General features: G+C 61.6%; 53 protein-coding genes (1 of these 53 only partly in view). 32 read left to right on the top strand and 21 right to left on the bottom strand.

Going from position 1 to position 56,524, the window contains the following annotated elements:
- The 4 genes from HX821_RS03730 to HX821_RS03715 all read left to right on the top strand — a co-directional run.
- Positions 1-805, top strand: partial view of an FAD-binding oxidoreductase gene (locus tag HX821_RS03730; RefSeq protein ID WP_003213844.1) — the 3' portion only. The gene continues 590 nt to the left of window position 1, outside the view; only the last 805 of its 1,395 coding nucleotides appear in the window; its start codon lies off the left edge, out of view; its stop codon occupies positions 803-805.
- 22 nt (positions 806-827) lie between these two features.
- A complete protein-coding gene (locus HX821_RS03725; RefSeq protein WP_003213842.1) occupies positions 828-1,493 on the top strand; it encodes a fumarylacetoacetate hydrolase family protein in 666 nt (221 codons plus the stop codon).
- A gap of 246 nt (positions 1,494-1,739) precedes the next feature.
- On the top strand, positions 1,740-2,669 hold the full coding sequence (locus HX821_RS03720; RefSeq protein ID WP_177035313.1) for an SdiA-regulated domain-containing protein: 930 nt from the start codon (positions 1,740-1,742) through the stop codon (positions 2,667-2,669).
- Positions 2,670-2,786: 117 nt separating this feature from the next.
- Positions 2,787-3,701, top strand: a complete 915-nt coding sequence (locus tag HX821_RS03715) for an SdiA-regulated domain-containing protein (protein WP_177035312.1) — start codon at positions 2,787-2,789, stop codon at positions 3,699-3,701.
- 118 nt (positions 3,702-3,819) lie between these two features.
- Here the strand turns inward: HX821_RS03715 and rpiA are convergent, their stop codons facing one another.
- A complete protein-coding gene (rpiA, locus tag HX821_RS03710; RefSeq protein WP_008438935.1) occupies positions 3,820-4,491 on the bottom strand; it encodes a ribose-5-phosphate isomerase RpiA in 672 nt (223 codons plus the stop codon).
- Positions 4,492-4,627: 136 nt separating this feature from the next.
- Here rpiA and ilvA point away from each other — a divergent pair, with 136 nt between their 5' ends.
- Both ilvA and HX821_RS03700 read left to right on the top strand, forming a co-directional pair.
- Positions 4,628-6,142 carry a threonine ammonia-lyase, biosynthetic gene (gene ilvA, locus HX821_RS03705; RefSeq protein ID WP_003213834.1) on the top strand — a complete coding sequence of 505 codons (1,515 nt, stop codon included), beginning with the start codon at positions 4,628-4,630 and terminating at the stop codon, positions 6,140-6,142.
- A 40-nt stretch (positions 6,143-6,182) separates the two neighbouring features.
- On the top strand, positions 6,183-6,596 hold the full coding sequence (locus HX821_RS03700; RefSeq protein ID WP_102370118.1) for a DUF2269 family protein: 414 nt from the start codon (positions 6,183-6,185) through the stop codon (positions 6,594-6,596).
- 112 nt (positions 6,597-6,708) lie between these two features.
- Here the strand turns inward: HX821_RS03700 and HX821_RS03695 are convergent, their stop codons facing one another.
- Positions 6,709-7,365, bottom strand: coding sequence for an HAD family phosphatase (locus tag HX821_RS03695; protein ID WP_177035311.1), 657 nt, complete (start codon positions 7,363-7,365; stop codon positions 6,709-6,711).
- Positions 7,366-7,508: 143 nt separating this feature from the next.
- Here HX821_RS03695 and HX821_RS03690 point away from each other — a divergent pair, with 143 nt between their 5' ends.
- Together HX821_RS03690 and ptsP are read left to right on the top strand one after the other, a co-directional pair.
- Complete coding sequence (locus HX821_RS03690) at positions 7,509-7,988, top strand: RNA pyrophosphohydrolase (protein WP_003176750.1); 480 nt, start codon at positions 7,509-7,511, stop codon at positions 7,986-7,988.
- A 22-nt stretch (positions 7,989-8,010) separates the two neighbouring features.
- The gene (gene ptsP / locus HX821_RS03685; RefSeq protein ID WP_003213828.1) at positions 8,011-10,290 is read left to right on the top strand and encodes a phosphoenolpyruvate--protein phosphotransferase; all 2,280 of its coding nucleotides are present in this window, start codon (positions 8,011-8,013) and stop codon (positions 10,288-10,290) included.
- Between the two features lie 137 nt (positions 10,291-10,427).
- Here ptsP and HX821_RS03680 read toward each other — a convergent pair whose 3' ends face one another.
- Complete coding sequence (locus tag HX821_RS03680; protein ID WP_177035310.1) at positions 10,428-11,174, bottom strand: NRDE family protein; 747 nt, start codon at positions 11,172-11,174, stop codon at positions 10,428-10,430.
- 89 nt (positions 11,175-11,263) lie between these two features.
- Between HX821_RS03680 and HX821_RS03675 the strand changes: the two genes are divergently transcribed.
- The 3 genes from HX821_RS03675 (at position 11,264) to HX821_RS03665 (ending at position 13,810) form a co-directional block, all read left to right on the top strand.
- On the top strand, positions 11,264-12,046 hold the full coding sequence (locus HX821_RS03675) for a sulfite exporter TauE/SafE family protein (RefSeq protein ID WP_003213825.1): 783 nt from the start codon (positions 11,264-11,266) through the stop codon (positions 12,044-12,046).
- Positions 12,047-12,112: 66 nt separating this feature from the next.
- The gene (gene lgt, locus HX821_RS03670; RefSeq protein ID WP_177035309.1) at positions 12,113-12,925 is read left to right on the top strand and encodes a prolipoprotein diacylglyceryl transferase; all 813 of its coding nucleotides are present in this window, start codon (positions 12,113-12,115) and stop codon (positions 12,923-12,925) included.
- A 51-nt stretch (positions 12,926-12,976) separates the two neighbouring features.
- Positions 12,977-13,810, top strand: coding sequence for a thymidylate synthase (locus HX821_RS03665; RefSeq protein ID WP_008438950.1), 834 nt, complete (start codon positions 12,977-12,979; stop codon positions 13,808-13,810).
- Positions 13,811-13,934: 124 nt separating this feature from the next.
- Here HX821_RS03665 and cadR read toward each other — a convergent pair whose 3' ends face one another.
- Positions 13,935-14,384 (bottom strand): Cd(II)/Pb(II)-responsive transcriptional regulator, encoded by a 450-nt coding sequence (gene cadR, locus HX821_RS03660; RefSeq protein ID WP_017476559.1) that lies wholly within the window; start codon positions 14,382-14,384, stop codon positions 13,935-13,937.
- A gap of 85 nt (positions 14,385-14,469) precedes the next feature.
- Between cadR and HX821_RS03655 the strand changes: the two genes are divergently transcribed.
- The 7 genes from HX821_RS03655 to HX821_RS03625 all read left to right on the top strand — a co-directional run bounded on the left by HX821_RS03655 (position 14,470) and on the right by HX821_RS03625 (position 23,480).
- Positions 14,470-16,740 carry a heavy metal translocating P-type ATPase gene (locus HX821_RS03655; protein WP_177035308.1) on the top strand — a complete coding sequence of 757 codons (2,271 nt, stop codon included), beginning with the start codon at positions 14,470-14,472 and terminating at the stop codon, positions 16,738-16,740.
- Positions 16,741-16,756: 16 nt separating this feature from the next.
- Positions 16,757-17,620 carry a LysR family transcriptional regulator gene (locus tag HX821_RS03650; protein ID WP_008438952.1) on the top strand — a complete coding sequence of 288 codons (864 nt, stop codon included), beginning with the start codon at positions 16,757-16,759 and terminating at the stop codon, positions 17,618-17,620.
- Between the two features lie 225 nt (positions 17,621-17,845).
- Positions 17,846-18,910, top strand: coding sequence for a putative 2-aminoethylphosphonate ABC transporter ATP-binding protein (locus HX821_RS03645; RefSeq protein ID WP_023659299.1), 1,065 nt, complete (start codon positions 17,846-17,848; stop codon positions 18,908-18,910).
- A 1-nt stretch (position 18,911) separates the two neighbouring features.
- Positions 18,912-20,636: a putative 2-aminoethylphosphonate ABC transporter permease subunit gene (locus HX821_RS03640; protein ID WP_177035307.1), complete on the top strand. Its 1,725-nt coding sequence runs from the start codon at positions 18,912-18,914 to the stop codon at positions 20,634-20,636.
- Positions 20,637-20,659: 23 nt separating this feature from the next.
- The gene (locus tag HX821_RS03635; RefSeq protein ID WP_003213811.1) at positions 20,660-21,676 is read left to right on the top strand and encodes a putative 2-aminoethylphosphonate ABC transporter substrate-binding protein; all 1,017 of its coding nucleotides are present in this window, start codon (positions 20,660-20,662) and stop codon (positions 21,674-21,676) included.
- Between the two features lie 125 nt (positions 21,677-21,801).
- The gene (locus HX821_RS03630) at positions 21,802-22,926 is read left to right on the top strand and encodes a TIGR03364 family FAD-dependent oxidoreductase (RefSeq protein ID WP_177035306.1); all 1,125 of its coding nucleotides are present in this window, start codon (positions 21,802-21,804) and stop codon (positions 22,924-22,926) included.
- Positions 22,926-23,480: a phosphonate degradation HD-domain oxygenase gene (locus HX821_RS03625; RefSeq protein ID WP_102604113.1), complete on the top strand. Its 555-nt coding sequence runs from the start codon at positions 22,926-22,928 to the stop codon at positions 23,478-23,480. Before HX821_RS03630 ends, HX821_RS03625 begins: the two co-directional genes overlap by 1 nt.
- On the opposite strand, the gene HX821_RS03620 is transcribed toward HX821_RS03625, so the two are convergent.
- A complete protein-coding gene (locus HX821_RS03620) occupies positions 23,477-24,850 on the bottom strand; it encodes a DUF3482 domain-containing protein (protein ID WP_177035305.1) in 1,374 nt (457 codons plus the stop codon). The genes HX821_RS03625 and HX821_RS03620 overlap by 4 nt on opposite strands.
- A complete protein-coding gene (locus HX821_RS03615) occupies positions 24,843-26,222 on the bottom strand; it encodes a DUF2868 domain-containing protein (protein ID WP_134327480.1) in 1,380 nt (459 codons plus the stop codon). Before HX821_RS03615 ends, HX821_RS03620 begins: the two co-directional genes overlap by 8 nt.
- A gap of 90 nt (positions 26,223-26,312) precedes the next feature.
- On the opposite strand from HX821_RS03615, the gene HX821_RS03610 reads away from it, so the two are divergent.
- The gene (locus HX821_RS03610; RefSeq protein ID WP_008438965.1) at positions 26,313-26,825 is read left to right on the top strand and encodes a dihydrofolate reductase; all 513 of its coding nucleotides are present in this window, start codon (positions 26,313-26,315) and stop codon (positions 26,823-26,825) included.
- Between the two features lie 94 nt (positions 26,826-26,919).
- On the opposite strand, the gene HX821_RS03605 is transcribed toward HX821_RS03610, so the two are convergent.
- Positions 26,920-28,311 (bottom strand): L-cystine transporter, encoded by a 1,392-nt coding sequence (locus HX821_RS03605; RefSeq protein WP_003213804.1) that lies wholly within the window; start codon positions 28,309-28,311, stop codon positions 26,920-26,922.
- A gap of 241 nt (positions 28,312-28,552) precedes the next feature.
- Between HX821_RS03605 and HX821_RS03600 the strand changes: the two genes are divergently transcribed.
- Entirely contained in the window at positions 28,553-29,611 is a 1,059-nt protein-coding gene (locus tag HX821_RS03600) for a haloacid dehalogenase-like hydrolase (protein ID WP_256344258.1), read from the top strand.
- A gap of 193 nt (positions 29,612-29,804) precedes the next feature.
- Here HX821_RS03600 and ilvD read toward each other — a convergent pair whose 3' ends face one another.
- The 4 genes from ilvD to HX821_RS03580 form a co-directional block, all read right to left on the bottom strand.
- On the bottom strand, positions 29,805-31,646 hold the full coding sequence (ilvD, locus tag HX821_RS03595) for a dihydroxy-acid dehydratase (RefSeq protein ID WP_003213802.1): 1,842 nt from the start codon (positions 31,644-31,646) through the stop codon (positions 29,805-29,807).
- 261 nt (positions 31,647-31,907) lie between these two features.
- Complete coding sequence (locus HX821_RS03590) at positions 31,908-33,107, bottom strand: MFS transporter (protein WP_177022339.1); 1,200 nt, start codon at positions 33,105-33,107, stop codon at positions 31,908-31,910.
- A gap of 122 nt (positions 33,108-33,229) precedes the next feature.
- Entirely contained in the window at positions 33,230-34,312 is a 1,083-nt protein-coding gene (locus HX821_RS03585) for a SagB/ThcOx family dehydrogenase (RefSeq protein WP_177035304.1), read from the bottom strand.
- A gap of 387 nt (positions 34,313-34,699) precedes the next feature.
- Positions 34,700-35,896, bottom strand: a complete 1,197-nt coding sequence (locus HX821_RS03580; RefSeq protein ID WP_177035303.1) for a class I SAM-dependent rRNA methyltransferase — start codon at positions 35,894-35,896, stop codon at positions 34,700-34,702.
- 313 nt (positions 35,897-36,209) lie between these two features.
- Here HX821_RS03580 and HX821_RS03575 point away from each other — a divergent pair, with 313 nt between their 5' ends.
- Positions 36,210-37,022: an HDOD domain-containing protein gene (locus HX821_RS03575; RefSeq protein ID WP_173882995.1), complete on the top strand. Its 813-nt coding sequence runs from the start codon at positions 36,210-36,212 to the stop codon at positions 37,020-37,022.
- A gap of 21 nt (positions 37,023-37,043) precedes the next feature.
- Positions 37,044-37,856: a bifunctional DNA-formamidopyrimidine glycosylase/DNA-(apurinic or apyrimidinic site) lyase gene (gene mutM / locus HX821_RS03570; RefSeq protein WP_008438968.1), complete on the top strand. Its 813-nt coding sequence runs from the start codon at positions 37,044-37,046 to the stop codon at positions 37,854-37,856.
- Between the two features lie 133 nt (positions 37,857-37,989).
- Here mutM and HX821_RS03565 read toward each other — a convergent pair whose 3' ends face one another.
- The 5 genes from HX821_RS03565 to HX821_RS03545 all read right to left on the bottom strand — a co-directional run bounded on the left by HX821_RS03565 (position 37,990) and on the right by HX821_RS03545 (position 42,649).
- Positions 37,990-38,241, bottom strand: a complete 252-nt coding sequence (locus tag HX821_RS03565) for a YfhL family 4Fe-4S dicluster ferredoxin (protein ID WP_003213796.1) — start codon at positions 38,239-38,241, stop codon at positions 37,990-37,992.
- Positions 38,242-38,424: 183 nt separating this feature from the next.
- Entirely contained in the window at positions 38,425-38,904 is a 480-nt protein-coding gene (gene coaD, locus HX821_RS03560) for a pantetheine-phosphate adenylyltransferase (RefSeq protein ID WP_003176711.1), read from the bottom strand.
- A 114-nt stretch (positions 38,905-39,018) separates the two neighbouring features.
- Positions 39,019-40,614, bottom strand: coding sequence for a GMC family oxidoreductase (locus tag HX821_RS03555; protein ID WP_177035302.1), 1,596 nt, complete (start codon positions 40,612-40,614; stop codon positions 39,019-39,021).
- 33 nt (positions 40,615-40,647) lie between these two features.
- Positions 40,648-41,193: a hypothetical protein gene (locus tag HX821_RS03550; RefSeq protein WP_003213794.1), complete on the bottom strand. Its 546-nt coding sequence runs from the start codon at positions 41,191-41,193 to the stop codon at positions 40,648-40,650.
- Between the two features lie 28 nt (positions 41,194-41,221).
- A complete protein-coding gene (locus tag HX821_RS03545) occupies positions 41,222-42,649 on the bottom strand; it encodes a coniferyl aldehyde dehydrogenase (RefSeq protein ID WP_177035301.1) in 1,428 nt (475 codons plus the stop codon).
- Between the two features lie 146 nt (positions 42,650-42,795).
- Between HX821_RS03545 and HX821_RS03540 the strand changes: the two genes are divergently transcribed.
- Both HX821_RS03540 and HX821_RS03535 read left to right on the top strand, forming a co-directional pair.
- Entirely contained in the window at positions 42,796-43,467 is a 672-nt protein-coding gene (locus tag HX821_RS03540) for a TetR/AcrR family transcriptional regulator (protein ID WP_003213791.1), read from the top strand.
- A gap of 39 nt (positions 43,468-43,506) precedes the next feature.
- Entirely contained in the window at positions 43,507-44,361 is an 855-nt protein-coding gene (locus HX821_RS03535; protein WP_087693253.1) for a sulfurtransferase, read from the top strand.
- Positions 44,362-44,408: 47 nt separating this feature from the next.
- Here HX821_RS03535 and HX821_RS03530 read toward each other — a convergent pair whose 3' ends face one another.
- The 4 genes from HX821_RS03530 to HX821_RS03515 all read right to left on the bottom strand — a co-directional run bounded on the left by HX821_RS03530 (position 44,409) and on the right by HX821_RS03515 (position 48,978).
- Complete coding sequence (locus HX821_RS03530; RefSeq protein ID WP_177035300.1) at positions 44,409-45,404, bottom strand: hydrolase; 996 nt, start codon at positions 45,402-45,404, stop codon at positions 44,409-44,411.
- A gap of 130 nt (positions 45,405-45,534) precedes the next feature.
- The gene (gene rsmD / locus HX821_RS03525) at positions 45,535-46,140 is read right to left on the bottom strand and encodes a 16S rRNA (guanine(966)-N(2))-methyltransferase RsmD (RefSeq protein ID WP_003213788.1); all 606 of its coding nucleotides are present in this window, start codon (positions 46,138-46,140) and stop codon (positions 45,535-45,537) included.
- Positions 46,140-47,630, bottom strand: coding sequence for a pitrilysin family protein (locus HX821_RS03520; RefSeq protein ID WP_003213787.1), 1,491 nt, complete (start codon positions 47,628-47,630; stop codon positions 46,140-46,142). Before HX821_RS03520 ends, rsmD begins: the two co-directional genes overlap by 1 nt.
- On the bottom strand, positions 47,623-48,978 hold the full coding sequence (locus tag HX821_RS03515) for a pitrilysin family protein (RefSeq protein WP_003213786.1): 1,356 nt from the start codon (positions 48,976-48,978) through the stop codon (positions 47,623-47,625). Before HX821_RS03515 ends, HX821_RS03520 begins: the two co-directional genes overlap by 8 nt.
- Before the next feature lie 232 nt (positions 48,979-49,210).
- Here HX821_RS03515 and ftsY point away from each other — a divergent pair, with 232 nt between their 5' ends.
- From ftsY to rpoH, 4 genes are all read left to right on the top strand, one after another.
- Complete coding sequence (gene ftsY / locus HX821_RS03510) at positions 49,211-50,632, top strand: signal recognition particle-docking protein FtsY (protein ID WP_177035299.1); 1,422 nt, start codon at positions 49,211-49,213, stop codon at positions 50,630-50,632.
- Complete coding sequence (gene ftsE, locus HX821_RS03505; RefSeq protein ID WP_003213784.1) at positions 50,629-51,300, top strand: cell division ATP-binding protein FtsE; 672 nt, start codon at positions 50,629-50,631, stop codon at positions 51,298-51,300. Before ftsY ends, ftsE begins: the two co-directional genes overlap by 4 nt.
- On the top strand, positions 51,297-52,319 hold the full coding sequence (gene ftsX, locus HX821_RS03500; protein ID WP_003213783.1) for a permease-like cell division protein FtsX: 1,023 nt from the start codon (positions 51,297-51,299) through the stop codon (positions 52,317-52,319). The genes ftsE and ftsX overlap by 4 nt, the downstream gene beginning before the upstream one ends.
- Positions 52,320-52,448: 129 nt before the next feature.
- Positions 52,449-53,303 carry an RNA polymerase sigma factor RpoH gene (gene rpoH / locus HX821_RS03495; protein ID WP_003176698.1) on the top strand — a complete coding sequence of 285 codons (855 nt, stop codon included), beginning with the start codon at positions 52,449-52,451 and terminating at the stop codon, positions 53,301-53,303.
- A gap of 135 nt (positions 53,304-53,438) precedes the next feature.
- On the opposite strand, the gene mtgA is transcribed toward rpoH, so the two are convergent.
- On the bottom strand, positions 53,439-54,161 hold the full coding sequence (gene mtgA, locus HX821_RS03490; protein ID WP_102370102.1) for a monofunctional biosynthetic peptidoglycan transglycosylase: 723 nt from the start codon (positions 54,159-54,161) through the stop codon (positions 53,439-53,441).
- 74 nt (positions 54,162-54,235) lie between these two features.
- Here mtgA and HX821_RS03485 point away from each other — a divergent pair, with 74 nt between their 5' ends.
- The 4 genes from HX821_RS03485 to trmB all read left to right on the top strand — a co-directional run bounded on the left by HX821_RS03485 (position 54,236) and on the right by trmB (position 56,480).
- Entirely contained in the window at positions 54,236-54,613 is a 378-nt protein-coding gene (locus tag HX821_RS03485; protein WP_003213781.1) for a DUF423 domain-containing protein, read from the top strand.
- Positions 54,614-54,684: 71 nt separating this feature from the next.
- Entirely contained in the window at positions 54,685-54,885 is a 201-nt protein-coding gene (thiS, locus tag HX821_RS03480) for a sulfur carrier protein ThiS (protein WP_008434168.1), read from the top strand.
- A gap of 65 nt (positions 54,886-54,950) precedes the next feature.
- Positions 54,951-55,745 (top strand): thiazole synthase, encoded by a 795-nt coding sequence (locus tag HX821_RS03475; RefSeq protein WP_093204048.1) that lies wholly within the window; start codon positions 54,951-54,953, stop codon positions 55,743-55,745.
- 9 nt (positions 55,746-55,754) lie between these two features.
- Complete coding sequence (trmB, locus tag HX821_RS03470; protein ID WP_003213778.1) at positions 55,755-56,480, top strand: tRNA (guanosine(46)-N7)-methyltransferase TrmB; 726 nt, start codon at positions 55,755-55,757, stop codon at positions 56,478-56,480.
- Positions 56,481-56,524: the final 44 nt, after the last annotated feature.

Here is a 56,524-nt window from a genome sequence, read left to right as displayed (position 1 = left end):
CGGCGCTGAAGGCACCCTGGGCTTTGTGGTCGAAGCGACCATGCGCCTGGACCGTGCGCCGAAAAACCTTACCGCGATGGTGCTCGGCACCACCGACTTCGACTCGATCATGCCGGTGCTGCACGCCTTCCAGAGCAAGCTGGACCTGACCGCCTTCGAATTCTTTTCCGACAAGGCCCTGGCCAAAGTCCTCGGTCGCGGCGACGTGCCGGCGCCGTTCGAATCCGACTGCCCGTTCTACGCGCTGCTGGAATTTGAAGCGACCACCGAAGAAGTGGCCAACGATGCCCTGGCCACGTTCGAACACTGCGTCGAGCAGGGCTGGGTGCTGGACGGCGTGATGAGCCAGAGCGAAACCCAACTGCACAACCTGTGGAAGCTGCGCGAGTACATCTCCGAGACCATCTCCCACTGGACGCCGTACAAGAACGACATTTCGGTGACTGTGTCGAAAGTGCCAGCCTTCCTGAAGGAAATCGACGCGATCGTCGGCGAACACTACCCGGACTTCGAAATCGTCTGGTTCGGCCACATCGGCGACGGCAACCTGCACCTGAATATCCTCAAGCCGGAAAACCTGAGCAAGGACGAGTTCTTCGCCAAGTGCGCCACCGTCAACAAGTGGGTGTTCGAGACCGTGCAGAAGTACAACGGCTCGATCTCCGCCGAACACGGCGTGGGCATGACCAAGCGCGATTACCTGACCTACAGCCGCTCGCCGGTTGAAATTGAATACATGAAGGCAGTGAAAGCGGTGTTCGACCCTAACGGGATCATGAACCCAGGCAAGATTTTCGCTGTTTAACAGTCCCTGAAGGAGTCGGTCCATGAGCTACCAGCACAAGTATGTCGACGGCACCAATATTCACTTTCCCCTGGGGAAGGTGGTGTGCATCGGGCGTAACTACGCCGAACACGCCAAGGAACTGGATAACCCGGTACCGACCGAGCCGCTGCTGTTTATCAAGCCCGGCAGTTGCGTAGTGGCACTGGAAGGCGGTTTTGCCATCCCTACCGAGCGCGGTTCGGTGCATTACGAAGCGGAAATCGCGGTGTTGATCGGCAAGCCGTTGTCGGCCAAACCGAGCCGCGAGGAAGTACTGGACGCCATCTCCGGCTTCGCCCCGGCCCTGGACCTGACCCTGCGGGACAAACAGGCCGAGCTGAAAGCCAAGGGCCTGCCGTGGGAAATCGCCAAGTCGTTTGACGGTGCGGCGGTGATTGCCCCGTTCGTGGTCGGCAGCACTTTCCCGGATGTGACGGATATCGGCATTCGCCTGACCATCAACGGCGAAGTGCGCCAGGACGGCAACAGCGCGATCATGCTCAACCCGATCATCCCGATGATCCAGTACATGGCCGGCTGCTTCTCGTTGCAGGCCGGGGATGTGATCCTCACCGGTACGCCGGCAGGCGTGGGCCCGCTGAATGTGGGTGACGAGCTGGTGCTGGAATTGCCGGGTGTGAGCCGCTTCGAAAGCAGCGTTCGCTGAATACCTGGCGAAACGCGGTCAAAAATGTGGGAGCGGGCTTGCTCGCGAAAGCGGTGTATCAGTGACAGATTCAGTGACTGATACTCCGCATTCGCGAGCAAGCCCGCTCCCACATTTGATCTGTGTACTGCCACCCAATCGGGTTTTTGCATTTTTTTCACACCTCATCCGGATAATCCTCAGCCTCCTGCGCGCGGACCTTTTGATCCTGTGCTATCCCCTAAAGCTGACTTTCTGGAAAGCGTAATGGCCGTGCCTCTCCCATCCGTAAAACCCACGTTGCGTTCACGCCTTGCCATGCGCTGGTATTCCTGGCTGTTCCTCGCCGGCGCGATCATTTACGGCGTGGCCTGGGCGATGCACTGGGACGACCGCGGCGTGTTGTGGCTGGCGGAGGGCTTCGAAACCCCGGCCGAGCGCCTGGAAAGCGTCTGGCTCCCGGACTACCACGCGGTGATCGACGCCAAGCTGCTGCCCGGCATGGAGAAGGACGAAGCCTCGGACCTCGTCTATAACCCGCTGACCAAGACCCTGTTCTCGGTGATGGGCAAGAACCCGTTCCTGGTTGAACTGACCCTGCAAGGCGACGTGCTGCGCAAGATGCCGCTCAACGGCTGGAACAACCCGGAAGGCGTGACCATGATGGAAAACGGCCTGATGGCCGTGGTCGATGAGCGCCAGCACAGCCTGACCATCGTCAAGGTCGACCCGCAGACCCAGCAGTTGAACAAAGCCGACTTCCCGTCCTATGACCTGGGCCCGTCCAAGGACCAGAACAAAGCCTTTGAGGCGGTGACCTGGGACAAGCGCAACCAACAGCTGATCCTCGGCGAAGAACGCCCACCGGCCCTGTTCACCTGGAAAAGCGACGGCAGCCAGACCCTCTCCGGCGCCAAGCAAAAGCTCGCCAGCACTGAACTGGACATGCGTAACCTGTCGGCGCTGACCGTCGACCCACGTACCGGCCACCTGCTGGCGCTGTCGGCGGACTCCCATCTGTTGCTGGAACTGGACGAGAAGGGCGAGCAGGTCAGCTTCATGACCTTGCTGGGTGGCTTCAATGGCTTGAAAAAGACCATCCCGCGTGCCGAAGGCGTGACGATGGATGAGAACGGCACGCTGTACATGGTCAGCGAGCCGAATCTGTTCTATCGCTTCGAGAAGCAGGCGCAGTAGTTCGATTACGTCAGATTTCTCTCTATCTGCGGCATCCGCCAGACACCCGGGGCGTTTAAGTTTAAATTCAGGCGACCGTGATATTCATTCGCCAGTTTTTACTCTGAGCCCCGCCCGATGCGTCGACTTGCCCGCCCCAAACCTGCTTTTTTTATCCTGATCCTGATCGCCCTGGTGGCGTGCGGTGTGGTTGCCCAGCAATTGCGCCTGTTTGAGCGTGCCTGGTTCAACTGGCAATCCTGGCGCAATCCCGCCGGGGAGCACTCCATTGGCCTTGGGGATTACCGGGTGGCCCTGGAGGCGCAGGTGATCGACGGCCTCAACGATGATGTCTCGGCACTGACCTTTGATCCGGTGCGCAACAGCCTGTTTACCGTGACCAACAAGAACGCTGAGCTGGTCGAACTGTCCCTGGACGGCAAAATCCTGCGGCGCATTGCGCTGGTGGGGTTTGGCGATGCCGAGGCCGTGGAGTACATCAGCGACAACACCTACGTGATCAGCGACGAACGCCAGCAGCGGCTGATCAAGGTCCATGTGGATGACGACACCCAATTCCTCGATGCCGCCGACGCCGAGCAAATGACCCTCGGCGTGCACCTGGGCGGCAACAAGGGCTTCGAAGGCCTGGCCTATGACTCGGTGGGCAAGCGCCTGTTTGTGGCCAAGGAACGCGACCCGATGCTGATCTACGAGGTCCACGGCTTTCCGCATTTCAAACCGGAAAAAACCTACTCGGTGCACGTGATCAACAACCCCAAGCGCGATGCCGGGTTGTTTGTGCGCGACCTGTCGAGCCTGCAATACGACGAGCGTAGCGGTCATCTGCTGGCGCTGTCGGATGAGTCATTTTTGGTGCTGGAACTGGATGTCGACGGTCGCCCCCTGAGCAGCCTGTCGCTGCTCAAGGGGCGCCATGGCCTGAAGCAGCGCGTGCCTCAGGCCGAGGGGATCGCCATGGACAACGACGGCACGTTGTACATGGTCAGTGAGCCCAATCTTTTCTATGTATTCAAAAAAACCAAGTCTTGAGTCATGTGCAGAACAAATGTGGGAGCGGGCTTGCTCGCGAATGCGGTGTATCAGGCGCCATATTCAGTGACTGACACTGCGCATTCGCGAGCAAGCCCGCTCCCACACGGGTTTTGCATTACGCCTTAAGCGTTTTTACGCCTTCCGGGGTGCCCAGCAGCAGTACGTCAGCCGGACGGGCCGCAAACAAACCGTTGGTGACGACGCCGACGATCGCGTTGATCTGGCGCTCCAGTTCCACCGGGTTGGTGATCTGCATGTTGAACACGTCGATGATGATGTTGCCGTTGTCGGTCAGCACGCCTTCGCGGTACACCGGGTCGCCGCCCAGTTTCACCAGTTCGCGGGCCACGTGGCTGCGGGCCATCGGGATCACTTCCACCGGCAGCGGGAACGCGCCGAGTACCGGCACCAGTTTGCTGGCGTCGGCGATGCAGATGAAGGTCTTGGCCACGGCCGCGACGATCTTCTCGCGGGTCAGGGCTGCGCCGCCGCCCTTGATCAGGTTCAGGTGTGCGTCGCTTTCATCGGCGCCGTCGACGTAGAACTCCAGGTCGCTGACGGTGTTCAGCTCGTACACCGGAATACCGTGGCCCTTGAGCCGCGCAGCGGTGGCTTCGGAGCTGGCAACCGCGCCGTCGAACGCGCCCTTGTGCAGGGCCAGCGCATCGATAAAGCAATTGGCGGTGGAACCGGTGCCGACACCGACGATGCTTTTATCGTCGAGTTTAGGAAGGATTAAATCGACGGCGGCCTGGGCCACTGCCTGTTTGAGTTGATCCTGGGTCATGCGGGCTCCGGAACGGGCGGGGAGTAAAGAGGGGCGCGAGTATAACCCAACAAAACCTCGGTTTTCGTGTGGTCGCCCGGCCAAACGCTGGGTTAGACTCCTTGGCCCTGCCCAACCCGCCCAGTGATGCTTTCCGATGCTTGAACAGTACGTCAAAAAGATCCTCACCTCGCGCGTTTACGACGTTGCCGTAGAAACCCCGCTGCAGACCGCCCGCCAGCTCTCCGAGCGGCTGGGCAACAAGGTCTGGCTCAAGCGCGAAGACTTGCAGCCGGTGTTCTCGTTCAAGATTCGCGGTGCCTATAACAAGCTGACCCAACTGAGCGCCGAAGAACGTGCGCGCGGCGTAGTCACCGCTTCGGCGGGCAACCATGCCCAGGGCCTTGCCCTGGCGGCCAAGGTGCTGGGGGTCAAGGCCACCATCGTGATGCCCAAGACCACCCCCGAGATCAAGGTCGAAGGCGTGCGTTCCCGTGGCGGCAAAGTGGTGCTGCACGGGGATTCTTTCCCGGAAGCCCTGGCGTATTCGCTGAAGCTGGTCGACGAAAAAGGCTACGTCTACATTCACCCCTACGATGATCCGCACACCATTGCCGGGCAGGGCACCGTGGCGATGGAGATCCTGCGCCAGCACCCGGGGCCGTTGGACGCGATTTTCGTCCCGGTGGGCGGCGGCGGCCTGATTGCCGGTATCGCGGCCTACGTGAAATACCTGCGGCCCGAAATCAAGATCATCGGCGTCGAGCCGGACGACTCCAACTGCCTGCAAGCCGCCATGGCGGCGGGCGAGCGCGTGGTATTGCCGACCGTGGGCATCTTCGCCGACGGCGTGGCGGTGGCGCAGATCGGCCAGCACACCTTCGACATCTGCAAGGATTACGTGGATGAAGTGATTACCGTCAGCACCGATGAAATCTGCGCGGCGATCAAGGACATCTACGACGACACCCGCTCCATCACAGAACCTGCTGGCGCCCTGGGCGTGGCGGGCATCAAGAAGTACGTCGAGACCCGTGGCATCACCGGGCAAACCCTGGTGGCCATCGATTCCGGGGCCAACGTCAACTTCGACCGCCTGCGCCACGTGGCCGAGCGCGCCGAGCTGGGGGAAGGCCGCGAAGCCATCATCGCCGTGACCATCCCCGAGAAACCGGGCAGCTTCAAGGCCTTTTGCGAAGCCGTGGGCAAGCGCCAGATTACCGAATTCAACTACCGCTACCACTCAGGCCGCGAGGCGCACATCTTTGTCGGCGTGCAGACCCACCCGGAAAACGACCCGCGCAGCGCGCTGATCGCCAGCCTCACCAGCCAGGGTTTCCCGGTGCTGGACCTGACGGAAAACGAACTGGCCAAGCTGCACATCCGCCATATGGTCGGCGGCCATGCGGCGCACGTCAGCGACGAGGTGGTGTTCCGCTTCGAATTCCCGGAACGTCCGGGGGCACTGTTCAACTTCCTTAACAAATTGGGCGGGCGCTGGAACATCTCGATGTTCCACTATCGCAACCACGGCGCCGCCGATGGGCGCGTGGTGGCGGGCCTGCAAGTACCGGCGGACGAGCGTCACCTGGTGCCGGCGGCGCTGGAGGCCATTGGCTACCCGTACTGGGATGAAAGTGATAACCCGGCCTACCAGCTGTTCCTCGGTTGAGCGACTACGCTGACTGGGCGGCCTTCAAGGAATCGAGAACATGGAAACGCTGACCACCCTCAAAGTTATCCACATCGCGGCCACGGTGTTGCTGCTGCTCAGCGGCCTCGCCCTGGCAGTGCTGGCCTGGCGCAAACGCAGCGCGGGGCCGGCCTATACCGTGCAGCGGCCGTGGGTGTTTGTGTGGTTGTTGATGGGTATTTGCGTGGTGAGCATGCCGTTCACCGGCTGGTGGCTGGCGCACCTGATCGGCTGGCCGCTGGGGCAAACCTGGATCCTGGGTTCCAGCGTGATCTACACCGTGGCGGCGCTGAGCTGGTTCTGGCTGGTGGTGCGGCTTAATCGACTGCGGCTGGGCGGGGCGGGGAGTTTGAACTTCACCGTGGCGCTGGCGGTGGTGAGCCTGGTGGGGTTTGTGGCGATTGCCGGGTTGATGGGTGCCAAGCCGGTTTAAGGCTTGAGACCGAGTTGCCTCCATTCGCGAGCAAGCCCGCTCCCACATTTGACTGCATTCCAAAGGTGGAACTCGAGCAAATGTGGGAGCGGGCTTGCTCGCGAAAGCTTTATCAGCCGCGCAGGCTAATCACCGGCCAACCACGCTTCTCAGCCTCAGCCCGCAGATTCGGATCCGGATCCACTGCCACTGCATGCGTCACCTGCTCCAGCAGCGGCAGGTCATTCATCGAATCGCTATAGAAGTAACTGTCGTCCAGGCTAAACCCGGTCTCTTCCAGCCAGCGATTCAAGCGCGTCACCTTGCCCTCGCGAAAGCACGGGATATCCGTACTGCGCCCGGTGTAGCGGCCATCCTGCATCTCGCATTCCGTCGCAATCAGGGTTTCAACCCCCAGTCGCTCGGCAATCGGCGCGGTCACAAAACGGTTGGTCGCGGTGATGATCACCAGCTTGTCGCCCGCCGCCCGGTGCTTGGCCAGCAACTCAACTGCCTTGGGCAGCATGATCGGCTCGATGCAGTCGCGCATGTAGTCGCGGTGCCATTCATCCAGCTGGGCCATCTCAGTGCGGCCGAGGATTTCCAGGCAGAAGTTCAGGTACTCGGCGTTATCCAGCTTGCCGGCCAGGTAGTCCTGGTAGAACTCGTCGTTGCGGGCCTTGTAGGCCACCGCGTCGAGAATCCCGCGTTCACAGAGGTAATCGCCCCAGGCGTGATCGCTGTCACCCCCCAAAAGCGTGTTGTCCAAGTCGAATAAAGCCAGGCGCATTGCAGTTACTCGCTGAAAAGTCTGTAAAAAGGCGTCCAGAATACGGTCTTTTCACAAGAGTGCACATAAGGTAAGCAGCCTCGTTGCCGCTGTATCAATCTTTGTGGAACAATGCGGTGACATGCGTTTGCGAGGTTGTTGCCGTGATCGACCCCGATGGTTTCCGTCCTAATGTCGGGATTATTCTTACGAATGATGCCGGACAGGTGCTATGGGCTCGCCGTATCAACCAAGATGCCTGGCAGTTTCCTCAAGGCGGAATCAACCCCGACGAAACCCCTGAAGACGCCTTGTACCGTGAGTTGAACGAAGAAGTAGGCCTTGAACGTGAAGATGTGCAAATTCTGGCCTGCACCCGAGGCTGGTTGCGCTATCGTTTGCCGCAACGTCTGGTGCGTACCCACAGCCAACCGCTGTGCATCGGCCAGAAACAGAAATGGTTTCTCCTGCGCCTGATCTCCAACGAGCAGCGGGTGCGGATGGATTTGACCGGTAAACCGGAGTTCGATGGCTGGCGCTGGGTCAGTTATTGGTATCCGTTGGGCCAGGTGGTGACATTCAAGCGCGAGGTTTATCGTCGCGCTCTTAAAGAGCTTGCCCCGCGCCTTTTAGCGCGCGACTGACGACGGAGTTCGACCCCGAGCCATGCTCAATACGCTGCGCAAGATCGTCCAGGAAGTTAACTCCGCCAAGGATCTCAAGGCGGCGTTGGGGATTATTGTGTTGCGCGTCAAGGAAGCCATGGGCAGCCAGGTCTGCTCGGTTTACCTGCTGGACCCCGAGACCAACCGTTTTGTCCTGATGGCCACCGAGGGCTTGAACAAGCGCTCCATCGGCAAGGTCAGCATGGCGCCCAATGAGGGTCTGGTGGGCCTGGTGGGGACGCGTGAAGAACCCCTGAACCTCGAAAACGCGGCCGATCACCCGCGTTATCGCTACTTTGCCGAAACCGGTGAAGAGCGCTACGCCTCGTTCCTCGGTGCACCGATCATTCACCACCGCCGCGTTGTCGGCGTGTTGGTCATCCAGCAGAAAGAACGCCGCCAGTTCGACGAAGGTGAAGAAGCCTTCCTCGTGACCATGAGCGCGCAGCTCGCCGGGGTTATCGCCCACGCCGAGGCCACCGGTTCGATTCGCGGCCTGGGACGCCAGGGCAAGGGCATCCAGGAAGCCAAGTTCGTCGGCGTGCCGGGTTCGCCGGGTGCTGCTGTCGGTACCGCCGTGGTCATGCTGCCGCCCGCCGACCTGGACGTGGTGCCGGACAAGACCGTCACCGACATCGACGCTGAAATCATCCTGTTCAAGACCGCCCTCGAAGGCGTGCGCAATGACATGCGCACCCTCTCGACCAAGCTGGCCACCCAGCTGCGGCCTGAAGAGCGGGCGTTGTTCGACGTGTACCTGATGATGCTCGACGACGCGTCCCTGGGCAGCGAAGTCAAGGACGTGATCAAGACCGGCCAGTGGGCCCAGGGCGCGCTGCGCCAGGTGGTCACCGATCACGTCAACCGTTTTGAATTGATGGACGACGCCTACCTGCGCGAGCGCGCCTCGGACGTGAAGGACCTCGGTCGCCGTCTGCTGGCCTACCTGCAGGAAGAGCGCTCGACCACGTTGGTATACCCCGACAACACCATCCTGATCAGTGAAGAACTGACCGCCACCATGCTCGGCGAAGTGCCGGAAGGCAAACTGGTGGGCCTGGTCTCGGTACTGGGTTCGGGCAACTCCCACGTCGCGATCCTGGCTCGGGCCATGGGCATTCCGACGGTGATGGGTCTGGTGGACCTGCCGTATTCCAAGGTCGACGGCATCGAAATGATCGTCGACGGCTACCACGGCGAGGTCTACACCAACCCCAGCGAAGTGCTGCGCAAGCAATACGCCGAAGTGGTGGAAGAAGAACGCCAGCTGTCCCAGGGCCTCGACGCCCTGCGGGAACTGCCGTGCGTGACCCTCGACGGCCACCGCGTACCGCTGCTGGTCAACACCGGCCTGCTGGCGGACGTGGCACGTGCACAACAGCGCGGCGCCGAAGGGGTGGGCCTGTACCGCACCGAAGTGCCGTTCATGATCAACCAGCGTTTTCCGAGTGAGAAGGAGCAGCTGGCGATTTATCGCGAGCAACTGTCCGCCTTCCATCCGTTACCGGTGACCATGCGCAGCCTGGACATTGGCGGCGACAAGTCACTGTCGTATTTCCCCATCAAGGAAGACAACCCCTTCCTTGGCTGGCGCGGTATTCGCGTTACCCTCGACCATCCTGAAATCTTCCTCGTCCAGACCCGCGCGATGCTCAAGGCCAGCGAAGGCCTGAACAACCTGCGCATCCTGCTCCCGATGATCTCCGGCACCCACGAGCTGGAAGAAGCCCTGCACCTGATCCACCGGGCCTGGGGCGAAGTGCGCGACGAAGGCGCCGACGTGCCGATGCCGCCGATTGGCGTGATGATCGAGATTCCGGCGGCGGTGTACCAGGCCAAGGAGCTGGCGCGGCAGGTGGATTTCCTGTCGGTGGGCTCCAACGACCTGACCCAGTACCTGCTGGCCGTGGACCGCAACAACCCGCGGGTGGCCGACCTCTACGACTACCTGCACCCGGCGGTGCTGCAAGCCTTGCAGAACGTGGTGCGCGATGCCCATGCCGAAGGCAAGCAGGTGAGTATCTGCGGCGAGATGGCCGGTGACCCGGCGGCGGCTGTGCTGTTGATGGCGATGGGCTTTGACAGCCTGTCGATGAACGCCACCAACTTGCCGAAGGTGAAATGGATGCTGCGCCAGATCAACCTGAGCCGGGCCAAGGAGCTGCTGGCGGAGTTGATGACTATCGACAACCCGCAAGTTATCCACAGCTCGCTGCAATTGGCGCTGAAGAACCTTGGGTTGGCGCGGATGATCAACCCGGCGTCTGCAAAGAGCCTCTAACCGGATTTCAGAGCCTGTCCCCAATCGAAATGTGGGAGCGGGCTTGCTCGCGAAAGCGGTGCATCAGTCAGCTTATGTATTGGCTGACACGCCGCCTTCGCGAGCAAGCCCGCTCCCACATTTGGTTTGCGTGAGGTTCAGATTTTGAGTTCAACTTCACCCAACTGTCCGCCATAGGGCCCAAAACTGCGCTCCACGATATGCCGCGTCCCGTCGGCATTCACAATCAACGCCGTACTCGCCCGCGTCCCGTAACTGGGACTGGCAATAAACACACTCGACAGCAAACTCTCCGTCGCCAAGCCCACGCCGGTGTCCGGCAAGTCAGCAAACGGCGCGGTCTGCGGGTCGCTCAAAATCCCCAGCAAAGCTTCGGGCTGTGGATCCGCCAACAATTGCGCCAACGCCGCCTTGGCCTTCAACAACTTCGGCCACGGCGTATCCAGCCCTGCATTGGATAACCCATAAACCCCCGCCAACAATGGTGTCGGCGCAGATTCCTTGGCGTTGTAATGCCAAAGCTCGTCCCGCGTCCCGACCAGCAGGTTAAACCCGGCATATTCAATCGATCTGCCATTAACGTCGGCCAAATAGTCGTCAATCGACAGCGAACCGCTGAGAAAGCGCGCCACCAACTCACCCCGCGACTTGCGCGCCGGCGGCTGGTGCGGGTCACGGATATTGGTCAGCGCCGCAAAGCGCCCGTCTGCGCCAACTCCCAGCCAGGTCCCGCCCGCTTCCTGGTCCCTGCCCGCGTAAACATGGGGCGCATCCAGCCACTGGGCCAACGGCAAACTGGGCCGGGCATAAAATTCATCACGGTTGGCCGCGACGATCAGCGGCTGGGCGTGGCCCGGCCGCCAGGCGAAAACAATCAGGCACATAAGGCGATCCCTTTGTGTTTTGCCCACTCTACCCATAGAACCCTGTGCTTTGCATCCGTTAACATGCCGGTCTGTTTTCGGGGGCTCCCATGGAATTTCTGCTGTATTTGCTGCTGGGATCCTGCGCGGGCATGCTCGCCGGGCTGTTCGGCGTGGGCGGCGGCATCATTATTGTGCCGGTGCTGGTGTTCAGCTTCACCTTGCAGGGCTTCGATCCCGCGGTGCTGACCCACCTCGCTGTCGGCACGTCCCTGGCGTCTATTATCTTCACGTCGGTGAATGCGGTGCGTGAGCATCATCGGCGCGGCGCCGTGCGCTGGCCGATCTTCGTATGGATGGCCGTGGGTATCCTGCTGGGCGCGGGCGTTGGCGCGCTGACCGCCGAGGCGATCTCCGGGCCGCATCTACAGAAGATCATCGGTGTGTTCGCCCTGGTGATCGCCGTGCAAATGACTCTGGAGCTCAAGCCCAAGGCCAGCCGCCAGGTGCCGGGCAAGCTTGGCCTGACCCTGGCGGGTGGCGTGATCGGCTGGTCGTCGGCAATTTTCGGCACCGGCGGCGGTTCGTTGACCGTGCCGTTCCTGACCTGGCGCAGCGTGCCGATGCAGCAGGCAGTGGCCACTTCGTCGGCCTGCGGCTTGCCGATCGCCCTGGCCAGTGCGTTAAGTTTCATGATTCTGGGCTGGCATGATCCGCTGCTGCCCGATCATAGTCTCGGCTTTGTGTACTTGCCGGCGCTGCTGGGCATCGCCCTGACCAGCATGGTGGCGGCCCGTTTTGGCGCGCGCCTGGCGCACCGGCTGTCGCCGCGCTTGCTCAAGCGGCTGTTTGCCGGGCTGCTGTTTTGCGTAGGGCTGAATTTTTTGCTGTAACGCAGGCTTAATCGCGCACCGGCATGGTCCGATGCGCCATGACTATTGATTTAACGAGGAGTCGCAATGCTGCCTTACCCGCAGATCAACCCGGTGGCCGTGGCCATCGGTCCGCTGCAAATCCACTGGTACGGGTTGATGTACCTGATCGGCATCGGCGGTGCCTGGCTGCTGGCTTCCCGGCGCCTGAACCGTTTCGACCCGACCTGGACCAAGGAGAAGCTCTCCGACATGGTGTTCTGGATGTCGATGGGGGTCATCGTCGGCGGACGCCTGGGTTATGTGCTGTTCTACGACCTGCCAGCCTACATCGCCAACCCGACGCTGATCTTCGAGGTGTGGAAGGGCGGCATGGCGTTCCACGGCGGGTTTGTGGGGGTGATGATCGCCGCCTGGTGGTTTGGCCGGCGTAACGGCAAGTCGTTCTTCCAGTTGATGGACTTCGTCGCACCGTTCGTGCCGATTGGCCTGGGTGCCGGGCGCATCGGTAACTTCATCAACGCCGAACTGTGGGGCAAGCCGACTGACGTGCCGTGGGCCATGGTGTTCCCGCCGTTCAGCGACCCGGCGCAATTGCCGCGCCACCCCTCGCAGCTGTACCAGTTCGCCCTGGAAGGCGTGGCGCTGTTCCTGATCCTCTACATCTTCTCGCGCAAGCCACGCCCAACCATGGCCGTTTCGGGGATGTTCGCGTTGTTCTACGGGATCTTCCGCTTTATCGTCGAGTTCGTACGGGTGCCGGATGCGCAACTGGGCTACCTGGCGTGGGGCTGGGTGACCATGGGTCAGATTCTCAGCCTGCCGATGATCATCGCCGGCCTGGGCCTGCTGTGGTGGGCTTACAATCGCCCGCAAGGCATCAAGAACACCGTGCTTTAAATTCGAACGCCGGGGCCCGAGGGTCCCGGCTTCAACGATACAGGTATACACATGAAGCAATATCTCGAACTACTGAACGATGTCGTGACCAATGGCCTGACCAAGGGCGACCGCACCGGCACCGGCACCAAGGCCGTGTTTGCCCGTCAGTTTCGGCATAGCTTGGCCGACGGCTTCCCGCTGCTGACCACCAAGAAGCTTCACTTCAAAAGCATCGCCAACGAATTGATCTGGATGTTGAGTGGCAACACCAACATCAAGTGGCTGAACGAGAATGGCGTAAAGATCTGGGACGAATGGGCCACCGAAGACGGTGACCTGGGCCCGGTGTACGGCGAGCAGTGGACCGCCTGGCCCACCAAGGACGGCGGCAAGATCAACCAGATCGACTACATGGTCGAGACGCTGAAGACCAACCCCAACAGCCGCCGCATCCTGTTTCACGGCTGGAACGTCGAGTACCTGCCGGACGAGACCAAAAGCCCGCAGCAGAACGCCCGGGACGGCAAGCAAGCGCTGCCACCTTGCCACCTGCTGTACCAGGCGTTTGTGCATGACGGTCATCTGTCGATGCAGTTGTACATCCGCAGCTCAGATGTATTCCTCGGCCTGCCGTACAACACCGCGGCCCTGGCGCTACTGACCCATATGCTGGCCCAGCAGTGCGACCTGATCCCTCACGAGATCATCGTCACCACGGGCGACACCCATGCCTACAGCAACCATATGGAACAGATCCAGACCCAGCTGGCGCGCACGCCGAAGAAGCTGCCGGAACTGGTGATCAAGCGCAAACCCGCGTCGATCTACGATTACAAATTCGAAGATTTTGAAATCGTGGGCTATGACGCTGATCCGAGCATCAAGGCCGATGTAGCGATCTAAAAGCGATCTCGGTCCAAATGTGGGAGCGGGCTTGCTCGCGAATACGGTGTATCAGAAACACATTCAGTGGCTGACACTCCGCTTTCGCGAGCAAGCCCGCTCCCACATTTTTTTGTGTACACATTCAATGCCCGTGGCTTCTGCCCACATGTGAGGGCTCAGCCTCGCTGGCCGCGACACTCCCGCTGACTTCCAGCCGCTGCAAAATCCCGCACTGATCCAGATCCGGCCCGCCGCCACAGCGCTGGCGCAGGTCGAGCAACTGTTCCTGCAACGCCAGCAGCCCGTCGATCCGCGCCTTGACGTGGTGGATGTGCTCGTCAATCAATGCATTCACGCTTTCGCACTGGTCCTGAGGACTGTCACGCAGGCCCAGCAGGCTGCGAATTTCCTCAAGGGTCATGTCCAGGCTGCGGCAGTTGCGGATAAACACCAGCCGTTCGGTGTGCGCCTGGGTGTACAGCCGGTAATTACCGTCACTGCGCGCAGGCGGCGGCAGCAGGCCTTCTTTCTCGTAATAACGGATGGTTTCCACCTGGCAATCCGTCAATTTTGCCAATTCGCCGATCTTCATCGCAGCAATCTCCAAAAGGATGCTTGACCCTATAGTGGCTACAGGGTCTTTACTTGGCAACAGGCACCTTTACGGACGCGACAGAATGAGCGATTCCATCCACACCCCGCACAAGCACGACCATGATCACGACCACGCGCACGATCACGGCCCCAAGCTGAAACCTGTGCAGAAGCACGACCATGGCAGCCATGGCGATTCCTGCTGTTCCAGCAAGGCCGCGCCGGCGCTGGTGAAGCTGACCGAAGCCCCGACAGCGGGCTCGCGGCTGAGCACCTTCCGCATCGAAGCCATGGACTGCCCCACCGAGCAGACGCTGATCCAGAACAAACTGGGCAAGCTTGCGGGTGTGCAGCAGCTGGAATTCAACCTGATCAACCGCATTCTCGGCGTCACTCACGACCTGCCGACGACCGCGCCGATCATCGACGCCATCAAGTCCCTGGGCATGCAGGCGGACCCCATCGAAGAAGGCGTCGCCCCGGCTGAGCCGCCGGCGAAGAAGCACTGGTGGCCGCTGGCTGTGTCCGGCGTGGGCGCGCTGGGTGCTGAAGTGCTGCACTTCACCAACGCAGCCCCGACGTGGGTGATTGCCCTGGTCGCGCTGATCTCGATCTTCAGCGGCGGCCTCACCACCTACAAAAAGGGCTGGATCGCCCTGAAAAACCTCAACCTGAACATCAACGCCCTGATGAGCATCGCCGTCACCGGCGCGATCCTGATCGGCCAGTGGCCGGAAGCGGCGATGGTGATGTTCCTGTTTACCGTCGCCGAGTTGATCGAGGCCAAGTCCCTGGACCGCGCACGTAACGCCATCAGCGGCTTGATGCAGATGACGCCGGAACAGGCCACGGTCCGTCAGGCAGATGGCAGTTGGGTTGAACAGGAGGTTAAAGTCATTGAACTGGGCGCTATCGTGCGGGTTCGTCCCGGTGAGCGCATTGGCCTGGACGGTGAAGTCACCTCCGGCCAGTCCACCATCGACCAGGCGCCGATTACCGGTGAAAGCCTGCCGATCGAAAAGACCGTGGGCGACAAAGTCTTCGCCGGCACCATCAACCAGGCCGGCTCCCTGGAATACAAAGTCACTGCAGCCGCCAACAACTCCACCCTGGCGCGGATTATCCACGCCGTGGAACAGGCCCAGGGCGCCCGTGCGCCAACCCAGCGTTTTGTCGACACCTTCGCCAAGGTCTACACCCCGGCGGTGTTCATCTTTGCCCTGGGTGTGGCGTTGATTCCGCCGCTGTTCATGGGCGGCGTATGGTTTGAATGGGTCTACCGCGCGCTGGTGCTGCTGGTGGTCGCGTGCCCATGTGCACTGGTGATTTCCACCCCGGTGACCATCGTCAGCGGCCTGGCCGCCGCGGCGCGCAAAGGCATCCTGATCAAGGGCGGTGTGTACCTGGAGGGTGGCTACAAACTCGACTACCTGGCCCTCGACAAGACCGGCACCATTACCCACGGCAAACCGGTGCAAACCGATTACCTGGCGCTGTTCCCGAACATGGAAGACAGCGCGCCGGCCCTGGCCGCCAGTCTGGCCGGGCGTTCGGATCACCCGGTGTCCCTGGCCATCGCCAACGCGGCTGTGGATAAGAATCTCGCCGTTCACACGGTGGATAACTTCGAGGCCCTGACCGGTCGCGGTGTGAAGGGTGAAATCAATGGCGAGGTCTACTACCTGGGCAACCACCGTCTGGTGGAAGAGCTGAACCTGTGCTCGCCGGCCCTGGAGAAGAAGCTCTTCGCCCTGGAAAAACAAGGCAAGTCCGTGGTCCTGTTGCTGGACAAGTCCGGCCCGCTGGCGCTGTTCGCCGTGGCCGACACCGTGAAGGACACCAGCCGCGAAGCCATCCAGCAGTTGCATGAGCTGGGCGTCAAGACCCTGATGCTGACCGGCGACAACACCCACACGGCCAAGGCGATCGCCGATCAGGTGGGCATCGACCAGGCCCAGGGCGACTTGTTGCCCACCGACAAACTGCAAGCCATCGAAGCGCTCTACGCCAAGGGCCACCGGGTCGGCATGGTCGGCGACGGCATCAACGACGCCCCGGCGCTGGCCCGTTCCGAGATCGGGTTTGCCATGGCTGCTGCGGGTACCGACACCGCCATCGAGACCGCCGACGTGGCCCTGATGGACGACGACCTGCGCAAGATTCCGGCATTCATTCGGCTGTCGCGGCAAACGTCGAGTATCCTCAAGCAGAACATCGCCCTGGCCCTGGTGATCAAGGCGATCTTCCTCGCGGTGACCTTCCTTGGGATGGCCACCATGTGGATGGCGGTGTTCGCCGACATGGGCGTGAGCCTGCTGGTGGTATTCAATGGTCTGCGCCTGCTGCGCAAATAGTCGATGAGAGGGTGGTGTGCTGAGTGCCGAGCTGAAGGCGTTTTACATGGTCGCCCGCCTGGGCAGCATTACCCAGGCGGCGAAAAAGCTCGGGCTGAGCCAGCCCACCGTGACCACCCAGATTCGTCACCTGGAAAGCCAGTACTCGGTGGAGCTGTTCTACCGAGGCGGGCGCCGCCTGACCGTCAGTGATGAAGGTGCGCGGCTGTTGCCGATGGTCAAGGCGCTGTTGCAGCAGGAAGCGGATATCGAGTTTTTCCTGCGCAACAGTGGCCAGGTACAAGGGGCCTTGAGGATTGCCGCGACGGCACCTTATTACATCCTCGACCTGGTCAAAACCTTCCGCGAGCGGCTGCCACAGGTCGAGGTTTCGGTGGAGATCGGCAACTCCCAGCAGGTGCTGGAAGCGCTGGATGACTACCGTGTCGACGTCGCTGCCTCATCTCAACTGCTTGAAGACCCGCGCCTGATCCGGCGGGTACTGGGCATGGACCCGCTGGTGCTGGCGGTGCATCGCAATCATCCGCTGGCGGTACTTGAACATGTACCGCTGACCGCGCTGGCCGGGCATACCTTGCTGATGCGCGAGCCGGGGTCGACCACCCGTCGATTGACCGAAGAGATGTTGCAGGGCGCCGGCGTGAGTTACGGGCCGTTGCTGGAGATCGGCAGCCGGGAATCGATCCGTGAGGCAGTGCTGCGCAATATCGGCATCAGCATCATTGCCCGCCAGGAAGTGCCCCACGACCCGCAATTGCGCGTGCTGACCATCGAAAATGCGCCGCAGATTCCCGAGTATTTGTACTGCCTCAAAGAGCGAAAGGGCGCCCGGTTGCCGGCGGCGTTCCTGGGGTTGGCGCAGGAAATGTCGCCGCTCTGATCGTTCCCACGCTCTGCGTGGGAATGCTGGCCTGGACGCTCCGCGTCCGCTCTTAAGGTCGTGACGCGGAGCGTCACAGGATGTATTCCCACGCAGAGCGTAGGAACAATCTGTTGGCACAACCCAAATCCACCAATACCACTATCGCCACGTTTTGCCTTTCTGCCACAAGAGGGACGCATTGCCTGCCTAGGATGACCTTCATCAGTTTGATGAGGTGCCTCCATGAACACAGCCATGACTAATCCCGGCGCGCCAATGAAGGTGCGCGGTGTACAGAAACGCTTCGGCGCCTTCACCGCGCTGGATAACGTGTCCCTGGACGTCGCCGCTGGCGAACTGGTGTGCCTGCTGGGCCCGTCGGGCTGCGGCAAGACCACCTTGCTACGCTGCATCGCCGGCCTGGAGCGCCAGGACAGCGGCGAGTTGTACCTCGGCGACCGCGATGTTTCCCTACTGGCACCCCAGGCTCGGGACTACGGCATTCTGTTCCAGTCCTACGCGCTGTTTCCCAATCTCACCGTCGAAGCGAACATCGGCTACGGCCTCACCGGCAGTGGCCGTGATGAAGTGCGCAAGCGTGTCGGGCAGATGCTCGAACTGGTGGGTTTGGTGGGCAGCGAAAAGAAATACCCCGGCCAACTTTCCGGCGGGCAACAACAGCGTGTGGCACTGGCTCGCGCCCTGGCGCCGGCGCCGTCCTTGCTGCTGCTGGACGAACCCATGTCGGCCCTCGACGCCCGGGTGCGCGAGCATCTGTGCACCGAGCTGCGCCAATTGCAGCGCCGCTTGGGCATCACCACCCTGATGGTCACCCACAACCAGGACGAGGCCATGCTGATGGCCGACCGCATTGCCGTGATGAACAACGGCAAGGTCGAGCAGTACGCCACGCCCCAGGAAATCTACGACCGCCCGGCCACACCGTTCGTGGCCGAGTTTGTCGGCCAGGGCAACTGGCTGCCGTTCAGTCGCAACAGCGCCAGCCACGCTCAGGTTGGCGGCATGAATATGCGCCTGGCGGACAACGCAGGCGTCGCGAAATCGGGCCGTCTGTTCTGCCGCCCGGAAGCCATCAGCGTCAACCCGCCAGTGCATGAAGAAAACCTGTTCCCGGCCAAGGTCCGCGAGATCACTTTCCTCGGCAACCGCTGCCGCATGAGCTTCGAGCTGGACCAACTGCCCGGCCATCCGCTGCTGGCCGAATTGGCCCCGGAAGCCATGCCGCGCCTTGGCGCCCAGGACATCTGGGTCGCGCTGCCCCCGCGCAGCCTGCAGGTGTTTGCCTGAGATGGCCCGCGATATGACTCTGCCGATACCCGATAACGTGGCTCGTCAGGTTTCCCGTGCCGAACTCGGCGACCGTATTTTTGTAGTCGGCGGCAAGCTGCTCTGGCTGTGCCTGCTGGGCGTCGCGGTGCTGATGCCGCTGCTGGCGATCTTCTGGCGCGGCTTCAGCAGTGAAGCCGGGCAGGGCGGTGGCCTGGTGGCGGCGCGGGAGTTGGTCACCAGCGATAACTTCCACTGGTTGCTGGGTAACAGCCTGAAGGTTTCCGGCAGCGTGGCGGTCATCGTCGTACCGCTGGCTTACCTGTTTGCCTACGCGCTGCAACGCACGCTGATTCCCGGCAAGGCGATCTGGCGCGGCATGTCGTTGCTGCCGTTGATGGCGCCGTCGATGTTGCCCGGGATTGCGCTGGTCTACCTGTTCGGCAACCAGGGCATGTTGCGCGGGCTGCTGTCGGACAACATCTATGGCTTCTGGGGCATCGTCCTCGGCGAAGTGATCTACACCTTTCCCCATGCCTTGATGATCCTGTTGTCGGCGCTTTCCCTGGCGGATGCACGTTTGTTCGATGCCGCATCGAGCATGGGCGCGAGTCCCGCCCGGGCGTTTCGCAGCATCACCTGGCCAGCGACGCGCCAGGCCGTGTTTGCCGCGTTTTGCCTGGTGTTCACCCTGACCATCACTGACTTTGGCGTGCCCGTGGTAGTCGGTGGCGACTATCAAGTACTGGCGCTGGAAGCCTACAAAGCTGTGGTCGGCCAGCAGCAATTCGGCCGCGGTGCCTTGATCGGCATGGTCCTGCTGCTGCCGGCGCTGTTCAGCTTCGGTGTCGACGCCTGGTTGCGCCGCCGCCATGGCGACTCCATGAGCGGCCGCGCCCAGGTGTTCCAGCCGGCGCCGTCGAAACTGCGGGATGGCTGCTACCTGGCCATCGTCCTGCTGATCTGCGCGATCCTGCTGCTGGTGTTCGGCATGGCGGTCTACTCATCCCTGGTGAAATTCTGGCCCTACAACCTGTCGCTGTCCCTGGCCCACTACCAGTTCGAAGACACGGCCGGCGGCGGCTGGCTGGCCTACCGCAACAGCATCACCATGGCCCTGTGCACCGCGTTGATCGGCAGCGTGCTGATCTTCACCGGCGCCTACCTGATGGAAAAGACCAGGGGCCAGAAGGGCCTGAACCTGGCGCTGCGCATGCTCAGCTTCGTGCCGATGGCGGTGCCGGGGTTGGTGCTCGGCCTGGGCTACGTGTTCTTTTTCAACCTCAACGGCAACCCGCTGCATGTGCTCTACGGCACCATGACGTTGCTGGTGGTGTGCACCATTGCTCACTATTTGACCACCGCCCAAATGACCGCCACCACGGCCCTGCGCCAACTGGACGCGGAATTCGAAGCCGCCGCGCTGTCGCTGAAGGCGCCGCTGTACCGCCATTACCTGCGGGTCACCGTGCCGATCTGCCTGCCGGCGCTGCTGGACATCGTGCGCTACCTGTTCGTCTCGGCGATGACCACCGTTTCCGCCGCGATCTTCCTCTACAGCCCCGACACCATCCTCGCCGCCGTCGCCGTGCTGAACATGGACGACGCCGGCAACGTCGGCGGTGCGGCGGCCATGTCGACCCTGGTCCTGTTCACCTCGGCGGGCGTGTCCTTGCTGCTGGCGTGGGCCTCACGCGGCTTGTTGCGCCGCTCCCAGGCCTGGCGCCAAACCGCGCCCGGTCAATAATTCACCCATAAAGGAACTGCACCATGTTCAAGCCCCTGGCGTTAGCCGCTGCTGTGCTCACTGCGTTCAGCCTGAATGCCTTTGCCGCCAAGACCGAGTTGACCGTGTACACGGCCCTCGAAGCCGAGCAATTGAAGACCTACAAACAGGCCTTTGAAAAGGTTAACCCGGACATCGAGATCAAATGGGTGCGCGATTCCACCGGCATCATCACCGCCAAGCTGCTTGCCGAAAAAGCCCGCCCGCAGGCTGATGTGGTCTGGGGCCTGGCCGCTTCCAGCCTGGCGATTCTCGATCAGCAGGGCATGCTGCAAAACTACGCACCGGCAGATTTGAGCAAGATCGGTGCGAACTACCGCGACGCCGCCAACCCGCCGGCCTGGGTCGGCATGGACGTGTGGGCTGCGACCATCTGCTTCAACACCGTCGAAGCCGAAAAGCAGGGCCTGAGCAAGCCGGTGAGCTGGCAGGACCTGACCAAGCCTGAATACAAGGGCAAGATCGTGATGCCCAACCCGGCCTCGTCCGGCACGGGCTTCCTGGATGTGAGTGCCTGGTTGCAGACCTTCGGCGAGAAGCAGGGCTGGCAGTACATGGATGACCTGCACCAGAACATCGGCCAGTACGTTCACTCCGGTTCCAAACCCTGCAAGCTGGCGGCCTCGGGTGAATTCCCGATCGGCATTTCCTTCGAATACCCGGCCGTTCAGCTGAAGCGCCAGGGCGCACCGCTGGACATCATCCTGCCGAAAGAAGGCCTGGGCTGGGATATCGAAGCCACTGCCGTGATCAAGGGCACTGCCCACGCAGACGCGGCACAGAAACTCGCCGACTTCTCCGCCAGCCCCGCGGCGATGGAGCTGTACAAGGAAAACTTCGCGGTACTGGCCCAGCCGGGCATCGCCAAGCCGCAGACCGAATTGCCGGCAGACTACGAGCAGCGGTTGATCAAGAATGACTTTGCCTGGGCGTCGAAAAACCGCGACAGCATCCTGACCGAATGGCGCAAGCGCTATGACGGCAAGTCGGAAAAACAATAACCACCGATCGTTCCCACGCTCTGCGTGGGAACGCTGCTCTGGACGCTCTGCGTCCGCTTTTGTAGTCGTGACGCGGAGCGTCACAGGATGCATTCCCACGCGGAGCGTGGGAACGAGAGGTCTTCATGACACAACTGCTGATCATCGGCGCCGGCATCCTCGGCCTGTCCCATGCCTTTGCCGCTGCCAAACGCGGCCTCAAGGTCAAGGTCTTCGAGCGTAGCGCCACACCGCTGGGTGCTTCCGTGCGCAACTTCGGCCAGGCACTGGTCACCGGCCAGCCGCCCGGGCCGATGCTCGACCTGGCGCGGGAAAGCCGCGAAATCTGGGGCCAGTGGGCGCAACTCGCCGGCATCCAGCTCAAGCGCAACGGCTCTTATTTGTTCGCCCGCACCGAAGCCGAAGAACACTTGCTTGAAGCCTTCTGCGCCGGTCGCGCGCAAGAACACGGTTATCGCGTCAAGTTGCTGCAAGGCGCCGCCCTGCACGAGCTGTACGGTGGCCGGTTCGCCCATCACCGCGCTGCGCTTCACGGCCTGGATGATCAACAACTGTATTCGCGCGAGGCTATCCCGGCGCTGATCAACTACCTCAGCCGCGAACTGAGCGTGGAGTTTCATTTCTCTACCCTGGTCCGCGACATCGAGCCCGGCCAGGTACACACCACGACCGGTTCCTTTCACGGCGAGCAGATCATTGTCTGCTCCGGTCACGACTACCAGACGCTGCTGGCCGAGCAGATTGCCGAGCTCAACCCGCAAATCTGCCGCCTGCAAATGCTGCGCGCCCGGCCAGTGGTGGAGTTGAACCTGCAACACGCGCTGCTGACCGGCCTCAGCTGCGTGCACTACGGCGCCTTCGCCGACTTGCCGGAAGCCGCGCCGGTACAGGCCGAAATTCTGCGGGATGTACCGCACCTGCATGAAAACGGTATTCACCTGCTGATCAGCCCGACACCCTATGGTGAACTGATCATCGGGGATTCCCACCATTACGGCAGCGATCCTTCACCGTTCAACGCCGAACAGGTGGACAACTGGATGATCGAACTGGCCGAACATACCCTGGGCTGCAAGATCCAGGTCGTGGAGCGCTGGCAGGGCGTCTATGGTTCCCGTGGGCCGGGGCCGTTCTCGTTCACGCGGGCGGCGCCGGGGGTGAGCGCGGCGTTGATGCACACCGGCGTGGGCATGAGCGTCGGGCCGGCGATGGCCGAGCGCAATATCACTGAGCTGTGGGGGAGTGCGTGATGAAAGCAGAGCAGGCAATCGCCGAGGTCTTCGGCCTGTACGAACAACACGGCACCGCCGATTACATTGGCGAGCCGGTCTCGCAGATCGAACACATGTCCCAGGCCGCGCAGTTGGCCATGGCTGAAGGCTTCGATGATGAAGTGGTGCTGGCGGCGTTCTTCCACGATATCGGGCATATCTGCGGCCAAGGTGGCGAGAACATGGGCGGTTATGGCGTGGTCAGCCATGAACGGCTGGGCGCCGATTATCTGCGCCGGGCGGGCTTCAGCGAGCGGCTGGCTAAACTGGTGGAATACCACGTGCAGGCCAAGCGTTACCTGACCTTCAGCCAGCCGGACTACTATGCGCGGTTGAGCGAGGCCAGCCGCCGCACCCTGGGTTACCAGGGCGGCGTGATGACCGCCGAGGAAGCCCGGGCGTTCGAGCAGGACCCGTTGTGCGCCGTCAGCCTGCGCATGCGTCACTGGGATGAACAAGCCAAGGAAATGCATGTGCCGGTGCTGGACCTTGAAGTGTTGAAATCCAAGGCCCGGCAGTTGTTGGCGGCTTAGGTCTCGTCCAGGCGCTGGGCCAGGGCTTCGACCTGTTCCTGGCGTTCGGCCTGGCTCAATTTGGGGTGCGGGTTGAGGGACGACCATTGCGGATGAGCCCGGGCCTTGTTCAGGGCTTCGGGCAATTTGCCTTCGCGCCAGGTCTTGTCCTGTGGCGTGTCGACCTTGATGCTGTGGATCGCCGCATGCCCCCGCAGGTTCAGGGCCTTGAGCAGTTGCCGCTGGCGCAGGGCCAACAGGCGCAGCACGCTGTCGTCGACGGTCAGCTCGCGCTGGCCCTTGATCTTGCCCAGCAGGCGGCTGCCATAACTGCGGGCAGTTTGCAGCGCGCCTCCCGCGATGGCTCCGGCGAGGGCGGCGGCGCCGAGGGTCAGGCCGCCTACGAGTAGATCCACACCTGCACCGGCCGCCGCGCCGGCTGCGATACCGCCACCGACCCGCACGCCCAGTTGCTTGAGGGTCTCGGGGTTGAACAGGTCATCGCCCCAGCGCCCGTCCAGCAGCGGTAAATCGCTGGCGGCGGCGTCCTGCGGGCGGAAGCCGAACAACTTGAGCAAGGCCTCCACGCAACGCTGTTCGCGCTGGCGCACGGCTTTGCGCAGTTCGCTGATGGCTTGCTGTTCTACCTCGGCTTCGCTGACCACGCTGCGGCGGCAGGCGGCGCAGTCGACCAGCAGTTCGGCAATCAACCGCGCTGCACTTTGCTGGCGAGCCTGGCGCTGGGCTTCCTGATCAAGGATCAGCCGTTCCAGTTGCCCACGGGAGTTTTCCAGCAGCAGGGCGAGGCTTTCATAGAGGCGGCGCTCGCCGTCTTCCGGCGGCGCCACGCTGTCAAAACGCACCAGCGCATGCAGGCCGAGGCGGGCGAGGGCTTCGCGCCAGTCCGGCTCGCGGTGGTCGGCGCTGCTGACAAAATTGAGCACCGGCAGCAACGGCTTGCCACAGCTGGCCAGCACTTGCAGCTCATCGCGGTACTTGGCCAGCACCGGCTCCCGGGCGTCTATCACATACAGCCCGGCGTCGGAGGTGAGCAGTTGGCGCAGCACCTTGGCTTCCTGTTCGAAGCGTTGCCGGGCCTCGCTGCCTTCCAGAAAACGCGCCAGCCGTGCCGGGCCGTCGAGGCGTTCGCCGGGGCGGTCCAGGCGTTCGAGGTAATCGAGCAGGGCGATGGCATCTTCCAGGCCCGGCGTGTCGTACAGTTCCAGCAAGGCCTCGCCGTCCACCGACAAGCGCGCACCTTCGACATGCCGGGTGGTGCTGGGACGATGGGAGACTTCACCAAAGCCGACGTCTCGCGTGAGCGTGCGCAGCAACGAGGTCTTGCCGACGTTGGTGTGGCCGACCACCGCAAGTTTCAGGGGCTTAGTCATGACCGGTCTCCAGCCAAGTGAGCGGCGCGCAATCGGCGAACGGGATCTCCAACTGTTGCAATGCTGTATGCCAATCACCCAGGCGCTCAGCATCCAGGGCTTGGCCGGCGGGCGCTTGCAGCAGCCAGACCCGAGTGGCGGTGGCGCTGCGGGCCAGTTCGGCAATCAGCGCAAGGCTGCCGCGATCCGGCGAGCGGCGTGGGTCGCAGGCGATGGCCAGGCGCGCGGGCGGGAAGCGGGTGAGTTGCTCCAGCAGCTTGTTGCGGGATTCACGGCTGTCGAGGATGCCGGCGTCCTTGACACTGGCCGGGAGCTTCGGCGGCCATGGGCGCTGGTCGTCCAGCTCGATGGCCACCAGCAGGGCGCCGTTGCTTTCCAGTTCACTGACGCCGCCGGTCACGTGGTGCAATTGTTCGGGCGCCGCATCATTGACCCCAAGCCGTTCGCTGCTGGGCATCAACCGTTCACGCAGTTGGCTGTAGCCGGGCAGGTTAAGGTCGAGGCTCAGGGCGGCGCGCCCGCGTTTCCAGCGCCAGAGGCACAGCAGCGCGAGGATCAGCCGCGGCAGGATGCCGTATACCAGCAGCACGCCCACCAGCCAGGCGGCCCAGGCCTGGCGGGCGCTTTCGATATTCAGGGCGGCATCGCCACTGGCGCGGATCATCTCGACAGTGGGCACGTTGAAGCCGAGCAAGGCGGGCAGGGCGCCAAGGGTTTGGGTCACGGCGACAAAGGTGTCGGCCCGCAGGATGGTGGTTTCCCACACAAAGCCGTAGCGCCGGGTGGCCAACAGCGTCAGCAGGATCACCAGGGCGCTGAGCAGGGCCAGCAGCCACAGGCTGTTGACCAGCACACCGACGGCCCAGCGATTGAGTTTGCGCCGTTGCAGCAACAGCAGCAGGGCGGGCGCCAGTTGCGCGGCCTTGGCGTCGCGGGCGAGTTTTTCGCTGAGCCATAACCACAGGCGGCCAAGACTGGCGCCGTGTTCGCCGGCAAACAGCAGGCCCAGGGCCCAGCTCAACAACAGGATCAGGTTCAAACCCAGCAGGCTGCCCAGGGCCCAGAACACATTGACCGGCGCCAACCCGTTGCCCAGCGCGGCAAACGCCAGGCCGGCGCCGCTGATAATGGCGACTGCCGCTAGCAGGATCAGCGCCAGGCGCGCACCTTGCAGCCAGCGGGTCAGGGCGGCGGTCAGGCCATCGCGTTCGGCCAGCCACAGCGCGCGGTTTTGAATGCGCGTGGGCAAATCGCCGCCGGCGCTGCGGGCCAGGCGATTGGCTTCCTGGTCTTCCAGGGCGCCCGCGTGTTCCTCGCGCAGGCGCACGGTCTCGGTCAGCCAGAGTGTTTGCAGGGGGGTCAGAGCTGTCACGCGCCGTCCTGTTGAGCCAGTGAGTCTGGAGCATAACCGCTGGAACGCCGGTTGGGGTATGCCGCGCGCGGCTCTGGTATTCTCGTCGCCATGAAAAAAACTCTCCCTTTAAGCCTGATCGCAGCCCTCGGTGAAAACCGTGTGATCGGCGTCGACAACAGCATGCCCTGGCATTTGCCGGGGGATTTCAAATATTTCAAGGCCACCACCCTGGGCAAGCCGATCATCATGGGGCGCAAGACCTGGGATTCCCTGGGGCGACCGTTGCCGGGCCGGTTGAACATTGTGGTCAGCCGTCAGACCGACTTGGCGCTGGAAGGTGCGGAAGTTTTTCCGTCACTGGACGCGGCCGTGGAGCGGGCTGAGGAATGGGCCAAGGCGCAGGGCGTGGATGAGCTGATGCTGATCGGCGGCGCGCAGTTGTATGCCCAGGGGCTGGAGCAGGCGGATCGCCTGTATTTGACGCGGGTGGCGTTGAGCCCGGACGGGGATGCGTGGTTTCCCGAGTTTGATTTGAACCAGTGGAAGCTGGTGTCGAATGTCGAGAATGCGGCTGAGGGTGACAAGCCGGCGTACAACTTCGAAGTTTGGGAAAAAGCCTAAGAGCATCGCAGGCAAGCCAGCTCCCACAGTTGACCGAGTATTACTGAAAAAACCGGTTCAATGTGGGAGCTGGCTTGCCTGCGATAGCGGTCTGTCAGGCCTGCGCCAATTCCGCATGCTCATCGGCATTGAGCAGTTCTTTATCCGTCTGCTGCATGATCTGGCTGGTAATCGCCCCGGCCGTCATCGAACCGTTCACGTTCAATGCCGTACGGCCCATGTCGATCAGCGGCTCAACCGAAATCAGCAGCGCCACCAATGACACCGGCAAGCCCATCGCCGGCAGCACGATCAGCGCGGCAAACGTCGCACCGCCGCCCACGCCCGCCACACCGGCCGAACTCAAGGTCACAATCGCCACCAGTGTTGCGATCCACAGCGGGTCCAGCGGGTTGATACCCACGGTCGGCGCAACCATCACCGCCAGCATCGCTGGGTAAAGACCCGCGCAACCGTTCTGGCCAATCGTTGCGCCAAACGAGGCGGCAAAGCCGGCGATGGACTGCGGAATCCCCAAGCGACGGGTCTGCGCTTCAATGCTCAGCGGGATGCTCGCGGCGCTGGAGCGGCTGGTGAAGGCAAACGTCAGTACCGGCCAGACCTTGCGGAAGAACCGCAGCGGGTTGATCCCGGCCAGCGACAGCAGCAGGCCATGCACCACAAACATCAGGCCCAGGGCCAGGTACGACACCACCACAAAACTGCCGAGCTTGATGATGTCTTGCAGGTTGGAGCTGGCGACCACTTTGGTCATCAGCGCCAATACGCCGTAGGGGGTCAGTTTCATCACCAGGCGCACCAGGCGCATCACCCAGGCTTGCAGGGTGTCGATGGCGTTGAGGACTTTCTGGCCTTTTTCCACGTCATCCTTGAGCAGTTGCAGCGCGGCAACCCCGAGGAATGCAGCGAAGATCACCACACTGATGATCGACGTCGGCTTGGCCCGGGCCAGGTCGGCGAACGGGTTCTGCGGGATGAACGACAGCAGCAGTTGCGGGATATTCAGGTCGGCGACCTTGCCCGCGTAATCACTCTGGATCACTTGCAGGCGCGCCATTTCCTGGGTGCCGGCCACCAGGCCTTCGGCGGTGAGGCCGAACAGGTTGGTCAGGCCGATACCGATCAGCGCCGCGATTGCCGTGGTGAACAGCAGCGTGCCGATGGTCAGGAAGCTGATCTTGCCCAGGGACGAGGCGTTATGCAGACGGGCCACGGCGCTGAGGATCGAGGCGAACACCAGTGGGATCACGATCATTTGCAGCAACTGCACGTAACCGTTGCCGACCAGGTCGAACCAGCCGATCGAGGCCTTGAGCACCGGGTTGCCGGCACCGTAGATCGCGTGCAGCACCACACCGAAGATCACGCCGAGTACCAACGCAAACAACACCTTCTTGGCGAGGCTCCAGTTGGTTCGGCGGGTTTGTGCCAGGCCCAGCAGCAAGGCCACGAACACCAGTAAGTTGAGAATCAGGGGCAGATTCATTGAAGCTCCGTTGAGAAGGCAGCCAATCGCAGGAGCCTGCGATTGCGAACCGGCAAGCCTAACAGCTTGAAATATATTGATTTAATAACGTTATCGCATGGTGACTGTCGTTTTTGGAATAAGCGGATGACGCGCAGGCGTATGGCATTGGCGCGATCACGACGAAAGCGGTCGCGCTCGGGCGATAACTGTCATACAGATTTGTTAGCGTCGATGTCTTTCACTCAGGGAGAAAACGCACATGAAGCTAGCGCCGAAACTGTTTGCCGCCGCGCTGTGCCTGGGCCTCGCGAGCCAGGCCTTTGCCGCCACCGAGTTGAAACACTGGCCGGCGGCTGCCGCCAAGCAACTGGACACGATGATTGCTGCCAATGCCAACAAGGGCAACTTCGCGGTGTTCGACATGGACAACACCAGTTACCGCTACGACCTTGAAGAGTCGTTGCTGCCGTACCTGGAAAACAAGGGCCTGATTACCCGCGACACCATGGACCCTTCCCTGAAGCTGATCCCGTTCAAAGACACCGCCGACCACAAGGAAAGCCTCTTCAGCTACTACTACCGCCTCTGCGAAGTCGACGACATGGTCTGCTACCCGTGGGTCGCGCAGATTTTCTCCGGCTTCACCCTCAAGGAACTCAAGGGCTACGTCGACGAGATGATGGCGTCGGGCAAGCCGGTGCCGGTCACCTATTACGACGGTGACGTGGTCAAGAACATGGAAGTGCAGCCGCCGAAGGTCTTCACCGGCCAGGCTGAGCTGTTCAACAAGCTGATGGAAAACGGCATCGAGGTCTACGTGATGACCGCCGCGTCCGAGGAACTGGTGCGCATGGTCGCGGCCGATCCGAAGTACGGCTACAACGTCAAACCCGAGAACGTCATCGGCGTGACCACCTTGCTCAAGGACCGCAAGACCGGCGAGCTGACCACCGCCCGCAAACAGATTGCTGCCGGCAAGTATGACGAGAAGGCCAACCTCGGCCTGGAACTGACCCCGTACCTGTGGACCCCGGCCACCTGGATGGCCGGCAAGCACGCAGCGATCCTGACCTATATCGACGAGTGGAAAAAACCGGTGATCGTCGGTGGCGACACGCCAACCAGTGACGGCTACATGCTGTTCCATGATGTGGACGTGGCCAAGGGCGGCATCCACCTGTGGATCAACCGTAAAGACAAATACATGACCCAGCTCAACGGCATGATGGCCAAGCACGCTGCGGCCCAGGCCAAGGAAGGGTTGCCGGTGACGGCGGATAAAAACTGGGTGATCGTCAAGCCGGACGAGATTCAGTAAGTACGGCTGGACTCGGTCAAAAATGTGGGAGCGGGCTTGCTCGCGAAGGCGGTGGATCAGCCAGCTTATTCAGTAACTGGCACACCGCAATTCGCGAGCAAGCCCGCTCCCACAGTTGATCTTCTTTGTTTGGGGAATTATCTCCAGACAAAAAAATGCCCCGCACATGGCGGGGCATTTTTATGGGCGAGGTTTACAGACCGTCAAGCATCGCCTTGTTACGCACAGCACCCTTGTCGGCACTGGTGGCCAGCAGGGCGTAAGCCTTCAAGGCGGTGGTGACTTTGCGCGGACGCTTCTCCACCGGCTTCCAGCCTTTCTTGTCCTGCTCGACCCGGCGTGCCGCCAGTTCTTCATCGCTGATCAACAGGTTGATCGAGCGGTTCGGAATGTCGATCAGCACCTTGTCGCCATCCTGCACCAGGCCGATGGCGCCGCCCGCAGCAGCTTCCGGCGAAGCGTGGCCGATGGACAGGCCCGAGGTCCCGCCGGAAAAACGGCCGTCGGTCAGCAAGGCGCAGGCTTTGCCCAGGCCCTTGGATTTCAGGTACGACGTCGGGTACAGCATCTCTTGCATGCCCGGGCCGCCTTTCGGGCCTTCGTAACGGATGATGACGATGTCGCCTTCCTTCACTTCGTCAGCGAGGATGCCGCGTACCGAGCTGTCCTGGCTTTCGTAGATCTTGGCGCGGCCTTCGAACACGTGGATCGACTCGTCGACACCGGCGGTTTTCACCACGCAGCCATCGAGGGCGATGTTGCCGTACAGCACGGCCAGGCCGCCCTCTTTCGAATAGGCATGCTCGACACTGCGGATGCAGCCGTTTTCACGGTCGTCGTCGAGGGTTTCCCAACGGGTCGACTGGCTGAACGCGGTCTGCGTCGGGATGCCGGCCGGGCCGGCCTTGAAGAAGTGATGCACGGCTTCGTCAGTGGTTTGGGTGATGTCCCACTTGGCGATGCCTTCGGCGATGGATTTGCTGTGCACGGTCGGCAGGTCGGTGTGCAACAGGCCGCCACGGGCCAGGGAGCCGAGGATCGAGAAGATCCCGCCGGCGCGGTGCACGTCTTCCATGTGGTACTTCTGGATGTTCGGCGCGACTTTGCACAGTTGCGGCACGTGGCGCGACAGGCGGTCGATGTCCCGCAGGTCGAAGTCGATCTCGGCTTCTTGCGCGGCGGCCAGCAAGTGCAGGATGGTGTTGGTGGAACCGCCCATGGCGATGTCCAGGGTCATGGCGTTTTCGAACGCCTTGAAGTTGGCGATGTTGCGCGGCAACACCGACTCATCGTTCTCGGTGTAGTAGCGCTTGCACAGCTCGACGATGGTGCGGCCGGCCTGCAGGAACAGTTGCTCGCGGTCGCTGTGGGTGGCCAGTGTCGAGCCGTTGCCCGGCAAGGCCAGGCCCAGGGCTTCCACCAGGCAGTTCATCGAGTTGGCGGTGAACATGCCGGAGCACGAACCGCAGGTAGGGCAGGCGCTGCGCTCGTATTCCGCGACCTTCTCGTCAGAAGCGCTGGAATCGGCGGCGATGACCATGGCGTCCACCAGGTCGAGGCCGTGGGAGGCGAGCTTGGTCTTGCCGGCTTCCATCGGGCCGCCGGAGACGAAGATCACCGGGATGTTCAGGCGCAGGGCGGCCATCAGCATGCCGGGGGTGATCTTGTCGCAGTTGGAGATGCACACGATGGCGTCGGCGCAGTGGGCGTTGACCATGTATTCCACGGAGTCGGCGATGATCTCGCGGCTCGGCAGGGAATACAGCATGCCGTCATGGCCCATGGCGATGCCGTCATCCACGGCGATGGTGTTGAATTCTTTCGCTACACCGCCGGCGCGTTCGATCTCGCGGGCGACCAGTTGGCCCAGGTCCTTGAGGTGGACGTGGCCGGGTACGAACTGGGTGAACGAGTTGGCAATCGCGATGATCGGCTTCTTGAAGTCGTCATCTTTCATCCCCGTGGCGCGCCACAGTGCGCGGGCGCCGGCCATGTTGCGGCCGTGGGTGGATGTTTTCGAGCGGTAATCAGGCATTGGAGCACTCCGGGCGGCTAATCAAGTACTAAAGGGGAGTGAGCTTCTAATTGACGACTGGAACACCCGAAAAATGGCCGTGTGTCCGGAAGTTGCCACTCGCGTCGCGGGATCGCCGCTTGCTTGGGCCTCGAGCTCATAAACCCGCCGGGGGATGACTGGCGATGAATAGGTCCGATTCTACACCGCTGGCGGCCGGAGGGAATGGCCGCCAGCGTGTAGATAGCGCTTACGAGACGTGTGGGTGTGCAAGTTTCATGGTCAGCGACCGACCCGGGCGTTCGTCACCACGCCCCAAACGCTGAACACGATGAAGCTGATGGCGATGGTCATCAGCAGGTTGGCCCCGGCTTGGGCGAGGGCGGCGCTGCTGACGGCGGCGGTGATGAACATGATGCTGTTGCCGGCCGACGCGGCGGTGCCGGCGCTGCTGGAGAACAGCAACATGGCCGCGGAAATCGCGGCGGGGCGTACCAGGGTCACGGCCAGGGCGCTGATCAGCATCGGGATCAGCAGGGTGATGGTGGTGATAGCTCCAAGACCGACGATCAGCATCAGAAGCACGCCTGCGACAAGCAGCAATCCAAGGCCGATGTTGATTTGCCGGGACAGCGAGATGCGTTTTTGAAGATACGACGCCGCCAAGCCACCGAGCAGATAGGCCACGCCATACACCATGAGTACCAGTGCGTACTGGTATTCGGAGAGTTTCAGCGAGTCCATGAAAATCAACGGTGTCACGCTGATCAAGGCGAAGTAGCAGGCGAACACCAACGCGGCGATCCACCAGTAACGCAGGAAGTCGCGATTGGTTGCGACATCTTTCAGCGTGCCGATGATCGACACCTGCGTGCGGTGCGGGCTGGCGGACTTGGAGGGCAGTATGCAGAACGCATGGATCAACATGCCCGACGCCATCAGTGCGAACCCATAGAAACTACCTTGCCAGTCGAAGGTGGTTTGCAACCAGGAGCCGATCAGCGGTGACAAGGCGACGAACGAGCCGCTCAGGGTCATGTAGTAGAGGCGCACACGGGCGCGATCCTGTTCTTCGAACAGGTCCTCCACTAACGCGTGGCCCAGTACGAAGAAGCCGCAACCCATGGCCTGGACCGAGCGAAACAGCAGGAAGCTCAGGTAGTCCGTCGATAATGCGCAACCTATCGCACCCAGGATCGACAGCGTGATGCAACCGAGCAGGACTTCCTTGCGGCCCCATTTATCCGACAGCGGTCCGGCGACCAGTTGGGAAATCGAAAAAACCAGGGTGAACAGGCTGATGGACAGCGCCACATCGGCGGTGGGTGTATCGAACCTTTCAGCCAAGGCGGGGAAGGAGGGCAGCAGGATGTTGATCGGGAAGAAGCTGATAAGTGAGATGCAAGTGATGAGGATGAAGCGTGAGAATTGGTGGCGTTTTATCTCGCTGCCGAGTAAGGGCGAGCAGGAAGACTCAGACATTGTTTTTATTTCCGGTGGGGTGCCAAAAACCGATATTAGCCTTGGGTGGCGAGAATTCAATCAATAAAGGTGGAGCCATTCTCTTCCAAAGGCATGCTGTAAAAGGCTGCATCGCCAAGGCCTCAATCAGTCCTCAAAAGCTTTTCGAATTCATCGCTGAAAACCTGACCGTCGCTGTAACCGGCGCCTACGAAAAGTACCAACTGCTCTTTAAGGTCCTGTATGCCAAGGGCTTTCTCGATCTTGGTATCGTTGAGAGCGGAGGAAATCCAAGTATTAAGCCCCATGGCGGTTGAAATGAGCTGAGCGGTTTGTGAGATGTGTCCGGCCTCTATCAGGGCAACTCGGTAGGCTCTGGAGTGTGGGTACTTCCACCACAGTTTGTCGAATCGTGATGTAATGAAAATACCAAACGGAAGATTGTCGATGAAGTGCTGGCCGTTAAGGTAGTTTCCAAGAGGCTCTTGTATTCGACGAATCAGCCTGAGTGCGTGTAACTCCGGGTGGTAATAATAAAGTCCGGGATTTACGCCTCTTATGTTGTACGCATACACATAACCTTCGCTGGAGCTTAATCCACCACCTGACGGGCTGCTTCGTCTAGCGCGGAAAGAGGGGGGCGTTAAATGTGAGGTGTCTTGCAGGCGTTCTTTTAAGTGCCCTAGAGACAGGTAGAGCAGCGTACTCAGGTCTTCTAAAGAAATGCTTTTGTTTAAATAGGTGCGGCAGGTTTTTCGCTTAATTAACGTGTGTTGCAGTAACGGGTATGTTCTGAGAGATTCGTTTGGTGAGGGTTGCGGCAGACTGATAAAGTCTTCTGATTGGAGATGGGCGAACCGATTCGAGTCAGGAGGACTCTTGCGCATTACGCCCTGGCAGTGGGCCAAATAATGAGCTGCCCAACTGACGCTGTCTGTAGGTTGATCAGCGTCTGATAAGTCTTTTGTACCGATGTGGAATATCCTCGACAAGTCATCCCACCCCCACTGGTTATCTAACGTTGGCGCACCTTGTTGAATAATTGCATGGTGAGTGAACGTCGAGTCGATCTCAAACTCAGGGTTATAAAGCGAAAGGTCGTATATTAGTTCTAGCAGTCGCTGCGAGTGCGCGCGATCTAATTCAAATTGCTCATGAGTTTTGTAGTTCCAGATGATCAGATGTTGTGATTTGGTTAAGAAAAATAAGTTGGGATTTATGTGCATTGTTTTCTTCCCGTTCTTAGGGCTGGGTTGGCGTACAACCCAGCTTGTCATCAACGACTTATTTAGGCATTCCAATCAATGCGAATGCTGCCAGTGCTTTTGACTCAAGAACGATTGCCTTCATATCAGCTCTCCATTTCATTAAGTTAAATGGCTGTCACACAAAATGATTGTGACAGAAACTAGGCTAGGCGCTGGTTTTAGATTTATCTAGTCAGGAGGCGTAGGAGGATTCTGCTGGCGTTGTAGTATGTTTTTGCTGTAACGATGAAGCTATATGTGGTTTTTGACGTTGTACAAGAAATTAAAAAGTTTGCTTTTATTTGAAGGCGCGGCTTTGTGAATTGATGCTGCCCGGAGCCAGTCGGGCAGCATCGCGGGAATAACTTAGCTATTCGGCAACAACCGGCAAGTAATGCTCTTGATATACCGGGTCTCGGCAATCGCCGGGTGCACCGGGTGGTCCGGGCCCTGGCCGCCGCGTTCCAGCATCTGGATGTTGCGATCCAGGTGACGGGCGCTGGTCAGCAGGATGTTTTGCAGGTCGTCTTCCGGCAAGTGCATCGAGCACGAAGCGCTGACCAGGATGCCGTCCTTGCTGAGCAGGCGCATGGCTTGCTCGTTCAGGCGGCGGTAGGCGCCTTCGCCGTTTTTCATGTCTTTCTTGCGCTTGATGAAGGCAGGCGGGTCGGCCACGATCACGTCGAAACGCTCTTCGCTGGCTTTCAGCTCTTTGAGGGCTTCGAACACGTCGCCTTCGATGCAGGTCATTTTCTCGGCAACGCCGTTCAGTGCCGCGTTGCGCTCCACGCCGTCGAGGGCGAAGGCGGAGGCGTCGACGCAGAACACTTCACTGGCACCGAAGGCGGCCGCTTGCACGCCCCAGCCGCCGATGTAGCTGTACAGGTCGAGTACGCGTTTGCCTTTGGCATACGGAGCCAGGCGGGCGCGGTTCATGCGGTGGTCGTAGAACCAGCCGGTCTTCTGGCCCTGGATCACCGGCGCTTCGAACTTCACGCCGTTTTCTTCCAGTGCCACCCACTCCGGCACCAGGCCGAACACGGTTTCGACGTAGCGGTTGAGGCCTTCGGCATCACGCGCGGCGGAGTCGTTCTTGAACAGGATGCCGCTTGGCTTGAGCACTTGGGTCAGTGCGGCAATCACGTCTTCCTTGTGGGCTTCCATGGTCGCCGAAGCGATCTGCACCACCAGGATGTCGCCGAAACGGTCGACCACCAGGCCTGGCAACAAGTCGGAATCGCCGTACACCAGGCGGTAGAACGGCTTGTCGAACAGGCGGTCACGCAGGGACAGGGCGACGTTGATGCGGTGTACCAGCAGCGACTTGTCCAGCGGCAACTTGATGTCGCGGGACAGCAGGCGGGCGCAGATCAGGTTGTTCGGGCTCATGGCCACGATGCCGAGGGGCTTGCCGCCGGCTGCTTCCAGGATCGCCTGGTCGCCTACCTGGAAGCCGTGAAGAGGTGTGGCGGCCACATCGATTTCGTTGCTGTAGACCCACAGGTGGCCGTTGCGCAAACGACGATCGGCGTTGGCTTTGAGACGCAGGCTTGGCAGGGACATGACGTCGCTCCGGAAAAAAGAGCGGGAGTATACCGTGTTGTGCAGTACTTGGCGGCGCCGCCGGACATGTGGGTTGTGATGTCCCTGTGGGAGCTGGCTTGCCTGCGATAGCATCACCTCGGTTATCTGAAAGACCGAGCCGTCTGCATCGCAGGCAAGCCCGCTCCCACATTCGGTCCGGTTTCAGTTCGGGTTTTTGAGGTGTCAGCCTGGTTGCCATAAAGGTTAGAATCGCCGCCTAGTCCAGAGTGTGCCCCCTATGTCCCAAGAGCTATCCGCCGAACAGATCCAACAGAGCCTCCAAGGCATCAGTGTGCCGCCTCAACCGCAAATCATGGTGGATTTGCAGATGGAGCAGTACATGCCCGATCCGGACCTGGAAGTGATCGCCCGGTTGATCGCCCAGGACCCGGGCCTCTCCGGCTCGCTGCTGAAGATCGTCAATTCGCCGTATTACGGTCTGAGCAACAAGATCGTCTCGATACAGCGCGCGGTGAACCTGCTGGGCAGCCGCTCCATCGTCAACCTGATCAACGCGCAGTCGATCAAGGGCGAGATGAGCGACGACACCATCGTCACCCTCAACCGTTTCTGGGACACCGCCCAGGACGTGGCCATGACCTGCCTGGCCCTGGCCAAGCGCACCGGCAGCCAGGCGGTCGATGAAGCCTACGCATTGGGGCTGTTCCACGATTGTGGCGTGCCGTTGATGCTCAAGCGTTTCCCGAACTACATGAGTGTGCTGGAAGAGGCCTATGCCAACGCCGGCCCGGAGTGCCGTGTGGTCGACACCGAGAACCAGGCGTTCAACACCAACCATGCCGTGGTGGGTTACTACACCGCCAAATCCTGGCGCCTGCCGGAACATGTGACCGACGCCATCGCCAACCACCACAATGCCCTGGCGATTTTCAGCGACGAGTCCAACCACAAGCCGCAGCTGAAAAACCTGCTGGCGATCCTGAAGATGGCCGAGCACATTTGTGCGTCGTACCGCGTGCTGGGCAACCAGGTGGATGACCATGAGTGGAACGCCATCGGCCCGCTGGTGCTGGACCATATCGGCCTGTCGGACTACGACTTCGAGAGCTTGAAGTTGTCGATCCGCGAGCTGGGCGCGCACTAACCCTTTTTCCAAGAGGTACACATGCCCGAGTTACCGGAAGTCGAAACCACCCGGCGCGGAATTGCGCCGCACCTGGAAGGCCAGCGGGTCAGCCGTGTGGTGGTGCGTGAGCGGCGCCTGCGCTGGCCGATCCCGGAAGACCTGGATGTGCGGCTGTCCGGGCAACGCATCGTGCTGGTGGAGCGGCGGGCCAAGTATTTGTTGATCAATGCCGAGGTCGGCACGCTGATCAGCCACTTGGGCATGTCGGGCAATTTGCGCCTGGTGGAAGCCGGCAGCCCGGCGGCCAAGCATGAGCATGTGGATATAGAACTTGAGTCGGGCCTGGCCCTGCGCTACACCGACCCGCGACGCTTTGGCGCGATGCTCTGGAGCCTCGACCCGCTGAACCACGAGCTGCTGATCCGCCTGGGGCCGGAGCCGTTGACCGACCTGTTCGACGGCGAGCGGCTATTCCAGCTGTCCCGTGGACGCTCGATGGCGGTGAAGCCGTTCATCATGGACAACGCGGTGGTGGTGGGGGTGGGCAACATCTACGCGACGGAGGCGCTGTTTGCCGCTGGGATTGATCCGCGTCGGGAAGCCAAGGGCATTTCCCGTGGGCGTTACCTGAAGCTGGCGATCGAGATCAAGCGCATCCTGGCGGCGGCCATCGAGCGCGGCGGCACCACGTTGCGGGACTTTATCGGCGGCGACGGGCAGCCGGGGTATTTCCAGCAGGAATTGTTCGTCTATGGCCGTGGTGGCGAGGCGTGCAAGGTCTGTGGGACTGAGTTGCGCAACGTGATGCTGGGGCAGCGGGCGAGTGTGTTTTGCCCGAAGTGTCAGAGCTGACGATTTGTGGTGCTGCTGATGGCCTCTTCGCGAGCAAGCCCGCTCCCACATTCGACTGCATTCCAAAGGTGGAACTCGGTCGAATGTGGGAGCGGGCTTGCTCGCGAAGGGGCTTAATGAAGCGCCAAGGGACTTAGGCCTTCCCGGTAATCAACCGGTACTTCTCCATCAGTTGCTCTTCCGTTTCCGGATGAGCCTCGTCCAGCGGAATGCAATCCACCGGGCAAACCTGCTGGCACTGGGGTTCGTCGTAGTGGCCGACACACTGGGTGCACAGGTTGGGGTCGATCACATAGATCTCTTCACCCTGGGAAATGGCAGCGTTCGGGCACTCGGGTTCGCAGACGTCGCAGTTGATGCAATCGTCGGTGATGATCAGGGACATGGAAACTCCTGCCAGGGCTGTCAGCCAAGGCATCTGAAAACTAATGCGCGCAATTGTGCCGCATTGGCGCCCGCAGTGCGAGTCACAGCGATGGACAGTAGGAGCCGGCTTGCCGGCGATGGCGATGGGTCAGTTGCACCGTGGCGCCTGGATCGCTGGCAAGCCAGCTCCTGCAGTCCGGGATTATTTCTTGAATCGCAGGGTGAGAGCATCCGCCACAGCCGGGTGCACGAACTTGGTGATATCCCCGCCCAACGCCGCGATTTCCCGGACCAACGTCGAGGAAATGAACGAATAACGTTCCGAAGGCGTAAGAAACAGGCTTTCCACGTCCGGCGCCAGTTGGCGGTTCATGTTGGCCAGCTGGAATTCGTATTCGAAATCCGACACCGCCCGCAGGCCGCGCAGGAACACATTGGCGTTCTGTTCCTTGGCGAAGTGCGCCAGCAGCGTCGAGAAGCCGACCACTTCAACGTTGGGCAGATGCTTGGTGACCTCACGGGCCAGCTCCACGCGCTGTTCCAGGGGAAACAGCGGGTTTTTCTTGGGGCTGGCAGCGACCGCGATAATCACATGGTCGAACAAGCGCGAGGCGCGTTCGACCAGATCGCCATGGCCCTTGGTGATTGGGTCGAAGGTACCTGGGTACAACACTCGGTTCATCGCGTCGTCCTGGCGGAGTCCGTTGGGGAACCGGATGGTATCGCAGCCATCCCGGTCGGCCAAGTCAACTTATTCAGAAGAAAGCACTATAGACACCGCGAATACCCGGTTTTTTCAGGCCGTTTTCAGACGTTCGGCCAATGCCGTCGCCAGTTGCGCCGTCAATCCATACACCGATAACTGCGGGTTAGCGCCAATGCTGGTGGGGAATAGCGAGCCATCGTGGATCGACAAGTTGCGCAGTTGATGATGGCGCCCCAGGCTGTCGGCCACGGCGTTTTTCGGTTCTTCCCCCATCGCGCAACCGCCCATTACATGAGCGCTGCCGAGCCGGGTTCGGTGCAATTCGAGGTTCAACCCGTCGATCATGCTGCGGGCTTCAGCCAAGGTGTTCACGTAGCGCGCATCGCCGTGCAGCGGCATCACCGACTTGGCGCCGCCGGCAAACTGAATCTCCGCCATGCTGTGGAATGCCCGGCGCAGGCCGTCCCAGGCGTAGGGCGAAACCTGATAATCGAGCACCGGTGTGCCATCGCCGCGTAATTCGACTGTGCCACCCGGGCTGTCGGGGTGGAAGCCGTCCCGCAGCAGCGCAAGCATGGCGTGGGTTTTCGGCAGTTGACCCATGTCCAGCGCGTTCTGCGTGCCGTAGCCGCCGAGCAAGGTGCTGGCCAGGCCCGGATGCAGTGGCGGTACTTCGAGCTTGTAGGACATTTTGCCGGTAGTGCCGTCCTGCCATTGGAAGTGATCGGAATAAATCGACTGCGGCGCGCCGTAGAACGGGTTGATCACCTCGTCGAACAACCCGGCGGAAAAATTCACCAGGTGTAAAAAGGTTCGCTTGCCCAGGCGCGAGTGGGGATCGGGTGCGTCCGAGCGCAGCAGCAGCGCCGGGCTGTTGATGCCGCCGCCGGCCAGTACGTAATGCTTGGCTTTGACCGTGATCTTGCGGCCGGTGGGTGCCACGCAATACTGATCCATGGCCACGCATTCGAGGCTGGTGATGGTGTCGCCGCTGAACTTCAGGCGTTCGGCACGGGCCAGGTACAGCAGCTCGCCGCCTTTCTCCAGGGTGGACGGAATGGTGGTCACCAGCATTGATTGCTTGGCGTTGACCGGGCAACCCATGCCGCAATACCCCAGGTTGAAACAGCCGCGCACATTGCGCGGGATCACGTGCCAGCTGTAGCCAAGCTTTTCGCAGCCCTTGCGGATCACGTCATTGTTGGCATTCGGTGGCATGGCCCAAGGCGCGATGCCCAGGCGTTGTTCCATTTTTTCGAACCAGGGCGCCATTTCGGCGCTGCTGTGGCCCTTGACCGCGTACTCGCTGGCCCAGTGGGCGAGGGTCGGGTCCGGGGTGCGGAAGCTGGAGGTCCAGTTGATCAGCGTGGTGCCGCCGACCGCGCGGCCCTGCAGGATGGTGATAGCGCCGTCCTTGCTCATGCGGCCGATGCCTTCCTGGTACAGGGTGGCGTAGGCCTCGTCCTCCAGCAGCTTGAAGTCGTTGCTGGTTTTCAGCGGGCCTTCTTCGATCAACAGCACCTTGTAGCCGGCGGCGCTGAGGATTTCGGCGGTGGTGCCGCCGCCGGCACCGCTGCCGATGATTGCGACGTCAGCCTCCAGGGTCAGGTCCTGGTCGAGGGCGGCGCCATTGTGGGTTTTCCAGCCGCGGGCCATGCCATCGCGGAACAGATCAGGTACGGGCATCAGGGTCGTCTCTTGTTTTTATCGGGATGCGAATCAGATTTTCGGTGGGCCGGGGTAGCCGCAATGCGCCCAGGACTCGGGGCGGAAATACCAGGCCATGATCACCAGTTTGAGCAACGAGCCCTGGCCCATGCGCAGCAGGTTCAGGTAGCTGTTTTCCCAGCGGTGCAGGAAGTTGCGGATCTGCTCGGCGCTGGCGTTTTCCCAACTGCCCCACACGCCGGTCAGGGGCCCACGGGTGATGGCCATGCCCAATACGTCGAACAGTTGCTGGGTCAGCTTGAACATCTCGGGCGACAGGTGTTGCAGGCTGAAGTCGAGCTTTTTCAGGGTGTCGTCGATGCCGGCCACCACTATCTCGGCGCTGGCCACGCCCTCCAGCAGCACCGGAATCACTGCCCGCAAAAACGGCAGGTCACTGCTGCGCAACATCGCAAAGCCGCTGGCCGGGGTGCTGCTGGAGCAGCCGCTGAGGCTGGCGCCCAGCCCGGCGGTGGCCAGGAAGGCGCTGGCGCACAGGCCGAGTTTCAAGACGCCGCGCCGTGACAGCGCGGGTGATTCAGTCAGGCTAGGGTTCATTCTTATTGTTATCCCGGTGATGGGTTTGTTAGCGGACGAACAGCTTCTGGATCAACTTCTGGATGGATTTGCCATAGGGCGGGTAAATCAGCTTGGCCGCGTTCAGGCGTTGCTTGATCAGCACGCCCTTGGCCTTGCTGAAGGTCAGGAAACCTTCATGGCCGTGGTAATGGCCCATGCCCGACGGGCCGATGCCGCCGAAGGGCATGTCGTCCTGGGCTACGTGCAGCAACGTGTCGTTCAGGCACACGCCGCCGGAATGGGTTTCGTGCAGTACGCGGTTCTGTTCCGCCTTGTTGTAGCCGAAGTAATACAGCGCCAGTGGGCGAGGGCGCTGATTGATGTAGGCAAAGGCCTGGTCGAGGCCGCGATACGGCACGATCGGCAGCACCGGGCCGAAGATTTCGTCCTGCATCACGGTCATCTCGTCGCTGACATTCAGCAGCAGGCTGTGGGCCATGCGGCGGTCCTGGCCCTGGTCGTACAGCGGGACCAGGGTGGCACCCTTGTCGGTGGCGTCTTTCACGTAGCCGTTGAGCCGGGCCAACTGTCGTTCGTTGATGATGGCGGTGTAGTCCGGGTTGTCGGCCAGGGTCGGATAGAACCCGCGAACCGCCTTGCTGTAGGCCTCGACGAAGCCGTCTACACGGTCTTCCGGCACCAGCACATAGTCCGGCGCCACGCAGGTTTGCCCGGCATTCAGCGCCTTGCCGAAGGCGATGCGTTCGGCGGCGTCCTTGAGCGGCACGTCGGCGGAAACAATCGCCGGTGATTTGCCGCCCAGTTCCAGGGTGACCGGCGTCAGGTGTTCGGCCGCCGCGCGCATCACGTGCTTGCCGATGCTGGTGGCGCCGGTGAACAGCAGGTGGTCGAAGCGCAGCTTGGAAAACGCCATGCCCACTTCAGCCTCGCCGAGCACCACGCACACCAGGTCCTCGGGGAAGATCTTCGCCAGCAGCGTCTTGAGCAACTGGCCGGTGGCGGGGGTGGATTCGCTGAGCTTGAGCATCACCCGGTTGCCGGCCGCCAATGCACCCACCAGCGGGCCGATGGCCAGGTACAACGGATAGTTCCAGGGCACGATCACCCCGACCACACCCAGGGGTTGATAGATGACCTTGGCGGACGCGGGCTGGAAGGCAATGCCTACAGCGCGGCGGGAAGGTTTCATCCAACCCTTGAGGTGTTTGCTGGCGTAGTGAATGCCATGCAGGCTGGGCATCAGTTCGGCGAACAGGGTTTCGTCGGCGCTGCGGTGGCTGAAATCACTGCTGATGGCGTTGATCAGCGCCTGGCGCTCGTCACTCAGCAGCTCGCGCAAGGCCTTGAGCCATTGCTGGCGCTGGGCGGCCGGCGGCATCGGGTTGGCAGCGTAGGCCCGACGTTGGGCGTCGAACAGTTCCTGGAGTTGGTCCAGCGCCTGGGAATCTTGCAGGTAGGCAACGTTGGCAGACATGGCGAAGTTCCCGATTGTTATTGGAATGCTTCAGTTTTTAGAGTCATTGCTCTAAATTGTCAAATAACATTGCACAACGTGCCGATTTATCCGGACAAGGATAGTCCGTAAGATGCCGCCATCACGGGTCTAGAAGTTGATTTCCCATGGCACCACGAGTAAAGACCAGCGAGCGCATTGTGCAAACCAGCCTGGAGCTGTTTAACCAGCAGGGCGAGCGCAGTGTCAGCACCAACCATATCGCCGCCCATATGGAAATTTCCCCGGGCAACCTGTACTACCACTTCCCCAACAAGCAGGCGATTATCGCGGTGCTGTTTCGTGAGTACGAAGCGTTGGTGGACAGTTTCCTGCGCCCGCCCCAGGGCCGTGCGGTGACCGTGGAAGACAAGCGCTTCTACCTGCAGGCGGTGCTGGCCGGCATGTGGCGCTACCGCTTCCTGCACCGTGACCTCGAACACCTGCTGGAAAGCGACCCGGAGCTGGCCACCGGCTATCGGAGGTTCTCCCAGCGTTGCCTGATCCAGGGCGCAGCCATCTACCAGGGGTTTGTCGATGCCGGCATCCTGAACATGGACCCGGTGCAAACCGAAGCCCTGACCCTCAACGCCTGGATCATCCTCACCTCATGGGTGCGCTTCCTGTGCACCACCAATGAAAAGTCCACGCACCTGAGCGCTGAGGCCATCAAGCGCGGTGTATACCAGGTGCTGGTGCTGGAAGCCGGGTTTATCACCCCCAAGGCCAAGGACGCGGTGGATGCACTGTTCAAAGAGTTTTACGTGCCGTTGAATCAGGCGCTGGAAGAAGTGAAGTAGGATGTTTCCCGAACGCTAACCTAGCCACAGGAGTCAGTCATGCCGCTTGCCCAACTGATCAGCCCCCAGCAACTGGCCGAGCGCCAGAAGTCCGGCGGGCTGGTGATCCTCGATTGCCGCTTTGCCCTGGAAGACCCGGACTACGGCCTGTGCAGCTACGCCGAAGGGCATATCGAAGGGGCGCAGTATGCCGACCTGGAGCGCCACCTCAGCGGGCCGATAATCAAGGGCGTGACCGGTCGCCATCCGTTGCCGGCGCCGGATGCGTTTATCCGGCAACTGCGGGCATGGGGCGTTAACGCCGACAGCGATATCGTTTTGTATGACGACGGCCCGGGTGCCTATGCCGCCCGTGCCTGGTGGCTGCTGGCCTGGCTGGGCAAGCGCGACGGCGTGTTCATCCTCGATGGCGGCCTGAAAGCCTGGCACGCGGCGGGCTTCCCGTTGAGCCTGGATGCGCCGGTGATCGAGCCCGGCACCTTCAGCGGCACGCCGGACAACCACCTGCAATTGGACGCCGAACACCTGCAGAAACGCCTTGGCCAGCCCGGCCTGACCCTGATCGACGCCCGCGCCCAGCCGCGTTTTCGTGGTGAAGTGGAGCCGATCGACCCGGTTGCCGGGCATATCCCCGGCGCGCAATGTGCCGCGTTCAATGAAAACCTGGGCAGCGACGGCCGTTTCCTGCCGGCGGACCAGCTCAAGCAACGCTTCGCCGCCAAGCTGCAAGACCGCTCGCCGGATGACCTGGTGGCCTACTGCGGCTCCGGCGTGACTGCCTGCCACAACCTGTTTGCGCTGTGCCTGGCGGGTTACCCGTTGGGCAAGTTGTACGCGGGGTCGTGGAGCGAGTGGATCACTGATCCAAAGCGGGAAGTTGCAACAGGCGACTGAGGTCTACCTGACCCGGTCTGATCCAAAGTGTGGGAGCTCCCACATTTTTATCGGCGTTGTGTCAGTAGCCACTCCGGGATTCGCCGTTCCAGGTAGTAAGTTGGCTGTTTCAGTGAGCCGTCCACAAACCCGACATGCCCGCCCTTGGCCAGCAGTTCGAACTCGGTGCAATCCGACAGTTCGCTGGCCTCGGGCAGGCTGTGGGCGAACACGAACGGGTCGTCCGCGGCCTGGATGATCAGGGTTGGTGTGCGAATGCCCCCGAGGTAGTAGCGGCTGGAGGCGCGGCGGTAGTAGTCCTCGGCACTGAGGAACCCGTGCAGCGGCGCGGTGACGCGGCCGTCAAAGTCCCAGAACGTGCGCATCTTCTCCAGCGAGCCCAGGTCGGCGAGGGTTTTCAGGCCTGCCTCGCGGCCATCCTTGAGAAACCGGCTTTGTTTGACGCGGATATAGGCCAGCATTTCGCGCATGAAATGCTTCTGATAAACCCGAGAAAAGCCCAGGCCAATGCGATCGGCGCACTGATCCAGGCGAAACGGCACCGACACCGCTGCCGCGCCTTGCAGCCCGGAGGCTTCACCGGTTTCACCCAAGTGCTTGAGCAGCACATTGCCGCCCAGTGAATACCCCACCGCATACAGCGGCGCCAACGGGCGCTTGGCCCGCAGGTGAGCGATGGTTTCGGCCAGGTCTTCACTGGCGCCGGAATGGTAGCTGCGGGCGAGCAGGTTGGGTTCGCCGGAGCAGCCACGCCAGTTCAGCGCGACGCTGGCCCAGCCTTGGGTTGCGAGGGCTTTTTGCAGGCCGGCTACATAGGGCGAGTTAGACGAGCCGGTCAGGCCATGCAGGACCAGCACCAACGGGGTGGTTGCCTCATGGGGCCCGTGCCAGTCGAGGTCGAGAAAGTCGCCGTCTGCCAGCCACAGCCGTTCGCGCTGGCGTTCGATGTGGGTGGTTTTGCGCCACAGCGGTCCCCACAGCGTTTGCAGGTGCGGGTTGCCGAGGCCGAAGGCGGGGGAGAAGCGGTCGAGGGGCGGAGTCATGAAATTCTCGGTGCCGAATGGGCTTGCTCCAATCATTGTAGGAGCGAGCTTGCTCGCGAAAAACTCAAGATCACCGCGTTCCCCTGGTTTCCCGCGTCATCGTTAACGATCTTCGGGAGCAAGCTCGCTCCTACACGGTGCGTTGCCACAACGCGTAATACACCCGCCCGGATTTCTGCTCGCGGTGCAGGCGCCACGTGCCCGGCAGGCCGAGTGTGGACGGTGCCGTCTCGCTTTCAGTGTAGATCCAGGCATCCGGCGCCAACCACTGACGCTCTTCCAGCAGCGCACATACAGTCGGCAGCAGGTTCTGGTTGAACGGCGGATCAAGAAACACCACGTCAAACTCACGGGCTTCCTGGGTTTCCAGGTAGCGCAACGCATCAGCCGTCTGCACTTGCCCGGTGGTGCAACGCAGGGTGCCCAGGTGTTCCTTGAGGCTGGCGACCGCCACATTGCTGGCATCCAGCGCCTGGCCCAGCGCCGCGCCACGGGACAGCGACTCCAGGAACAACGCGCCGCTACCCGCGAACGGGTCCAGCACCTTGGCCCCGGCGATATACGGCGCGAGCCAGTTGAACAGGGTTTCACGCACGCGGTCTGGCGTCGGGCGCAGGCCCACGACATCAGGGAAGCTCAGCTTACGGCTGCCCCACTCTCCGCCGATGATGCGCAGTTGGCCCACACCGTTGTGAACGTTGTGGACAGGTTTTTTGGGACGGGATGGACGGGCCATTAATGCTCCGGAACCCCGAGCGGTTGCTCGGCGGGTTTATCAGTGGGGGGCGGTAGTGGCTTTTGCGCAATCGTCGGGCCGGCGGTCACGATGACCATCTTGTCGGCACTCAAATGTTTGTTCAAAGCAGCTTTGACCTGGTCAACGGTCAGCGCCTGGGATTGTTTCATGAAATCTTCCAGGTAGCTCAGCGGCAGGTTGTAGAAACCCATGGCGCCCAGCTGCCCGACGATATCGGCGTTGCTCGCGGTGGACAGCGGGAAGCTGCCGGCCAGTTCGCGCTTGGCGTCATCGAGTTCTTTCTGTGTCGGGCCGGTCTTGAGGTAGTCGGCGAGTACGTCCTGCACCAATCGCAGCGTGCCGGCGCTCATTTCGGCGCGGGTTTGCAGGTTGATCATGAACGGGCCGCGTACCTGCATCGGCGAGAAACCGGAGTATACGCCGTAGGTCAGGCCGCGTTTCTCGCGCACTTCGCTCATCAAACGGGTGCCGAAGCCACCGCCGCCGAGAATCTGGTTACCCAGGGACAGCGCGGCGTAATCCGGGTCGGCACGGTCGATACCCAGTTGCGCCAGCAGCAGGGTTGTCTGCTTGGACGGGAACTCGATGTGCGTGGTGCCAGCCTTGGGCTCGACCGGTTGGGCGATTTTCGCCAGCGCCGGGCCTTTTGGCAGGGACGCGGAAACCTTGGCTGTCATGGCTTCGGCTTCGGCGCGGGTCAGATCGCCGACTACAGAAATCACTGCGTTGCCGGCGGCGTAGGCCTTGGCGTGGAAGTCCTTCAATTGCGCGAGAGTCACCTTCGGCACGCTCTCGGCGTTGCCTTCGCTCGGATGGGCGTAAGGGTGGTCGCCATAGAGCTGCTTGAACAGCTCGATGCTCGCCAGTTTGCCGGGGTTCTGTTTCTGGTATTCAAAGCCGGCCAGCAGCTGGTTCTTGATCCGCGCCAGGGAGTCTGCCGGGAAGGTCGGCTTGCCGATCACGTCGTCAAACAGTGACAGGGCGGCGTCACGCTTGTCGCTGGCGCTCAGGCTGCGCAGGGAAACCAGCGCCATGTCGCGGTAGGCGCCATTGCTGAAATCAGCACCCAGGCCGTCGAAACCGGCGGCAATCTGGCTGACGTCCTTGCCCGGCACGCCTTCGTTGAGCATTGCGTTGGTCAACAGCGCCAGGCCTGGTGTTGCGCCGTCCTGGCTGCTGCCGGCGGCGAACAGGATGCGCATGTCGAACATCGGCAGTTCATGGGCTTCGACGAACAGCACCTTGGCGCCTTCGGCGGTGGTCCAGGTTTGCACGTCGAGCTTGCGGTTGGTCGGCGCCTTGTCGTCCAGCTCGGCCAGGGATTGCAGCTTGTTGGCGGACTTGGCCTGCTCCAGCGCCTGGCTGGCGACGGATTCGCTGGGGCGCAGCAAGTACACCGCGCAGGCCGCAGCCAAAGTCACCACGATCAGGCCGGGCAGCACCAGGCGGTTGTTTTTACGTTCACTCATGAGCGGTCTCCTCAGGCAAGACATGGGCGACGCTGAGACGTTCGCGGGTGAAATAGGTGCGTGCAGCTTTCTGGATATCTTCGGCGGTGACGCTTTGCAGCTCGGCCAGCTCGGTGTCCATGAGTTTCCAGGACAGGCCCACCGTCTCCAGGGAGCCGATGGCAGTGGCCTGGCTGGTGATCGAGTCGCGCTGGTAAACCACGCCGGCGATGACCTGGGCGCGGATACGCTCCAGTTCTTCAGCGCTCGGTGGCTTGGCCTTCAGCTCATCCAGCAGGCGCCAAAGGCCGGCTTCAGCCTGGGCCACGGTCTTTTTCTTTTGCAGGTTCGGTGTGGCAGTCAGGGTGAACAGGCTGTCACCGCGGGTGTAGGCGTCGTAGCTCGACGAGCCGCCGGACACCAGCTCTTCGCCGCGCTCCAGTTGTGTCGAGATGCGCGCGCTGTAGCCGCCGTCCAGCAGGGCCGAAATCAGGCGCAGGGCGTTGACCGAGCGCTTGTCTTCAGCGGTGGCCAGGCTCGGCACGTTGAAACCAAGGATCACGCTCGGCAGTTTGGTCTGTACATGCATAGTCAGCAGGCGCTCACCGGGCTCGGCCAGCTCCAGCGGGATTTTCGCCGGGGGGACGTCGCGCTTGGGGATCGGGCCGAAATAGCGCTGGGCCAGGGTTTTGACTTCATCCGGGGTTACGTCGCCCACCACTACCAGGGTGGCGTTGTTCGGCACGTACCAGGATTGGTACCAGTGGCGCAGCTCTTCAACCTTCATGCGGTCCAGGTCGGCCATCCAGCCGATGGTCGGCGTGTGGTAGCCGCTGGCCGGGTAGGCCATGGCCTTGAAGCGCTCATAGGCCTTGGACATCGGGTTGTCGTCGGTGCGCATCCGGCGCTCTTCCTTGATCACCTCGATCTCGCGGCTGAACTCGTCGGCCGGCAGGCGCAGGCTGGCCATGCGGTCGGCTTCCAGCTCGAAGGCGACGCCCAGGCGGTCACGGGCCAGCACCTGGTAGTAGGCGGTGTAGTCGTCGCTGGTGAAGGCGTTTTCTTCCGCGCCCAGGTCACGCAGGATCAACGAAGCCTCGCCGGGGCCGACTTTGGCGCTGCCCTTGAACATCATGTGTTCCAGGGCGTGGGACAAACCGGTCTGGCCCGGGGTTTCGTAGCTGGAGCCCACCTTGTACCAGACCTGGGAAACCACCACCGGGGCGCGATGGTCTTCGCGCACGACGACCTTGAGGCCGTTGTCCAGGGTGAATTCGTGGGTGGGTTGTGGGTCGGCAGCCAAAGCTGAAAGGGGCAGACAAACTGTGCTGAGCAGCAGGCCTGCGGCGCGGCGGGCTAGAGCATTCATTCGTTTTTAAACCTGTTGGGCTGCCCGCTTGGTCTTAGCGTCGGCGGGCGAGGAGGTGCTAGGATACTGGTCCGACCTAGGGACGGCCACTATGGCTGTCTTGTTAAGGCTCTATTTAGGCCTTACAAAATGTTGCGCATGAACGAGCTGGCTAAAAAACAGTCTGTTACGCATCGAATTTTATTTACCGGCACGCCCCCTGGCGCGTCGCTACCTTGAGATAGCCGTCTCCATGTTTGGTTCCAACGACGACAAGAAGACCCCAGCTGCGGCTGGCGAGAAAAAAGGCCTGTTCGGATGGCTGCGCAAAAAGCCGCAGGAAACCGTCGTCGAACAGCCGCAGGTTCAAGCTGAACCGATCCCCGAATCCATAGTAGAAGCCGAACCGGTTGCCGAAACACCGGCCCCGGTGGTGTTGCCGATGGCCGAGCCGGTGTTGCAGCCGGTGGTTGAGCCAGAACCTGCGCCAGAGCCAGAGCCAGAGCCAGAGCACAAGCCATGGCTGGTGTTGCCGGTGGCAGAAGAGCCTGTAGCACTGGTTGAAGACGAGCAGGCCGCGCATGTGGCGCCGCCGATTCCGGCCCTCGTGGAGCCTGCGCCCGTTGTGGTCCAGGCGCCGCCAGTGGTTGAGGTGCCTGCACCGGTGGTCGCCGAACCTGTTCCGGTCGCGGTCGCCGCGCCAGCAGTCATCGAAGAGCCTGCTGTTCCTGCCGAAACCGGCAAGACCGGTTTCTTCGCCCGCCTCAAGCAAGGCCTGAGCAAGACCAGCGCCAGCATCGGCGAAGGCATGGCCAGCCTGTTCCTCGGCAAAAAGACCATCGATGACGAGCTGCTGGAGGACATCGAAACCCGCCTGCTGACCGCCGACGTGGGCGTCGAAGCCACCGCCGTGATCATCCAGAGCCTGACCCAGAAGGTCGCGCGCAAGCAACTGACCGACGCCGATGCGCTCTACAAGTCGCTGCAGGCCGAGCTGGCCAACATGCTCAAGCCGGTGGAAGCGCCGCTGATCATCGATACGCAGAAAAAGCCGTTTGTGATCCTGGTGGTTGGCGTCAACGGCGCCGGCAAGACCACCACCATCGGCAAGCTGGCGAAGAAGCTGCAACTGGAAGGCAAGAAAGTCATGCTCGCCGCCGGTGACACCTTCCGTGCCGCCGCCGTGGAGCAATTGCAGGTCTGGGGCGAGCGCAACAAGATCCCGGTCATCGCCCAGCACACCGGCGCCGATTCGGCCTCGGTGATCTTCGATGCGGTGCAGGCCGCCAAAGCGCGCAACATTGATGTGCTGATCGCCGATACCGCCGGTCGCCTGCACACCAAAGACAACCTGATGGAAGAGCTGAAGAAAGTTCGCCGCGTGATCGGCAAGCTCGATGCCGACGCGCCCCACGAGGTATTGCTGGTGCTGGACGCCGGTACCGGCCAGAACGCCATCAGCCAGGCCAAACAATTCCACCAGACGGTCCAGCTGACCGGCCTGGCATTGACTAAGCTCGACGGCACGGCCAAGGGCGGTGTGATCTTCGCCCTGGCCAAGCAGTTCGGGTTGCCGATTCGTTACATCGGCGTCGGTGAAGGCATCGACGACCTGCGCACTTTTGAAGCCGAACCCTTTGTACAGGCACTGTTTGCCGAGCGGGAGCGTTCATGATTCGTTTCGAACAGGTCGGTAAACGCTACGCCAACGGGCATGTCGGCTTGCATGAGCTGAGTTTCCGGGTGCGTCGCGGCGAATTCTTGTTTGTGACCGGCCATTCGGGTGCCGGTAAAAGTACCTTGTTGCGCCTGCTGCTGGCCATGGAGCGCCCAACCACCGGCAAACTGCTGCTGGCGGGCCAGGACCTGGCAACCATCAGCAACGCACAGATTCCATTCCTGCGTCGCCAGATCGGCGTGGTGTTCCAGAACCACCAGTTGCTGTTCGATCGCACGGTGTTCAACAATATCGCCTTGCCGTTGCAGATTCTCGGTCTGTCCAAGGCCGAAATCGTCAAGCGCGTGGATTCGGCCCTGGAGCGCGTGGCGCTGTCGGACAAGACCGACCTGTACCCAGGCGACCTGTCCACCGGCCAGCAACAGCGCGTCGGCATCGCCCGCGCCATCGTCCATCGCCCGGCCTTGCTGCTGGCGGACGAACCCACCGGTAACCTCGACCCGCGCCTGGCCGCAGAAATCATGGGCGTGTTCGAAGACATCAACCGCCTGGGCACCAGCGTGCTGATCGCCAGTCACGACCTGGCGCTGATCGCCCGCATGCGCCACCGCATGCTGACCCTGCAACGCGGCCGCCTGATCGGTGACGGGGAGGCTGGGGTATGAGTGCAACACGCAGCCCGAAGGTTTCCGAGCGCGTCGCGCCAAAGGCGGCCGACCCGCAGCCACAGAAGAAAAAACGCGACGAAGACGATGGCCCGGATTTCGGCACCCTGGTGCATGCCTGGATCGAAAGCCACCGTGCCAGCCTGGTAGACAGCCTGCGCCGCCTCGGCAAGCAGCCGATCGGCAGCTTTTTTACCTGCCTGGTCATGGCCGTGGCCTTGAGCCTGCCCATGGGCTTGTCATTGCTGCTGAACAATGTCGAGCGCCTTGGCGGTTCGTGGCAGCGGGCGGCGCAGATTTCCCTGTACCTGAACCTGGATGCCAGCGCCCAGGACGGTGAGTCCCTGCGCGACCAGATCAAGGGCATTCCGGGTGTGGCCGAGGCTGAGTACATCAGCCGCGATCAAGCCCTGGAAGAGTTCCAGCAACAGTCCGGCCTGGGCGAGGCGCTCAAGGAGTTGCCGCAAAACCCGCTGCCGGGCGTGGTGCTGGTCACCCCGAACGAGGTCGACAAGACCACCCTGGAAGCCCTGCGACAAAAACTCGCAGAGCTGCCGAAGGTCCAACAGGCACAACTTGATCTAGTCTGGGTAGAGCGGTTGGCCGCGATTCTCAAGCTGGGCGACCGGTTTGTGTTCGGCCTGACGGTGTTGCTGGTGTCTGCATTACTTTTGGTGATAGGCAATACCATTCGTCTTCATATTGAAAACCGCCGCACCGAGATAGAAGTGATTAAACTCGTCGGCGGCACTGACAGCTATGTGCGTCGGCCTTTTCTGTACATGGGCGCGCTTTATGGCTTCGGTGCGGGAATTTTGTCCTGGGGCGTACTGGCTTTTGGCCTGAACTGGCTGAACGATGCGGTGGTGGGGCTTGCCGGTTTGTACGGCAGCGATTTTGCCCTGGCCGGCGTGCCGGCAGCCGATGGTCTGTCATTGTTGCTTGGGGCAGTGCTCTTGGGGTATATCGGTGCTTGGATTGCGGTCGCACGGCATTTACGTGAGCTGGCACCGAAGTAGTTAATGTCAGGGTAATGTGGTTTCGTTTGTATTGACCGTATCAGTGGTTTAGGGAACTTGTCCTACGGTTCCCGGTCAATTTTCGCAGTGCTGAACTGCACGAGTTATGTGAGTCGGAGGTTTTTTCGTATGACCACTTCTTTGCAACCTGCTTATGCTCTGGTCCCGGGTGCGAACCTGGAGGCCTATGTGCACACGGTCAACAGCATTCCATTGCTGACGCCCGAGCAGGAGCGTGAACTGGCCGAGAGTCTCTACTATGAGCAGGATTTGGGGGCGGCTCGGCAGATGGTGCTCGCCCACCTGCGTTTTGTCGTACATATCGCCCGTAGCTATAGCGGCTACGGCCTGGCCCAGGCTGACCTGATTCAGGAAGGCAACGTTGGCCTGATGAAAGCTGTGAAGCGCTTCAACCCGGAAATGGGTGTGCGCCTGGTGTCGTTTGCTGTGCACTGGATCAAGGCGGAAATTCACGAATTCATCCTGCGCAACTGGCGCATCGTGAAAGTCGCGACCACCAAGGCCCAGCGCAAACTGTTCTTCAACCTGCGCAGCCAGAAGAAACGCCTGGCGTGGCTGAACAACGAAGAAGTGCATCGCGTGGCCGAAAGCCTCGGCGTAGAGCCACGTGAAGTGCGCGAGATGGAAAGTCGCCTGACCGGCCATGACATGGCCTTCGACCCGGCCGCCGAAGCGGACGACGACAGTGCCTTCCAATCGCCGGCCAACTACCTGGAAGACCACCGGTACGACCCGGCGCGTCAGCTGGAAGATGCCGACTGGAGCGACAACTCCAATCACAACCTGCACGAAGCGCTGGAAGTGCTGGACGACCGCAGCCGTGACATTCTCTACCAGCGCTGGTTGGCAGAAGAAAAAGCCACGCTGCACGACCTGGCGCAGAAGTACAACGTGTCGGCCGAGCGGATTCGTCAGCTCGAGAAGAGTGCGATGAACAAGCTGAAACTGTCGATCGCCGCCTGACACAGGTAGCTAGGACAGCGCGATCGAAATGTGGGAGCGGGCTTGCTCGCGAAAGCGGTGGATCAGTCACCTAAGGTATTGACTGGCACACCGCTTTCGCGAGCAAGCCCGCTCCCACAGTTGTTTTGTGGGGTGTCAGTCAGCCCAAGGCGCCTTGCGCGAGTTGTTCAGCTCATTCAAATAGCTGTCGCCACCCAACTGACTCATCTGCTGCCGAATCCACGCCGCCCGTCGCGCGACATACGACGTTGGATGGCTGGCACTCCACACCCGCGGGTTAGGCAACACCGCCGCCAGGTAGCTGGCCTGCTGGCGGGTCAGCGCCTTGGCGCTCACGCCAAAGTGATGCCGCGCCGCCGCTTCGGCGCCGAACACGCCTTCATCCCACTCCACGCTGTTGAGGTACACCTCAAGAATTCGCTGCTTGGGCCAGAGAATCTCGATCAGCCCGGTAAACCAGGCTTCCAGGCCCTTGCGGAAATAGCTGCGGCCGGTCCACAAAAACAGATTCTTCGACACCTGCTGGCTCAAGGTGCTGGCGCCGCGAATCGAACCGCCGCGCTCGTTATGCAGCAACGCCGCCTGGATCGCGTCGAAATCAAAACCCCAATGTTGCGGGAAGCGCTGGTCTTCGCCCGCCATCACCGCCACTTTCAGTTCGTCGGAGATCTGATCCCACGGCACCCACGTGCGCTGTACGTCAATCGGCTCGCCGTCGACCCAGGACTCGACCTTGCGCTCAACCATCAGCGCAGTGCCCGGTGGCGGCACGAAACGGAACAGCAGCACCAGCAGCACGCTGCCGATGGCAAACCACTTGAGGGCTTTGAGAAAACGCTTGAAGAGGAGACGCAGCATAGAGATGGCTTGGCCGAACCCGTTGAGCGGGCCATTATACAGACCCTGCCCCCTGAGTCTGACTGGAGTTCCTCATGTTGCGTGGCTTTCTGATGCTGGCTGCCTTTTTCGGTTTCACCGGCGTCGCCCTGGGTGCGTTTGCCGCCCACGGCCTGAAAAACCGCCTGAGCGCCGAGTACCTGGCGATTTTCCACACCGGCGTGACCTACCAGTTGGTGCACACCCTGGCGCTGTTCGGCGTGGCACTGTTGGCGGCGCACATCCCGGGCAGGCTGGTGACGTGGGCGGGTGTGTCTTTTGCCGTGGGCATCCTGCTGTTCTCCGGCAGCCTGTATGTGCTGACCATGACCGGCATCAGCAAGCTCGGCATCATCACCCCGTTTGGTGGCCTGGCGTTCCTGCTGGGCTGGTTCTTCCTCGGTTTGGCGGCGTGGCGTCTACAGGCTGCCTGACCAAGGGGCTTGGGCCAGCAACGTCAATCACGCTAGAATGCTGGCCCCTAAAAACGATGGCGGCCCGTGGCATGCGCATTCAGTTGAACGGCGAACCCTTTGAACTGCCCGACGGTGAAACCGTTGCGGCCCTGCTGACCCGTCTGGACTTGACCGGACGCCGCGTCGCAGTGGAGCTCAACCAGGATATCGTCCCGCGTAGCCAGCACGTCGAGACCGCGCTCACCGAGGGTGACCAGGTCGAAGTGGTCCACGCCATCGGCGGCGGCTAGCCGTCCGGCGCTCCAGGGCGCCAACCCGCATTCTGCAGAACCTCACCCCAACTCGAGGATTTCCCATGAGCATCGTTCGTAGCGACAAGCCTTTCGTCTTGGCCGGTCGTACCTTCCAGTCGCGTCTGCTGGTCGGCACCGGCAAGTACCGCGACATGGAAGAAACCCGCCTGGCCATCGAAGCCTCGGGTGCCGAGATCGTTACTTTCGCCGTGCGCCGCACCAACCTCGGCCAGATCGAGGGCGAGCCGAACCTGCTCGAAGTGCTGTCGCCGGATCGCTACACCTTCCTGCCGAACACCGCCGGTTGCTACGACGCCATCGAAGCCGTGCGCACCTGCCGCCTGGCCCGTGAGCTGCTCGACGGCCACAACCTGGTGAAGCTGGAAGTGCTGGCCGACCAGAAAACCCTGTTCCCCAACGTGATCGAAACCCTCAAGGCCGCCGAGACCCTGGTCAAGGAAGGCTTCGACGTGATGGTCTACACCAGCGACGACCCGATCATCGCCCGCCAACTGGCCGAAATCGGCTGCATCGCGGTGATGCCGCTGGCCGGTCTGATCGGTTCCGGCCTGGGTATCTGCAATCCGTACAACCTGCAGATCATCCTTGAAGAAGCCAAGATCCCGGTGCTGGTGGATGCGGGCGTGGGCACTGCCTCCGACGCCACCATCGCCATGGAACTGGGTTGCGATGCGGTGCTGATGAACTCGGCCATCGCCCATGCCCAGCAGCCGATCATGATGGCCGAAGCCATGCAACACGCAATCGTCGCCGGCCGCCTGGCGTACCTCGCCGGGCGCATGCCGAAAAAACTTTACGCCAGCGCCTCCTCGCCGCTGGATGGTCTGATCAAGTAAGAGCCATTGATGACTGAATCAAACGAAACGCCGAACACCCTGGAAGAAGGCGACGAGTCCAAGCACCGCCGCATCAAGAGTTTTGTGATGCGCGCCGGTCGCATGACCGAGGGCCAGCAAAAGGGCCTGGAGCAGGGCACGCCGCTGTTCGTCCTGCCGCTGGCAGACGCGCCGGTGGATTACGACCAGGTGTTTGGCCGCTCGGCACCACGCTCCCTGGAGATTGGCTTCGGCATGGGCCATTCCCTGCTGGAAATGGCCGCGGCTTCGCCGGAGCAGGATTTTATCGGGGTTGAAGTACACCGTCCGGGTGTTGGCGCGCTGCTGAACGGCGTGCTGACTCAGGGCCTGACCAACCTGCGGGTCTACGACTGCGACGCGATCGAAGTGCTCAACCGCTGCATCGCCGACAACAGCCTCGACCGGCTGATGCTGTTCTTCCCGGACCCCTGGCACAAGAGCCGCCACCACAAGCGCCGCATCGTCCAGGCTTCCTTCGCGGAACTGGTGCGCAGCAAGCTGAAAGTGGGCGGCATCCTGCACATGGCCACCGACTGGGAACCGTATGCCGAGTACATGCTGGAAGTAATGAACGTCGCCCCTGGCTACCGCAACCTGGCGGAAGACGGCAAATGCGTCCCTCGCCCGGCCGAGCGGCCGATCACCAAGTTCGAACGTCGCGGCGAGCGACTCGGGCATGGGGTTTGGGATTTGAAGTTCGAGAAAGTGGACTGATAAGTCCCAGGCTTGAAATGCAGTAAAAAATGTGGGAGCGGGCT

The organism is Pseudomonas sp. B6001 (assembly GCF_013386015.1).
GTDB lineage: Bacteria > Pseudomonadota > Gammaproteobacteria > Pseudomonadales > Pseudomonadaceae > Aquipseudomonas.
The sequence above is the reverse complement of the archived record's forward strand: the minus strand, read 5'-3'. Positions and strand labels throughout refer to the sequence as shown.

Coding starts and splice junctions, on each gene's coding strand:
- HX821_RS03565 (WP_003213796.1), bottom strand. CDS start 38,241: ATGTCCCTGATCATCACCGACGATTGCATCAACTGCGACGTCTGCGAA.
- ftsE (WP_003213784.1), top strand. CDS start 50,629: ATGATTCGTTTCGAACAGGTCGGTAAACGCTACGCCAACGGGCATGTC.
- lgt (WP_177035309.1), top strand. CDS start 12,113: ATGCTGCCTTACCCGCAGATCAACCCGGTGGCCGTGGCCATCGGTCCG.
- HX821_RS03585 (WP_177035304.1), bottom strand. CDS start 34,312: ATGCACATAAATCCCAACTTATTTTTCTTAACCAAATCACAACATCTG.
- HX821_RS03550 (WP_003213794.1), bottom strand. CDS start 41,193: ATGAACCCTAGCCTGACTGAATCACCCGCGCTGTCACGGCGCGGCGTC.
- HX821_RS03655 (WP_177035308.1), top strand. CDS start 14,470: ATGAGCGATTCCATCCACACCCCGCACAAGCACGACCATGATCACGAC.
- HX821_RS03680 (WP_177035310.1), bottom strand. CDS start 11,174: ATGTGCCTGATTGTTTTCGCCTGGCGGCCGGGCCACGCCCAGCCGCTG.
- HX821_RS03530 (WP_177035300.1), bottom strand. CDS start 45,404: ATGACTCCGCCCCTCGACCGCTTCTCCCCCGCCTTCGGCCTCGGCAAC.
- HX821_RS03640 (WP_177035307.1), top strand. CDS start 18,912: ATGGCCCGCGATATGACTCTGCCGATACCCGATAACGTGGCTCGTCAG.
- rpoH (WP_003176698.1), top strand. CDS start 52,449: ATGACCACTTCTTTGCAACCTGCTTATGCTCTGGTCCCGGGTGCGAAC.
- rpiA (WP_008438935.1), bottom strand. CDS start 4,491: ATGACCCAGGATCAACTCAAACAGGCAGTGGCCCAGGCCGCCGTCGAT.
- mutM (WP_008438968.1), top strand. CDS start 37,044: ATGCCCGAGTTACCGGAAGTCGAAACCACCCGGCGCGGAATTGCGCCG.
- HX821_RS03725 (WP_003213842.1), top strand. CDS start 828: ATGAGCTACCAGCACAAGTATGTCGACGGCACCAATATTCACTTTCCC.
- HX821_RS03700 (WP_102370118.1), top strand. CDS start 6,183: ATGGAAACGCTGACCACCCTCAAAGTTATCCACATCGCGGCCACGGTG.
- HX821_RS03520 (WP_003213787.1), bottom strand. CDS start 47,630: ATGAGTGAACGTAAAAACAACCGCCTGGTGCTGCCCGGCCTGATCGTG.
- mtgA (WP_102370102.1), bottom strand. CDS start 54,161: ATGCTGCGTCTCCTCTTCAAGCGTTTTCTCAAAGCCCTCAAGTGGTTT.
- HX821_RS03540 (WP_003213791.1), top strand. CDS start 42,796: ATGGCACCACGAGTAAAGACCAGCGAGCGCATTGTGCAAACCAGCCTG.
- HX821_RS03555 (WP_177035302.1), bottom strand. CDS start 40,614: ATGCCCGTACCTGATCTGTTCCGCGATGGCATGGCCCGCGGCTGGAAA.
- HX821_RS03645 (WP_023659299.1), top strand. CDS start 17,846: ATGAACACAGCCATGACTAATCCCGGCGCGCCAATGAAGGTGCGCGGT.
- HX821_RS03600 (WP_256344258.1), top strand. CDS start 28,553: ATGAAGCTAGCGCCGAAACTGTTTGCCGCCGCGCTGTGCCTGGGCCTC.
- ilvA (WP_003213834.1), top strand. CDS start 4,628: ATGCTTGAACAGTACGTCAAAAAGATCCTCACCTCGCGCGTTTACGAC.
- HX821_RS03515 (WP_003213786.1), bottom strand. CDS start 48,978: ATGAATGCTCTAGCCCGCCGCGCCGCAGGCCTGCTGCTCAGCACAGTT.
- cadR (WP_017476559.1), bottom strand. CDS start 14,384: ATGAAGATCGGCGAATTGGCAAAATTGACGGATTGCCAGGTGGAAACC.
- HX821_RS03580 (WP_177035303.1), bottom strand. CDS start 35,896: ATGTCCCTGCCAAGCCTGCGTCTCAAAGCCAACGCCGATCGTCGTTTG.
- ptsP (WP_003213828.1), top strand. CDS start 8,011: ATGCTCAATACGCTGCGCAAGATCGTCCAGGAAGTTAACTCCGCCAAG.
- HX821_RS03625 (WP_102604113.1), top strand. CDS start 22,926: ATGAAAGCAGAGCAGGCAATCGCCGAGGTCTTCGGCCTGTACGAACAA.
- HX821_RS03590 (WP_177022339.1), bottom strand. CDS start 33,107: ATGTCTGAGTCTTCCTGCTCGCCCTTACTCGGCAGCGAGATAAAACGC.
- HX821_RS03620 (WP_177035305.1), bottom strand. CDS start 24,850: ATGACTAAGCCCCTGAAACTTGCGGTGGTCGGCCACACCAACGTCGGC.
- trmB (WP_003213778.1), top strand. CDS start 55,755: ATGACTGAATCAAACGAAACGCCGAACACCCTGGAAGAAGGCGACGAG.
- thiS (WP_008434168.1), top strand. CDS start 54,685: ATGCGCATTCAGTTGAACGGCGAACCCTTTGAACTGCCCGACGGTGAA.
- HX821_RS03485 (WP_003213781.1), top strand. CDS start 54,236: ATGTTGCGTGGCTTTCTGATGCTGGCTGCCTTTTTCGGTTTCACCGGC.
- HX821_RS03695 (WP_177035311.1), bottom strand. CDS start 7,365: ATGCGCCTGGCTTTATTCGACTTGGACAACACGCTTTTGGGGGGTGAC.
- HX821_RS03545 (WP_177035301.1), bottom strand. CDS start 42,649: ATGTCTGCCAACGTTGCCTACCTGCAAGATTCCCAGGCGCTGGACCAA.
- HX821_RS03675 (WP_003213825.1), top strand. CDS start 11,264: ATGGAATTTCTGCTGTATTTGCTGCTGGGATCCTGCGCGGGCATGCTC.
- ilvD (WP_003213802.1), bottom strand. CDS start 31,646: ATGCCTGATTACCGCTCGAAAACATCCACCCACGGCCGCAACATGGCC.
- ftsY (WP_177035299.1), top strand. CDS start 49,211: ATGTTTGGTTCCAACGACGACAAGAAGACCCCAGCTGCGGCTGGCGAG.
- HX821_RS03475 (WP_093204048.1), top strand. CDS start 54,951: ATGAGCATCGTTCGTAGCGACAAGCCTTTCGTCTTGGCCGGTCGTACC.
- coaD (WP_003176711.1), bottom strand. CDS start 38,904: ATGAACCGAGTGTTGTACCCAGGTACCTTCGACCCAATCACCAAGGGC.
- HX821_RS03535 (WP_087693253.1), top strand. CDS start 43,507: ATGCCGCTTGCCCAACTGATCAGCCCCCAGCAACTGGCCGAGCGCCAG.
- HX821_RS03610 (WP_008438965.1), top strand. CDS start 26,313: ATGAAAAAAACTCTCCCTTTAAGCCTGATCGCAGCCCTCGGTGAAAAC.
- HX821_RS03720 (WP_177035313.1), top strand. CDS start 1,740: ATGGCCGTGCCTCTCCCATCCGTAAAACCCACGTTGCGTTCACGCCTT.
- rsmD (WP_003213788.1), bottom strand. CDS start 46,140: ATGGCCCGTCCATCCCGTCCCAAAAAACCTGTCCACAACGTTCACAAC.
- HX821_RS03605 (WP_003213804.1), bottom strand. CDS start 28,311: ATGAATCTGCCCCTGATTCTCAACTTACTGGTGTTCGTGGCCTTGCTG.
- HX821_RS03635 (WP_003213811.1), top strand. CDS start 20,660: ATGTTCAAGCCCCTGGCGTTAGCCGCTGCTGTGCTCACTGCGTTCAGC.
- HX821_RS03665 (WP_008438950.1), top strand. CDS start 12,977: ATGAAGCAATATCTCGAACTACTGAACGATGTCGTGACCAATGGCCTG.
- ftsX (WP_003213783.1), top strand. CDS start 51,297: ATGAGTGCAACACGCAGCCCGAAGGTTTCCGAGCGCGTCGCGCCAAAG.
- HX821_RS03715 (WP_177035312.1), top strand. CDS start 2,787: ATGCGTCGACTTGCCCGCCCCAAACCTGCTTTTTTTATCCTGATCCTG.
- HX821_RS03630 (WP_177035306.1), top strand. CDS start 21,802: ATGACACAACTGCTGATCATCGGCGCCGGCATCCTCGGCCTGTCCCAT.